The 57,063-nt window shown below is 35.3% G+C and carries 66 protein-coding genes (1 of these 66 running past the window's edge); 15 read left to right on the plus strand and 51 right to left on the minus strand.

Annotated features, from left to right (window positions below; all coding sequences use genetic code 11):
• On the plus strand, positions 1-869 hold the 3' portion of the coding sequence (locus GQ45_RS06765; protein WP_047416173.1) for an exonuclease domain-containing protein. It extends 520 nt beyond the left edge of the window; 869 of the gene's 1,389 nt are visible here — the last part of the coding sequence; its start codon lies beyond the left edge, outside the window; its stop codon occupies positions 867-869.
• Positions 870-1,432: 563 nt separating this feature from the next.
• Here GQ45_RS06765 and GQ45_RS06775 read toward each other — a convergent pair.
• From GQ45_RS06775 to GQ45_RS06805, 7 genes are all read right to left on the minus strand, one after another.
• A complete protein-coding gene (locus GQ45_RS06775; RefSeq protein ID WP_047416175.1) occupies positions 1,433-2,842 on the minus strand; it encodes a rhodanese-like domain-containing protein in 1,410 nt (469 codons plus the stop codon).
• A gap of 132 nt (positions 2,843-2,974) precedes the next feature.
• Positions 2,975-4,702, minus strand: a complete 1,728-nt coding sequence (locus tag GQ45_RS06780) for a SulP family inorganic anion transporter (protein WP_047416177.1) — start codon at positions 4,700-4,702, stop codon at positions 2,975-2,977.
• 143 nt (positions 4,703-4,845) lie between these two features.
• Positions 4,846-5,625, minus strand: a complete 780-nt coding sequence (locus GQ45_RS06785) for an aldose 1-epimerase (RefSeq protein WP_047416178.1) — start codon at positions 5,623-5,625, stop codon at positions 4,846-4,848.
• A gap of 7 nt (positions 5,626-5,632) precedes the next feature.
• A complete protein-coding gene (locus GQ45_RS06790) occupies positions 5,633-6,931 on the minus strand; it encodes a M20/M25/M40 family metallo-hydrolase (RefSeq protein WP_047416180.1) in 1,299 nt (432 codons plus the stop codon).
• Positions 6,932-7,392: 461 nt separating this feature from the next.
• On the minus strand, positions 7,393-8,634 hold the full coding sequence (locus GQ45_RS06795) for an ABC transporter permease (protein ID WP_047416182.1): 1,242 nt from the start codon (positions 8,632-8,634) through the stop codon (positions 7,393-7,395).
• 245 nt (positions 8,635-8,879) lie between these two features.
• On the minus strand, positions 8,880-9,710 hold the full coding sequence (locus GQ45_RS06800; RefSeq protein WP_047416184.1) for a sterol desaturase family protein: 831 nt from the start codon (positions 9,708-9,710) through the stop codon (positions 8,880-8,882).
• A 21-nt stretch (positions 9,711-9,731) separates the two neighbouring features.
• On the minus strand, positions 9,732-10,226 hold the full coding sequence (locus tag GQ45_RS06805; RefSeq protein ID WP_047416186.1) for a YkgJ family cysteine cluster protein: 495 nt from the start codon (positions 10,224-10,226) through the stop codon (positions 9,732-9,734).
• A gap of 260 nt (positions 10,227-10,486) precedes the next feature.
• Between GQ45_RS06805 and GQ45_RS06810 the strand changes: the two genes are divergently transcribed.
• Positions 10,487-11,200, plus strand: a complete 714-nt coding sequence (locus tag GQ45_RS06810) for a bifunctional 2-polyprenyl-6-hydroxyphenol methylase/3-demethylubiquinol 3-O-methyltransferase UbiG (protein WP_047416188.1) — start codon at positions 10,487-10,489, stop codon at positions 11,198-11,200.
• A 58-nt stretch (positions 11,201-11,258) separates the two neighbouring features.
• Positions 11,259-12,080 (plus strand): hypothetical protein, encoded by an 822-nt coding sequence (locus GQ45_RS06815; protein WP_047416189.1) that lies wholly within the window; start codon positions 11,259-11,261, stop codon positions 12,078-12,080.
• A 158-nt stretch (positions 12,081-12,238) separates the two neighbouring features.
• On the opposite strand, the gene GQ45_RS06820 is transcribed toward GQ45_RS06815, so the two are convergent.
• Together GQ45_RS06820 and GQ45_RS06825 are read right to left on the minus strand one after the other, a co-directional pair.
• The gene (locus tag GQ45_RS06820) at positions 12,239-12,871 is read right to left on the minus strand and encodes a 7-carboxy-7-deazaguanine synthase QueE (protein WP_047416191.1); all 633 of its coding nucleotides are present in this window, start codon (positions 12,869-12,871) and stop codon (positions 12,239-12,241) included.
• Between the two features lie 132 nt (positions 12,872-13,003).
• Positions 13,004-13,450, minus strand: coding sequence for a RidA family protein (locus GQ45_RS06825; protein ID WP_047416193.1), 447 nt, complete (start codon positions 13,448-13,450; stop codon positions 13,004-13,006).
• 93 nt (positions 13,451-13,543) lie between these two features.
• Here GQ45_RS06825 and GQ45_RS06830 point away from each other — a divergent pair, with 93 nt between their 5' ends.
• The 5 genes from GQ45_RS06830 to GQ45_RS06850 all read left to right on the plus strand — a co-directional run bounded on the left by GQ45_RS06830 (position 13,544) and on the right by GQ45_RS06850 (position 17,485).
• The gene (locus GQ45_RS06830) at positions 13,544-15,055 is read left to right on the plus strand and encodes a helicase HerA-like domain-containing protein (protein ID WP_047416195.1); all 1,512 of its coding nucleotides are present in this window, start codon (positions 13,544-13,546) and stop codon (positions 15,053-15,055) included.
• Positions 15,056-15,087: 32 nt separating this feature from the next.
• Positions 15,088-15,711, plus strand: a complete 624-nt coding sequence (locus tag GQ45_RS06835; RefSeq protein WP_047416197.1) for a hypothetical protein — start codon at positions 15,088-15,090, stop codon at positions 15,709-15,711.
• A gap of 103 nt (positions 15,712-15,814) precedes the next feature.
• Positions 15,815-16,180, plus strand: a complete 366-nt coding sequence (locus GQ45_RS06840; protein WP_047416199.1) for a cupin domain-containing protein — start codon at positions 15,815-15,817, stop codon at positions 16,178-16,180.
• A gap of 9 nt (positions 16,181-16,189) precedes the next feature.
• Complete coding sequence (locus GQ45_RS06845) at positions 16,190-17,032, plus strand: alpha/beta fold hydrolase (RefSeq protein ID WP_047416200.1); 843 nt, start codon at positions 16,190-16,192, stop codon at positions 17,030-17,032.
• 27 nt (positions 17,033-17,059) lie between these two features.
• Positions 17,060-17,485, plus strand: a complete 426-nt coding sequence (locus GQ45_RS06850; RefSeq protein ID WP_047416202.1) for a VOC family protein — start codon at positions 17,060-17,062, stop codon at positions 17,483-17,485.
• A 36-nt stretch (positions 17,486-17,521) separates the two neighbouring features.
• Here the strand turns inward: GQ45_RS06850 and GQ45_RS06855 are convergent, their stop codons facing one another.
• From GQ45_RS06855 to GQ45_RS06870, 4 genes are all read right to left on the minus strand, one after another.
• Positions 17,522-18,577 (minus strand): PAS domain-containing sensor histidine kinase, encoded by a 1,056-nt coding sequence (locus GQ45_RS06855; RefSeq protein ID WP_047416204.1) that lies wholly within the window; start codon positions 18,575-18,577, stop codon positions 17,522-17,524.
• Positions 18,578-18,641: 64 nt separating this feature from the next.
• A complete protein-coding gene (locus tag GQ45_RS06860; RefSeq protein ID WP_047416206.1) occupies positions 18,642-19,526 on the minus strand; it encodes a bifunctional 5,10-methylenetetrahydrofolate dehydrogenase/5,10-methenyltetrahydrofolate cyclohydrolase in 885 nt (294 codons plus the stop codon).
• A 49-nt stretch (positions 19,527-19,575) separates the two neighbouring features.
• Positions 19,576-20,913, minus strand: coding sequence for a signal recognition particle protein (gene ffh / locus GQ45_RS06865; RefSeq protein ID WP_047416207.1), 1,338 nt, complete (start codon positions 20,911-20,913; stop codon positions 19,576-19,578).
• 227 nt (positions 20,914-21,140) lie between these two features.
• Entirely contained in the window at positions 21,141-22,856 is a 1,716-nt protein-coding gene (locus tag GQ45_RS06870) for a hypothetical protein (protein ID WP_052188147.1), read from the minus strand.
• 111 nt (positions 22,857-22,967) lie between these two features.
• On the opposite strand from GQ45_RS06870, the gene GQ45_RS06875 reads away from it, so the two are divergent.
• The 3 genes from GQ45_RS06875 (at position 22,968) to GQ45_RS06885 (ending at position 26,982) form a co-directional block, all read left to right on the plus strand.
• Positions 22,968-23,477 carry an RNA polymerase sigma factor gene (locus tag GQ45_RS06875; RefSeq protein ID WP_047416210.1) on the plus strand — a complete coding sequence of 170 codons (510 nt, stop codon included), beginning with the start codon at positions 22,968-22,970 and terminating at the stop codon, positions 23,475-23,477.
• Positions 23,478-23,540: 63 nt separating this feature from the next.
• The gene (locus GQ45_RS06880) at positions 23,541-24,452 is read left to right on the plus strand and encodes a FecR family protein (RefSeq protein WP_047416212.1); all 912 of its coding nucleotides are present in this window, start codon (positions 23,541-23,543) and stop codon (positions 24,450-24,452) included.
• Positions 24,433-26,982, plus strand: a complete 2,550-nt coding sequence (locus tag GQ45_RS06885) for a TonB-dependent receptor plug domain-containing protein (RefSeq protein WP_047416214.1) — start codon at positions 24,433-24,435, stop codon at positions 26,980-26,982. Before GQ45_RS06880 ends, GQ45_RS06885 begins: the two co-directional genes overlap by 20 nt.
• Here the strand turns inward: GQ45_RS06885 and GQ45_RS06890 are convergent.
• Positions 26,979-27,875 carry a Brp/Blh family beta-carotene 15,15'-dioxygenase gene (locus GQ45_RS06890; RefSeq protein ID WP_156125371.1) on the minus strand — a complete coding sequence of 299 codons (897 nt, stop codon included), beginning with the start codon at positions 27,873-27,875 and terminating at the stop codon, positions 26,979-26,981. The two genes, GQ45_RS06885 and GQ45_RS06890, sit on opposite strands and share 4 nt — an antisense overlap.
• Before the next feature lie 90 nt (positions 27,876-27,965).
• Here GQ45_RS06890 and GQ45_RS06895 point away from each other — a divergent pair, with 90 nt between their 5' ends.
• Positions 27,966-28,706: a bacteriorhodopsin-like gene (locus tag GQ45_RS06895; RefSeq protein WP_047416215.1), complete on the plus strand. Its 741-nt coding sequence runs from the start codon at positions 27,966-27,968 to the stop codon at positions 28,704-28,706.
• Positions 28,707-28,799: 93 nt separating this feature from the next.
• Here GQ45_RS06895 and argS read toward each other — a convergent pair whose 3' ends face one another.
• Positions 28,800-30,578 carry an arginine--tRNA ligase gene (gene argS, locus GQ45_RS06900; RefSeq protein ID WP_047416217.1) on the minus strand — a complete coding sequence of 593 codons (1,779 nt, stop codon included), beginning with the start codon at positions 30,576-30,578 and terminating at the stop codon, positions 28,800-28,802.
• A 108-nt stretch (positions 30,579-30,686) separates the two neighbouring features.
• Between argS and GQ45_RS06905 the strand changes: the two genes are divergently transcribed.
• The 3 genes from GQ45_RS06905 to GQ45_RS06915 all read left to right on the plus strand — a co-directional run bounded on the left by GQ45_RS06905 (position 30,687) and on the right by GQ45_RS06915 (position 32,912).
• Positions 30,687-30,866: a hypothetical protein gene (locus tag GQ45_RS06905; protein ID WP_047416219.1), complete on the plus strand. Its 180-nt coding sequence runs from the start codon at positions 30,687-30,689 to the stop codon at positions 30,864-30,866.
• A 3-nt stretch (positions 30,867-30,869) separates the two neighbouring features.
• Complete coding sequence (locus GQ45_RS06910) at positions 30,870-31,295, plus strand: hypothetical protein (RefSeq protein ID WP_047416221.1); 426 nt, start codon at positions 30,870-30,872, stop codon at positions 31,293-31,295.
• A gap of 192 nt (positions 31,296-31,487) precedes the next feature.
• Positions 31,488-32,912 carry an SDR family oxidoreductase gene (locus GQ45_RS06915; RefSeq protein ID WP_047416223.1) on the plus strand — a complete coding sequence of 475 codons (1,425 nt, stop codon included), beginning with the start codon at positions 31,488-31,490 and terminating at the stop codon, positions 32,910-32,912.
• Between the two features lie 139 nt (positions 32,913-33,051).
• Here GQ45_RS06915 and ctlX read toward each other — a convergent pair whose 3' ends face one another.
• From ctlX to fusA, 36 genes are all read right to left on the minus strand, one after another.
• Positions 33,052-33,981: a citrulline utilization hydrolase CtlX gene (gene ctlX, locus GQ45_RS06920; protein WP_047416224.1), complete on the minus strand. Its 930-nt coding sequence runs from the start codon at positions 33,979-33,981 to the stop codon at positions 33,052-33,054.
• A 33-nt stretch (positions 33,982-34,014) separates the two neighbouring features.
• A complete protein-coding gene (locus GQ45_RS06925) occupies positions 34,015-34,926 on the minus strand; it encodes a dimethylarginine dimethylaminohydrolase family protein (protein WP_047416226.1) in 912 nt (303 codons plus the stop codon).
• 106 nt (positions 34,927-35,032) lie between these two features.
• Positions 35,033-36,316: a citrate synthase gene (locus GQ45_RS06930; RefSeq protein ID WP_047416227.1), complete on the minus strand. Its 1,284-nt coding sequence runs from the start codon at positions 36,314-36,316 to the stop codon at positions 35,033-35,035.
• A 126-nt stretch (positions 36,317-36,442) separates the two neighbouring features.
• Positions 36,443-37,984 (minus strand): glycogen synthase, encoded by a 1,542-nt coding sequence (locus GQ45_RS06935; protein ID WP_047416229.1) that lies wholly within the window; start codon positions 37,982-37,984, stop codon positions 36,443-36,445.
• A 138-nt stretch (positions 37,985-38,122) separates the two neighbouring features.
• Entirely contained in the window at positions 38,123-39,415 is a 1,293-nt protein-coding gene (eno, locus tag GQ45_RS06940) for a phosphopyruvate hydratase (RefSeq protein WP_047416230.1), read from the minus strand.
• Positions 39,416-39,533: 118 nt separating this feature from the next.
• Entirely contained in the window at positions 39,534-40,646 is a 1,113-nt protein-coding gene (gene carA, locus GQ45_RS06945; RefSeq protein ID WP_047416232.1) for a glutamine-hydrolyzing carbamoyl-phosphate synthase small subunit, read from the minus strand.
• Positions 40,647-40,739: 93 nt separating this feature from the next.
• A complete protein-coding gene (rplQ, locus tag GQ45_RS06950) occupies positions 40,740-41,246 on the minus strand; it encodes a 50S ribosomal protein L17 (protein WP_047416234.1) in 507 nt (168 codons plus the stop codon).
• Between the two features lie 54 nt (positions 41,247-41,300).
• Complete coding sequence (locus GQ45_RS06955; protein ID WP_047416235.1) at positions 41,301-42,293, minus strand: DNA-directed RNA polymerase subunit alpha; 993 nt, start codon at positions 42,291-42,293, stop codon at positions 41,301-41,303.
• Positions 42,294-42,310: 17 nt separating this feature from the next.
• Positions 42,311-42,916 carry a 30S ribosomal protein S4 gene (gene rpsD, locus GQ45_RS06960; protein ID WP_047416237.1) on the minus strand — a complete coding sequence of 202 codons (606 nt, stop codon included), beginning with the start codon at positions 42,914-42,916 and terminating at the stop codon, positions 42,311-42,313.
• Positions 42,917-43,020: 104 nt separating this feature from the next.
• Positions 43,021-43,413, minus strand: coding sequence for a 30S ribosomal protein S11 (gene rpsK, locus GQ45_RS06965; protein ID WP_047416239.1), 393 nt, complete (start codon positions 43,411-43,413; stop codon positions 43,021-43,023).
• 107 nt (positions 43,414-43,520) lie between these two features.
• Entirely contained in the window at positions 43,521-43,895 is a 375-nt protein-coding gene (gene rpsM, locus GQ45_RS06970; RefSeq protein WP_047416241.1) for a 30S ribosomal protein S13, read from the minus strand.
• A gap of 2 nt (positions 43,896-43,897) precedes the next feature.
• Positions 43,898-44,014 carry a type B 50S ribosomal protein L36 gene (gene ykgO, locus GQ45_RS17785; protein WP_010181906.1) on the minus strand — a complete coding sequence of 39 codons (117 nt, stop codon included), beginning with the start codon at positions 44,012-44,014 and terminating at the stop codon, positions 43,898-43,900.
• A gap of 10 nt (positions 44,015-44,024) precedes the next feature.
• Entirely contained in the window at positions 44,025-44,240 is a 216-nt protein-coding gene (infA, locus tag GQ45_RS06975; RefSeq protein WP_013751343.1) for a translation initiation factor IF-1, read from the minus strand.
• Between the two features lie 3 nt (positions 44,241-44,243).
• Complete coding sequence (gene secY / locus GQ45_RS06980; RefSeq protein WP_047416246.1) at positions 44,244-45,584, minus strand: preprotein translocase subunit SecY; 1,341 nt, start codon at positions 45,582-45,584, stop codon at positions 44,244-44,246.
• Positions 45,585-45,594: 10 nt separating this feature from the next.
• Complete coding sequence (rplO, locus tag GQ45_RS06985) at positions 45,595-46,047, minus strand: 50S ribosomal protein L15 (protein ID WP_047416248.1); 453 nt, start codon at positions 46,045-46,047, stop codon at positions 45,595-45,597.
• Positions 46,048-46,059: 12 nt separating this feature from the next.
• Complete coding sequence (rpmD, locus tag GQ45_RS06990) at positions 46,060-46,239, minus strand: 50S ribosomal protein L30 (protein WP_047416250.1); 180 nt, start codon at positions 46,237-46,239, stop codon at positions 46,060-46,062.
• A gap of 12 nt (positions 46,240-46,251) precedes the next feature.
• The gene (gene rpsE, locus GQ45_RS06995) at positions 46,252-46,776 is read right to left on the minus strand and encodes a 30S ribosomal protein S5 (protein WP_047416251.1); all 525 of its coding nucleotides are present in this window, start codon (positions 46,774-46,776) and stop codon (positions 46,252-46,254) included.
• A 6-nt stretch (positions 46,777-46,782) separates the two neighbouring features.
• Complete coding sequence (gene rplR, locus GQ45_RS07000) at positions 46,783-47,139, minus strand: 50S ribosomal protein L18 (RefSeq protein WP_047416253.1); 357 nt, start codon at positions 47,137-47,139, stop codon at positions 46,783-46,785.
• Between the two features lie 11 nt (positions 47,140-47,150).
• Positions 47,151-47,693 carry a 50S ribosomal protein L6 gene (gene rplF / locus GQ45_RS07005; protein WP_047416255.1) on the minus strand — a complete coding sequence of 181 codons (543 nt, stop codon included), beginning with the start codon at positions 47,691-47,693 and terminating at the stop codon, positions 47,151-47,153.
• Between the two features lie 20 nt (positions 47,694-47,713).
• Complete coding sequence (rpsH, locus tag GQ45_RS07010; protein WP_047416256.1) at positions 47,714-48,112, minus strand: 30S ribosomal protein S8; 399 nt, start codon at positions 48,110-48,112, stop codon at positions 47,714-47,716.
• A 72-nt stretch (positions 48,113-48,184) separates the two neighbouring features.
• Entirely contained in the window at positions 48,185-48,454 is a 270-nt protein-coding gene (rpsN, locus tag GQ45_RS07015; RefSeq protein WP_047416258.1) for a 30S ribosomal protein S14, read from the minus strand.
• Between the two features lies 1 nt (position 48,455).
• Positions 48,456-49,007, minus strand: a complete 552-nt coding sequence (gene rplE, locus GQ45_RS07020; protein ID WP_047416259.1) for a 50S ribosomal protein L5 — start codon at positions 49,005-49,007, stop codon at positions 48,456-48,458.
• 2 nt (positions 49,008-49,009) lie between these two features.
• Positions 49,010-49,324 (minus strand): 50S ribosomal protein L24, encoded by a 315-nt coding sequence (gene rplX / locus GQ45_RS07025; RefSeq protein WP_047416260.1) that lies wholly within the window; start codon positions 49,322-49,324, stop codon positions 49,010-49,012.
• A gap of 15 nt (positions 49,325-49,339) precedes the next feature.
• On the minus strand, positions 49,340-49,708 hold the full coding sequence (gene rplN, locus GQ45_RS07030; RefSeq protein WP_013549447.1) for a 50S ribosomal protein L14: 369 nt from the start codon (positions 49,706-49,708) through the stop codon (positions 49,340-49,342).
• 2 nt (positions 49,709-49,710) lie between these two features.
• Entirely contained in the window at positions 49,711-49,968 is a 258-nt protein-coding gene (gene rpsQ / locus GQ45_RS07035; RefSeq protein WP_047416265.1) for a 30S ribosomal protein S17, read from the minus strand.
• 13 nt (positions 49,969-49,981) lie between these two features.
• Positions 49,982-50,173 carry a 50S ribosomal protein L29 gene (rpmC, locus tag GQ45_RS07040; protein WP_047416267.1) on the minus strand — a complete coding sequence of 64 codons (192 nt, stop codon included), beginning with the start codon at positions 50,171-50,173 and terminating at the stop codon, positions 49,982-49,984.
• Positions 50,174-50,192: 19 nt separating this feature from the next.
• A complete protein-coding gene (gene rplP / locus GQ45_RS07045; protein ID WP_047416269.1) occupies positions 50,193-50,612 on the minus strand; it encodes a 50S ribosomal protein L16 in 420 nt (139 codons plus the stop codon).
• Between the two features lie 20 nt (positions 50,613-50,632).
• Positions 50,633-51,355, minus strand: a complete 723-nt coding sequence (gene rpsC / locus GQ45_RS07050; RefSeq protein ID WP_047416271.1) for a 30S ribosomal protein S3 — start codon at positions 51,353-51,355, stop codon at positions 50,633-50,635.
• Between the two features lie 3 nt (positions 51,356-51,358).
• Positions 51,359-51,766, minus strand: a complete 408-nt coding sequence (rplV, locus tag GQ45_RS07055; RefSeq protein ID WP_047416273.1) for a 50S ribosomal protein L22 — start codon at positions 51,764-51,766, stop codon at positions 51,359-51,361.
• A gap of 3 nt (positions 51,767-51,769) precedes the next feature.
• Positions 51,770-52,048 carry a 30S ribosomal protein S19 gene (rpsS, locus tag GQ45_RS07060; RefSeq protein ID WP_047416275.1) on the minus strand — a complete coding sequence of 93 codons (279 nt, stop codon included), beginning with the start codon at positions 52,046-52,048 and terminating at the stop codon, positions 51,770-51,772.
• A 13-nt stretch (positions 52,049-52,061) separates the two neighbouring features.
• The gene (gene rplB / locus GQ45_RS07065) at positions 52,062-52,883 is read right to left on the minus strand and encodes a 50S ribosomal protein L2 (RefSeq protein WP_047416276.1); all 822 of its coding nucleotides are present in this window, start codon (positions 52,881-52,883) and stop codon (positions 52,062-52,064) included.
• Between the two features lie 19 nt (positions 52,884-52,902).
• A complete protein-coding gene (gene rplW / locus GQ45_RS07070) occupies positions 52,903-53,193 on the minus strand; it encodes a 50S ribosomal protein L23 (protein WP_047416278.1) in 291 nt (96 codons plus the stop codon).
• A 4-nt stretch (positions 53,194-53,197) separates the two neighbouring features.
• Positions 53,198-53,830: a 50S ribosomal protein L4 gene (gene rplD, locus GQ45_RS07075; protein ID WP_047416279.1), complete on the minus strand. Its 633-nt coding sequence runs from the start codon at positions 53,828-53,830 to the stop codon at positions 53,198-53,200.
• Positions 53,830-54,447: a 50S ribosomal protein L3 gene (gene rplC, locus GQ45_RS07080; RefSeq protein ID WP_047416281.1), complete on the minus strand. Its 618-nt coding sequence runs from the start codon at positions 54,445-54,447 to the stop codon at positions 53,830-53,832. The genes rplD and rplC overlap by 1 nt, the downstream gene beginning before the upstream one ends.
• Positions 54,448-54,606: 159 nt before the next feature.
• Positions 54,607-54,912, minus strand: a complete 306-nt coding sequence (gene rpsJ / locus GQ45_RS07085) for a 30S ribosomal protein S10 (RefSeq protein WP_047416283.1) — start codon at positions 54,910-54,912, stop codon at positions 54,607-54,609.
• Between the two features lie 10 nt (positions 54,913-54,922).
• Positions 54,923-57,055 (minus strand): elongation factor G, encoded by a 2,133-nt coding sequence (fusA, locus tag GQ45_RS07090; RefSeq protein WP_047416285.1) that lies wholly within the window; start codon positions 57,053-57,055, stop codon positions 54,923-54,925.
• Positions 57,056-57,063: the final 8 nt, after the last annotated feature.

A 57,063-nucleotide genomic window follows, 5' to 3' on the forward strand; every position in this document is an offset into this window, starting at 1 on the left:
TAAATGCCAAATCTCAAGAAGCTACTTTACCACCAAACTTACCCAAAGAAGATTTTGAAAAGCTACCCAAAAAACCTGGAGTTTATTATTTTAAAAATGCCCATGGAAAAATCATCTATGTAGGTAAAGCCATCGATATAAAAAAACGTGTTTTGAGTCACTTTTATGATAAGTCTTCACGAGAAGTTATCATGTGTCAAGAAACCGCAGCCATCGATTTTGAATTATCTGGGAGTGAGGTTCTAGCATTATTACTAGAGTCTGACGCTATAAAACAACATTACCCAGTGCATAATCGAGCACAAAAAAGAAAAATACAGGCCTATGGTATTTTTAGTTATGAAGACAGAAATGGCATTCTTCACTTAGCCTCAAACACCTTAGCTCTAGCCCCTAATTCATTTTACACCTTGTACAGCAAAACAAATTGTCGCATATTTTTACAAGAGGTCTGTAAAGCCTATAAACTTTGTCCTAAATTTTGTCATCTTCAAGAAAATATCGCACAATGCTCACATTATGACATCATAGGTTGTGATGGAATTTGCCGCGGAACAGAAGACATTCTGCATTATAATACTAAGGTGACTGATTTTATAGCTATGATGAAAGAAAAATCTAACAGTTTTATCATAAAAGAAAAGGGAAGGACTCCCGAAGAAATAGCCCTAATTTTAGTACAAGACAACCTCTACCAAGGCTATTGTTTTATCGCTAATACTGAAACTATAACTAAGCTAGATGATGTCGTTAATTTTATCACTTTTCAAAAAAACACCTTTGAAACCCAACAAATCATCAGCAACTACAGTACAAAATTTCCTGAAAAAATCATGGCAATAAAAAATAGGCTACATTCAGCGCACTAATCCCTATTTTAAGATACCTTCAAAAACTACTACAGCGTTGATTTTTATAGTACTGTGCGCTAGCTAAAACACTAAAATAGCGTTATTTTTTTCTTTCACTGTTCATAAAGGAAATAAGGATAAGGATTAAGGCAACGACTACGGCTGCAAAAATACCTATCATTATTATTCCATTATTCCAGTTTACTAAAGATATAGCGAGTTGATTCATCATCTTGAAGCATTAAATTATGGGGCTAAATTATAGCTCTTGTACTATAAAAAATATGATAAAAATCATATTAGGTATTTTTTAATTGCGTTTGATAAGTTTCTGCAAAAATCTTTTTTCTTGGTGAATTTTGGCGTACTACTTGCTATGCTGAGTTTCTTAAAGTACCACGGAGCTCAACAGCGAAAAAACTTAAAAAAGGGCTGTGCAATCTTTAAAAAAAACACGAAATTCAATAATTCGCACGAAAAATAAAAAACATAGCTTGATCGCTGCAATAACTCTTTTAAAATCAGCACATACAAGGGGAGACTGTTATTTCGAATTTCTCCCTTTGAAAGCTATGGAACTTTTAAAGCGTTGTAGGACAAACGTAGGCTGTCACTGCTACTTTGGTTTCTTTTAAAGCGCCAAAACCTCCGGCAATATCGATAAAATTATGTATACCTCGACTTTTTAATATCGATGCTGCAATTACCGAACGATACCCTCCTGCACAATGAATAAAAAAAGTTTCTTTCTCAGGAAATTCTGTTAGATAATCGTTCAAATTACTTAATGGCGTATTTTCGGCTCCTAATAAGTGCTCTGAGGTATATTCGGTTTCCTTTCGAACATCAAATACAGCGGTACTATTAGCATTTATAGTTTCGGCAACCACTTCGGCAGTTAATGATGTAATGGTATCATATTCTTTTGAGGCTTTTTTCCATGCCTCAAAACCACCTTTTAAAAACCCAATAGTGCCATCAAAACCAACACGCGATAATCGGGTAATAGCTTCTTCTTCTTTTCCTTCTGGAGTCACTAATAACAAGGGTTGTTCTACATCGGCAATAAGTGCGCCTACCCAAGGAGCAAAATCACCATTTAAGCCTATAAAAATTGACCTCGGAATATGTCCTTGAACAAAGTTGTCTTGATGCCTAACATCTAATACAATGGCACCGGTTTCATTCGCTGCGGTTTCGAAAGCATCAGGTGATAAGGCTGTAGCGCCTCTTTGGAGAACATCCTTAAAATCTTCATATCCCTCCTTATTCATTTTTACATTTAATGGAAAGTATTTTGGTGGAGGTAAAAGGCCATCTGTCACTTCCTTTATAAATTCACTTCGCGTCATATCTTTGCGTAAAGCATAATTCATTTTCTTTTGATTGCCTAAGGTATCTACCGTTTCCTTCATCATATTTTTACCACAAGCAGAACCAGCGCCATGCGCAGGGTATACAATAACATCATCAGCTAGAGGCATAATTTTGTTTCTTAAACTATCAAACAAAGTACCGGCCAACTCTTCTTGGGTCATACTCGCAGCTTTTTGCGCTAAATCGGGTCTACCAACATCACCTAAAAACAAGGTGTCCCCTGAAAAAATAGCATGGTCTTTTCCATTTTCATCCCTTAAAAGATAGGTTGAACTTTCTATGGTATGGCCAGGTGTATGTAAGACTTTAATGCTTATAGCCCCTAATTTAAATTCTTGGCCGTCCTCAGCTATGATGCATTCAAAAGACGGGTTGGCGGTAGGGCCATATACAATGTCCGCTCCTGTTTCTTTGGCTAAGGTAATATGTCCACTGACAAAATCTGCATGGAAATGAGTTTCAAAAATGTATTTTATTTTTGCCTTATCCGCAGCTGCTCTTTTAATATAAGGCTGAACTTCTCGTAAGGGATCTATAATGGCCACCTCGCCTTTACTTTCAATATAATAAGCACCTTGTGCTAAACATCCTGTGTATATTTGTTCTATTTTCATAGCTATAAATCTTTTTATTTTTATAAAAATTGCACTACTTTACGACTCAAAAACAACCTAATTAAGATTCTTTTATTGATCAGCAAAAATAGCCTTACTATCATTTAATGTCAGTAACCTAGGTCACATTGACTAGCCCTTACACTGATTTTGAAAGGCTATTTTATCTCTCAAAGCGATAATGGTCGTTGGGTCATCATAAAAAGCTACTGCCTCTTTAATTCGAACGAATAAATACTCTTTATGTAATTCTCCAATAATACCACTATTAAAAATAATATCTCGTGCAGGACCGGTAGCACCTGCGATATAAAATTGAATGTTTTTTTGATGTATTTCTCTAATAACTTTTGCCAAGGTTTCAGCACCAGTAGAATCTATATAATTTATGGCCTCTGCATTTAAAATAACCGCTTTTAGTAGTAATCCTTTCTTTTTTACCTCTTTTAGGAGTTGTTTTTTAAAAAAAGTGCTGTTGCCAAAATACAATTGTGCATCAAACCTCACAATTAACAAATCATCACGATTGATAATTTCATTCGCATATCGATTTACATTTTTATAATAATCTGTCCCTTTTATATTTCCTAAAATTGCAAAATGTGGGTTTGAAGTTCTGTATACCATGAGTAGTAATGAACTTAGCACACCAATTAAAATACCCTCAGGAATCCCAACAAACAAAGTGATGAAAAAAGTGATGAAAAGAATTACAAATTCATCTTTACGCTTGGTCCATAATTGTTTTGCATAAGCAACATCTATCAATCCAAAAACAGAAACCATAATGATGCTCGCCAAAGCTGCATTGGGCAAATAGTAAAAAATTGGCGTTAAAAATAACAAGGTACCTAGGACCAGAAGTATTCCAAAAAGTGCTGATAAATTTGTTTTAGAACCAGCGGTTCCGTTTATGGCTGACCTTGAAAAACTCGCAGTTCCTACATAAGATTGAAAAAAAGAACCTACCATATTTGAAAGCCCTAAAGCCACTAATTCTTGGTTTGATTCGATGGTCTCTTCTCCTGACTTTTCTTCTAAGGCTTTACCAATGGAAATCGCTTCTAAATAGCCTACTAAAGCCAAGGTGATTGCCATAGGCCACAAGTCTAAGGCCTTATCTACATTAAACTCTGGCAACTTAAAACTTGGAAGCCCTGTTGGTATAGATCCAACGATATGTACCCCATAATTTTCTAATCTCAAGAAATAAACGGCCAAAATACTACATACCACAACGATTAAAATAGACGGAATTTTTGGGTTCCATTTCTTGAACAAAAGAATAGTTATGATACCTGCGAATCCGATTCCAAAGTCATAGATATTTGTATTAGGGATGTTTTGAAAAGCGTTGATGACCAGTTGATGAAATTTAGCACTTCCTTCAATGGATGTACCTAATAAATGCTTTAATTGACTAAATATAATCACTATCGCAGCGGCTGAAGTAAAGCCACTAATAACAGGTTTAGATAAGAAATTTACTAAAAATCCCATTTTAAAAACACCCAACACCAACTGAATACTACCTACTAAAAAGGCTAAAAAGATAGCCATAGCAATATAATTTTCAATACCTGTAATGGCTAACGCACCCAAACCAGCGGCTACCAGTAATGAATCCATCGCCACGGGACCAACTGAGATTTGCTTTGAAGTACCCAATATCATGTACATAAAAACAGGGACTAAAGCCGTATACAACCCATAAACAGGAGGTAGACCAGCAATCATAGCATAAGCCATACCTTGTGGTACTAAAATAATACCCACCGTAAAACCTCCAATAAGATCTTTTAGCAGGTTGCTCCTTTTGTAGTTAGGCAACCAATCTAATAAGGGGATGTATTTTTTCATCGGTCAAATGTACCGTTTAATGAATAAAAACTTTGTAACCTAGGTTACGTTTTTCAAAAATTCACTTGCAATAGCTAAAAAAAAGAGATTCAAGACTGTTTTACTTTTAGCGCCTAGAAACTAGACTGAATGTATTCCATATATTAGCTTTCAATAGTTAAAAATACCTCAAATTCTTCTGAATTAGTATCCATAAATCGAAAGCCTTTATCTAAATTATTTTGTTCAACAGCATATGGGTAAAATGTAATAGGCTCTATGCATACCATATTCGGAACTTCTGTCCACAGCATAAAGTTATGAAAGCCCTTAGTTTTGATGCGTAAGGAATATTTATCCTTCAACACAATTTCATTGCAATTTTCTACTTGAAATGCTCTGCTACCAACGGCTAAAACTTCTTCGAGTGTAATGGTATTGTTTTTGGTTTTTATCGTAGGATTGGAAGTAACGAGATTAAATGCAGGGTGATACCCTAACATAAACGGCATCTCGTTTTCTCCAGAAATACTAAAGCTGATTTTTAAACCGTTTTCGTTTAGTTCAAATTTTTTCAAAAACTCAAAATCATAAGGCCATGCCACTACTGCTTCGCTGGATTTGTCCGGATATTTTGAATTTTTAATTTTTGTATGGGCCGTATACCTTTTCTTAAAAATAGCCATAGTATCTGAAGATTCGATTAAATGATACTCTAATTCACGTAACAAACCGTGTTGATCTTGAATTGCGGCTCCTTTTGGAGTACGAACACTAAAATTGGCATCGGCGGTTGGCCCAATAATAGGAAACATTTCTGTATCTGCATTTCGCCAACCTGGATCCCCCTTTTGATGCATAAACTCATACTGATACATTTGATAACTTACCAGTTCGCCTGCGTCGATTTTTACGCTTATCGTATTCAAAAATAATTTAGTCATCTTAATACTATTGATTAATAAGTCTATAAATCAAGATAGCTGTTCTTTTTGTTAGCGCTTCAATGGTATTTAGGTTTACAGTTTCTTCAGGCGTATGCGCTCCTGAACCCATGGTGCCCAAACCATCTAAACAGGCCACATATTCAGCAACAAAAGAAGTATCTGCAGCGCCTCTTTTACCAGGGTCATAGGCTGCTACTTCTCCCTGACCCAAATCTAAACTTACTTGATTTAATTGTTTCAATAATTGTTGATTTCCTGCAGTAGGTTCCATGGCCGGATAGCTATCTGTAAAACTTATAGTTGCACTGGTATTCGGTAAATTATTGGCTACAATGTCTCGCATTTTATTCCGAGTACTTTCTTTTTGTTCCTCTGACATAAATCTAAGGCCACCTTTCACCATTGCGGTTTGTGCTACGACGTTTGATTTGCCAAAAGCTGTTCCTTTACTGGTTTTTGCATCAAAGTTGACAAAGGTTCCTCCTAATAATACGCCGGGATTAAAGGTTAAAAATTCTTCTCCTTTTACGTCTTCATAAAAACTATTTAAAATACGCGACATTTCAAAAATAGCACCAGCCCCTGTATTTTCACTAAAAATACCTGAAGAATGTGCTCTTTTTCCCTGTACATCTACCTCCCACCCAGAGGAACCTCTTCTGGCTACTGTTGCATAATTAAAACCTGTAGATGTTTCAAAACCAAGGGCGATATCACTGCGTTTGGCGGCATCAATCAAATCTTTTCTACTGATATCAAGTGGTTTTCCTGCACTTTCTTCATCACCAGTAAAAGCGGCTATAATTTGTGCATCATTTAGAAGTCCGTTTTCATGTAAGGCTTTCAGGGCATATAAAATAATAACATTACCCCCTTTCATATCATTACCACCAGGTGCATGAGCTACACTATCATTAATCATTTTAAAGGTTTGAAAGGGGCTATCAGCCTCAAAAACAGTATCTAAATGCCCTATCAATACCAATTTTTTTCCTTTTGTTCCAGAAGTTTCTGCAAATAAATGCCCGGCACGGTTTAGTTCTTGAGGCATCTCTATCCATGACGTTTTAAAATTAATAGCATCAAAGGCATCTTTAAAAACAAAACCCACCTTTTTAACACCTTCAAGGTTTAAAGTACCACTATTTATATTGACCACTTCTTCTAGAAAAGAACGTGCATCCACATTATTTTTTTCAACCGAAGTAATAATTTTTTTCTCAATTTTTGATAATTTTTGAGCGTATGAATTTCCTGTTAAGATCAGTAAAAACATAAAAGCAAAATGATATTTATTTTTCATAATCAAAGGTTTTAAATTTATTTTCTTAGAGGTTCTGTATCGCAGTAGCTAAGCAACTTGATCTTGCTATTATACAATTCTCTACATCGTCTATTTCTGCATCGTAGCTATTCGCTACAAAATTATTTCGCCCTATTTAAACAGCTAAAATAACCCACTTTTCAAAATTCCTATTCCCGGCTCCCCTGTCACTAGGGTGTCTTTATACACTGAAATTTTTCCTAAGATGGCAAGCTTTAACAAACTACTACTCCACAGTTGTTCACATCGGCTTTTAATTTTGCTACAAAATCCGGGTCTTGTAGCCATCTATAACCACCAAAATAGAAATTTAAACTATTTCAAGCTTAGGCTCCTCACCTGTTGTATTATTTTTAGAATAAAAAATGAGTACTCCTAAAACTAAAAACGAGACAAATAAGGATCTTAACATTGTTTTCATGAGCACTATCATTTTACCCTTAATCAAACTTTATCGCTTTAACTGGCGAGATTTTAGTGATAATATAGGAGGGGATTAAAAGCATTAAAGTACACAATAATAAAACCCCTACATTGAGCACTAGGATAGAGAAAATATCAATATGTACGGGTATGTATTCTATGTAATACTCTTTAGGGTTCGGAAATTTAAAAACTCGGTATTTGTCTTGTACCCATAAAATTCCTAAGCCAAAAAGATTCCCTAATAACAAACCTACACTGATTAGGTAGGCGGCATTAAATAAAAATATTTTACGCACACTCCAATTTGTTGCTCCTAAAGCTTTTAGAACGCCAATCATAGGTGTTCGCTCCAAAATTAAAACAAGTAAGGCTGTAATCATATTAATACCTCCAACAATGATCATAATTCCAATAATTAGAGCCGTATTAAAGTCAAAAAGATCTATCCATTGAAAAATATGTCCGTATTTATTTTTTATTGATTTGGTGTCTAATGTAGATAAGGTTCGTCCATAAATTTCATTCGTTTTTTCATCAATATCATCAAAATCATTCAAAAAAACTTCAAAATTACCTACCTGATTTTCTTCCCATTTATTCATCCGTTGAATGTGGCGAATATCCATAAAGACATAGGTGGCGTCAAATTCTTCAAAACCGCTATCATAGATACCTACAATGGTTGATTTCTGTTGATTTGGTATTTTAGACGGGTCGTTATCTCTAAGAAAAACAGAAAAGAAGGTATCCTCTAATTTTAACTTTAACCGATTTGCAAGTAAGCTTGAAATCATCACCTCATCGGTTCGTTCGCCACTGTAATCAGGCAAACGACCTGCTACCAAATATTCTTGAAAAACATTCCAGTTGTAATCTTTCCCTACCCCTTTCGCCAAAATCCCCTCAACTGTGTCGTCAGTTCTCACAATGCCGCCTTTACTAGCCACTGCCTGAATATGTGATATGCCTTGAACGGACTTAAATTCAGGATAAAAATCTTGCTCCAAAGAAACAGGCGTCACCGAAACTTCTGAGCTGTTATTGTCATAATTACTTATTTGAATATGCCCATTAAAAGCAGCTACTTTTTCTCTGATTTTCTTTTTAAGTCCAACCCCAGTAGCAATGGCAATAAGCATCATGACAATACTTATGGCGATCGCCGCAATGGCAATTTTTATAATAGGCCCTGATACTCCATTCTTATGAGTTTTACCAAAAGCCAAGCGTTTTGCAATAAAATATTCTAAATTCAATATGTATTTTTTTTAGCTAAAAAATTCTCAGAGGACTTTTAGTTTTTGTGGACGATTAAGCTAAGGTCATTTAAACATTTTTTAGAAGCTAAAAACTTCATCCTTTTTATCAAAAATTAAAAGGGTAAACAACTTAAGTTTAAAAATCAAATAACTTCTTTTTCAAAAATACATTTTTATTACACAAGTGGTATTGACTTTAGCCTTTTAAAGTTACTAGCTATCAAATCTAATTTGTTTAAAGATTACTCTTCCACCCTTGTCGGCTTTCTGTACTTGTGAAATGGCTGTTTTAAGAGCGATTTTAAATTACTATTTTCAACCTCATCCGGAAAAGTATCAACGCCATATACGATAGCATCACGATCAAACTTCTTGAAGGTTCCAAAAAGACGATCCCAGAGTGAAAATATGTTCCCGTAGTTACTATCTGTATATGGCAATACGTAATGATGGTGTATTTTGTGCATATCAGGAGAAACCAAGACCCAACTAATAGCGGCGTCTACTTTCTTAGGTAATTTGATATTCGCATGGGTAAATTGCGTGGATATTAAAGAAAGTGATTGATATAACATGACAATACCGATGGGTGCACCCACTACTAAAACAGCCATTAGCGTAAAAGTAAAACGAATCATACTCTCTAGCGGATGGTGCCGGTTAGCTGTGGTTGTATCGACATGGTGATCGGTGTGATGCACTAAATGTATCATCCAAAGTGGCTTTATTTTATGCTCTACATAATGCGCCAAATAAGCCCCAATAAAATCCATCAATAATACGCCAACCAATATATAGGCCCAAAGTGGCAAGGATACCCATTGAATCACACCAAAATTATTGGCTACCGTCCAATCACTAGTTTTTAAAAGTAAAAAAGCCAAGGCAAAGTTGATGATAATCGTTGTTAAGGTAAAAAAGAGGTTAGGTAAGGCGTGTTTCCATTTTTTATAAGAGAATTTAAACAAAGGCAAAGCACCTTCTAAAAGCCAAAAAAAAGTGATTCCACCAACTAAAATTAAAGAACGGTGTAGTGAGGGAATCGTTTCAAAGTAATTTAACAATGCTTCCATGAGATTAAAAATACAAAAAAATTAAAACTTTATGTTCCTTTTCATAGCTTCTACAATATTAAAAGCCGCGGGGCATATAGCAACATTTTTGAGTGTTATAGTACTTATTTGCTGAAATTTTTTGCGGTTTGTGTGCGGAAATTCACGGCAAGCCTTTGGTCTTACCTCATAAATTGAACAATAATTATCTGTTCCTAAAAAAGTACAAGGCACTTGTTGTAACACATAATCATTTTCTTCATCAAGACGTAAATACTGAGCAATAAACTGCTGTGGTTTTAGCCTAAAATGTTTTGAAATTCGTTCAATATCTATATTTGTAAAAAGTGGCCCTGTAGTTTTACAACAATTAGCGCATAACAAACAATCTGTTTTTTCGAATTCACTTTCGTGCAATTCTTGCATCAGATAATCTAAATTCTTGGGCGGCTTTTGCCTTAGTTTTGAAAAGAATTTTTTGTTTTCGCTATGCTTATCTTTCGCGAGCTTAGGCAATTTGGCTATTTCATCATCCATTACTTTATGAGGCTAACTGTTTTTTACCTTTTTTTGAAGATTGTTTTCTGCGAATTAAATACCGGAAGGGAGCATGTCAAAAAGAAGTGGTTCATAGTCTAGCTACTTAGAACATCTTCTAAACTTCTTGCTCATAATGCGCAACTTTCTATGCGCATTAAAGAATAGGATTAAAATTCTCTACATTATTTACCTAGCCCTACTCTTTTATTTTTTAAAGTTATATAAATACCTGATTTTTGCTACAAAATACAAAATAAATGGCAAAGGATATTTTTGGAAAGGCAGTTTTAGACTTTCAAAATGGAAATTATACGTCAGACATCATTACCTATTCGTCTTTTGAGGAAGAAGATAGCCTGCCACTACCTTATTTGTTTCGAGACTTTGAACAAATGCCTAAGTTAGAACAAAAGGCATTAGCCTTGTGTAAAGGCAATATTTTAGATGTTGGCTGCGGTGCAGGAAGCCATAGTTTGTATCTACAGCAAAAAAACCAAAGGGTTACGGCATTAGATTACTCGAAAGGTGCCATTGAAGTTTGTAAGGAAAGAGGTGTTATGGCTACTAAGTGTGTAGATATTTACAATTTTAAAGGCGAAACCTTTGATACGCTTTTATTACTAATGAACGGCATTGGCATTGTCGGGAAATTATCAAAACTAAATACGTTTTTTACCCATTTAAAAAGCCTTTTAAACCCTAAGGGTCAAATTATAGTTGACTCTAGTGATCTAATTTATATGTTTGATGAAGATGAAGATGGCGGCTATTGGATTCCTGATGGTAACACCTATTATGGTGAAGTAAGCTTTACGATGGAATATAAAGGAGAAAAGAGCAGCACTTTTGATTGGCTTTATATCGATTACAATACCTTACAACGAGCGGCTATGGCCAATAATTTAAAATGTGAACTTATAGCAGAGGGCGAGCATTTTGACTATTTGGCTAAACTTAGCTTAAGCAAGTAATAGAATCTATTTACCAACGTTCTGATAATGTAGTGCTTGTTTTTACTAAATTTAAACTATGAAAAAGAATTTATATACTGTTTTTGCCTTACTGTTGTTGTTTGTTTTTAGTTGTTCTAAAAGTTCAAATACTGATATCGATTCAGATACCAACCAACCGATTGACAAGCCCGCAAGCTTTAAAGCGATAGGCGATTCTGCTAACGACTTATTATCTAATGATAAATTTGACAAATTAAAACTTGAAATTGGCTACGTTAAAGATTTTAGACCTACTGCTACCACAATAGCTGATTTAGTGGAGTTTTTAAAAGAATACACTTTTAAAGAAATCATAGAAATCACCTATTTAGAACTTGATTCTCCAAACAAAGAAACATTAAAACTGCAGGAAGTAGCTGATTTAGAAACGAAAAACCGAACCGCTTTTAATCAAGGAAAAACCTTGGCCGTCTATATTTATTTCTCCGATGCACCGTCTGATGACGATGAACCTGAGGCCGATTTAGTAACCTTAGGAGCAGTTTATCGAAACACGTCGATGGTGATCTACGAATCTACTATTATAAATTTAGCCGCCAAAAGCACTCGTATTTCAACAGGGACTGTAGAAACAGCCACTTTACTGCACGAATTTGGGCATTTATTTGGACTCGTAAACATTGGTTCTGATATGGTTAATCCACACGAAGGAGTTACCACTGATGAAGTAAGTGGCGAGGAAATAGGCAATAAACATTGTAACCAAGATGGCTGCCTAATGCGCGCTGAATTAGAATTCGGTGCTGGTATGCGTAAAATGATTACGGCAAAAAACGGACAGGTACCTGATTACGATACAGAATGTTTGCTTGATTTAAAAGCAAATGGCGGACGATGAGATTAGTAGTTAGAGTTATAGTAGTGAAAATTGTTTTAAGCTGATCATCCAACTTGAAAATACATCACTCTAGGTGAACTATTTTCAGTACAACTAATTTTAAATTATTTCAACAAGAAATCCAAAACAAAGCATCCCACAGCTACCATCAACAAATTCTAAGGGATATTTAAATATTTATGCGTTTGTAGTGAAACTTTCCATTTTGGATTTTTCATAACGTAATCTACAATTAAAGGCACCATTTTATCACGTACACTCCATTCTGGCTGTAAATACAAAATACAATTGCTATTTGTTTTTGCCGCCTGTTCTTCGGCGAAAATAAAGTCGTGCTTATTAAAAATAATAATTTTCAACTCGTGTGCTTCATCGTAAATTCTGCCAACAGGTAACTTGTTCTTCTTTGGCGAAAGGCAAATCCAATCCCAAATACCCGTAAGTGGGTAGGCTCCAGATGTTTCAATGTGCGTTTTAAGATTTTTTACTTTTAAGCCTCTTGTCAAAGGCCCCATATCCCAAGTAAGTGGCTCACCACCAGTAATTACAATAGTATCAGAATATTTGGCTGCATTATCAATAATAGTTTGTGTAGCGGTAGGTGGATGCGTTTCCGCATTCCAACTTTCTTTTACATCGCACCAATGGCAACCCACGTCGCAACCGCCAACTCTTATAAAATAAGCGGCCGTACCTTTATGAAAACCTTCGCCTTGAATGGTGTAAAATTCTTCCATTAAGGGTAGCATTTCCCCTTTATTGACTAATGCCAAAACTTCATTTTCTAACATTTTGCAAAGATACAATAAGAATTTAGAAAGCTGCCTAAACTATAGAAATCTGATACTAGAATCCTGTTTTTTTTAAGTCCTTCCAAAGAAGAGCTAGGTAATGAAAGAGCTAATGATTATTGCTGTTTCAAACTAGTTTTTAGCTGCTATAACTTCAATTTCTATCTTAGCGTTTCTAGCTAATCCGCTGGCGGCAAAAGTTGTCCTTGCGGGTTTATTGGGGAAATATTGGCTATAGATTTCATTAAAAATGGCAAAATCATCCATAGAGCTTAGTATAACCGTACATTTTACCACATGGGATAAATTCATCTTATGATGTTCTAAAACTGCTTGTATATTTTTTATGGATTGTGTTGTTTCTGCTACTATGCCTCCTTCTACTAAAGTTCTTGTTGTATGATTCATCCCTAGTTGTCCAGATAAAAAAAATAGGTTGCCCACTTCTACAACATCACTAAAAGGTGCTGACTGTTTCTCTATCTCGTGAGATTCATGATAAATGACGGCCATTTTATCCTGCGCGGCGGTATTGAAAAAGAAAAATAACAGTCCTAAAAAAATAAAATAACTTTTCATAACACGAATACTTTTTAATTAAAAAATGAAATTTAATATTGGTTTTTCTAATTGTATAAAATTACCTTATTTTTACGTAAACTATAGCTAAAAATGAGTACTAAAGAGCAGTTCTTTACCCATATTGAAGAAGGATACACAACCAAAGGCGATTACATTACGATGGGGTCTGCTATTTTAGATGGCGAAACCATAACCAATGCTTTTGTAAAAATCCCCCTAAAAACCTTAAACAGGCACGGACTTATAGCGGGAGCCACGGGTACAGGAAAAACCAAAACCCTTCAAGTAATTGCAGAAAATTTATCGGAGAAAGGTATTCCTGTTTTATTGATGGATCTTAAAGGAGATTTAAGTGGATTGGCACAACCAAGCCCTGGTCATCCAAAAATAGATGAGCGTCATGCAAAAATAGGACTCCCATTTGAGGCAAAGGGCTTTCCTGTAGAAATATTATCACTATCTGAACAAGACGGTGTAAAATTAAGAGCTACAGTATCAGAGTTTGGCCCTGTTTTACTCTCAAGAATATTAGACCTATCAGAAGCTCAAGAAGGTATCGTCGCTGTCATATTTAAGTATTGTGATGATCATAAGTATCCACTTTTAGATTTAAAGGATTTTAAAAAAGTATTACAATATGCTACCGAAGAAGGCAAAGAAGAGTTTACCAAAGAATATGGAAGAATACATACCAGCTCTACAGGCACTATTTTAAGAAAAATAATTGAACTAGAACAACAAGGAGCAGAATTATTCTTCGGAGAAAAATCTTTTGATGTTCATGATTTAACCAGAGTTGATGCTCAAGGGAAAGGCTATATTAATATCTTACGATTAACTGATATTCAAGATCGCCCTAAATTATTCTCAACCTTTATGTTGAGTTTATTAGCTGAAATTTATGATACCTTTCCTGAACAAGGCGATAGCGACAAGCCTAATTTAATATTATTTATAGATGAAGCACATTTAATATTTAATGAAGCTTCAAAAGCCCTATTAAATCAAATAGAAAGTATTGTAAAGCTCATTAGATCTAAAGGAATAGGCTTATATTTTGTAACACAAAACCCAACTGATGTACCCAATGAAGTTTTAGCACAACTTGGATTAAAGGTACAACATGCCTTGCGGGCATTCACCGCTCGCGATCGAAAAGCAATTAAACTCACTGCCGAAAACTATCCCGAATCTGAATTTTACGATACCAAAGAAGTGCTGACTTCTTTGGGGATTGGCGAGGCCTTAATCTCTGCTTTAGATGAAAAGGGAAGACCAACACCTTTAGCGGCAACGATGCTTAGAGCGCCAATGAGTAGAATGGATGTATTATCGGATAAAGAATTAAAACAAGTCATCAACAACTCCTCACTCGTTACTAAATATAACGAAATCATTGACCGCGAAAGTGCTTATGAAATTTTAAACAAAAAAATTGAAAAAGCAGAAGAGCTTGCACAAAAAGAAGAAAGTCATGCAAAAAAGAGCAGCTCAACCCGAAGAACAACAACCAGTACAAGAATGAATCCCGTAATTAAAGTTTTAACGAGCGCTACGTTTATTAGAGGCGTATTAGGGGTGTTAAAAAAAGTAATGCGTTAATTAAACGTACCTAAAAAAACAAATCATTTTATATGAAACACTTATTTTCTATTACATTTTTGGCAAACACATTATTTTTTATCGGTTGTTCTACTGAAAACCCTAAATTCAAGATTAAAAATGACAGTCTGGGGCTTTTAACCAAAAACACAAAAGTAACCGATTTAGAAACCATTTTTGCGGAAGATTCTATTGTAACTAGTGAAGGAATTCCGAAGTTAAATACCATCATGACTACTGAAACCGCTATTAAAGATGATTCAGTTAACAAGAAAAAAGGGATTATTGATCCTGATTTAATGTATCAAAAAATAGAGGTTTTCGAAAAAGGAGGTCTGCATTTGTTAAGCTTAACACCGACTAATGACTCCACCGCTACCATTGAAAATATTCGTGTTTATGACCCAAGGTATACTACTGAAAAAGGGCTACATATCAATAGTACCTTTAAAGATATCAAAGAAAAGTACGCCATAAAAAAGATCATAACGTCTATGAATAATGTGGTTATTCTTTTAAAAGAATCCGGACTTTATTTTACGATAGATAAAAAAGAATTACCTGAAAGTTTAAGATATGATGCTAGTTTAAATATTGAAGAAGTTCAAATACCTGATGCTGCAAAAATAAAATACATGATGTTGGCTTGGGAGTAGTGAGTTTCTAGCTTACACCTTTTGCCTGAAAACAAAATATGACCTCGACCTTGAACGTGCTAACTTTTGACATTCGACATTCGACATCTAAACCTATTATTTTATGAAAAAATATACCCTTCAAAAATCTCCTTTTAGTGTACCGACAACTGATGGAAAAAAAATCGAGGAGCATTTCGGAAAAGCCAGTACAAAAGAAGACGGTGTAAGTATTGCTAAAATGGTGGCACCTCCGGGCTGGAGCGAACCTTTTCAAACTCCAGAATTTGATGAATATACCTTCATCATAAAGGGCAAGAAGCAGTTTATAATTAATGGAGAAACAATACTATTAAAAGCAGGTGAGTCGATTAAAATCGAAAAAAATACGAGAGTTCAATATTCCAATCCGTTTGCTGAAGCATGTGAGTATCTTGCTATATGCTTACCCGCTTTTGACTTTGAAAAAGTACATAGAGAAGAAGCATAATTTTACTTCATGAAGAAAATAATAAACACCCTATTACCTCTAGCATACGGAAGTTACTTTAACACTTTAGCCCTATTTTCAAAGGAAAAAGTAGCCAAAAAAGCCTTTGTCCTTTTTTCTTCTCCAAGAAAAGGTGCTATTTTAGAACATCAAAAAAACTATTTAAACAAGGCCAAAGGTGAGCTAGTTAGTGCTGAAAATATAAAATTACAAACCTATACCTGGAAAGGAAATAATAAAACTGTTTTATTATTGCATGGTTGGGAAAGTAATGTCTACAGATGGAAAAATTTAATTGAATTTTTAAAACGAGAAGATTATAATATCATAGCTTTTGATGCTCCCGCTCATGGAAATTCGACAGGTGATTTTTTAAATGTTCCCATTTATAATGCCTGTTCAGAAAAGGTCATTGAACTTTACAAGCCAAATTATATTATTGGTCATTCTATGGGTGGCATGACGAGCATGTACCACCAATATAAAAATCCAACCAATACCATTGAAAAAGTGGTGTCGCTCGGATCACCCTCAGAACTTTCTGAAATTATAGCACATTACCAAAAGCTTTTAAAATTTAATGATAGCGTTTTAGATAGTCTAAACGCGTATTATAAACAAATGTATGGCTTTCACATGGAGGAATTATCTATTTCAAAATTTTCAAGTGAATTTTCAACAAAGGGGCTTCTAGTTCACGATGAATTTGACACCATTGCACCATTTAGTGCGGCAGAACGAATTCATAAAAATTGGAAAAATAGCACCTTACTAAAAACTCAAGGCTTAGGACACTCCCTTCATCAAGATGACGTAAATTTCCAGATTATAGATTTTTTGAAATCAGAATAAAAAACTATTTTTAATAAAAAATAAATCATGACTTCAGTTACTCCTTTTCATATTGCAATTCCCGTTCATAATTTGGCTGAATGTAGGACTTTTTATCGCGAAATTTTAAATTGTGAAGAAGGCAGAAGTAGTGATCATTGGGTAGACTTTAATCTATTTGGTCATCAATTAGTTATTCATTATAAACCTAAAAGTGAAACAGAAACCCTACACCACAACCCTGTTGATGGTCATGATGTTCCAGTGCCTCATTATGGTGTAGTTTTACCATGGGAAGTGTTCGAGTCTTTTTCAACAGCGTTAAAAGCTAAAGGAGTTAAGTTCGTTATTGAACCTTATATCCGCTTTGAGGGTCTTGTTGGTGAACAAGCCACCATGTTCTTTTTAGACCCTGCAGGAAATGCTTTAGAATTTAAAGCCTTTAAAGATATAAAGCAGTTATTTGCAAAATAATAGGAACCAAGGCTTAGGCCTGTCTATTGAGGAGGGTTATTTAAAGGTAATCGTAAATGTAGTTCCTACATTTACGTCACTTTTTACCGAAATAGTACCGCCTAGTTTATGAACGTGATTGCGTACCAGGTATAAGCCAACACCTTTGCTTTCTTTGTTATTATGAAACCCATAATTCACTTCAAATATTTTGTCTCCTACACGATTCATATCAAAGCCTAGACCGGCATCGGTATAAATTAATTTTTTTCTACCTCCTTCAACTTTTGAAGTAATTTTTATTTTTGGAACACTGTTAGGTTTGGCATACTTGATAGAATTGCTTATAAAATTCAAAAAAATACTTTCCAAATAAGGGCGATTAAAAGAAATTGTTTCGAGTGCTGCAAAATCGAGGGTAAACTCAGCGCGTGCGGATTCTATCAATGTACTTATTGTTTTTTGAACATCCCCAAGCACCTCCTCAAAACTAAGTTCTTGTTCTTGTATCTCTAAGGTATCGGCATGTTTCAAATGATCAATATAGTCGTCCAAAGATTTCTTTAAACCTTCCGCTGATACCTTAATAAGTTCAAGGATTTTTACATTCTCTTTATCTACCATACTATCCAAATCTAATAAATTGCTCAGAGCCAAAATATTATTTATCGGAGATCGTAAATCGTGTGAAGTTTTATAGTTTAAGGTTTTTAAGTTTTCATTTTTTTTATCCAACTTTACAAATTCCGCAGCGCGTTCTCCTTCAAGTTCTTTTCTATAGCTAATATCTTTGGCTAAGGCGTAAATGAGTTGTTCGTTGGTTAAAGGAATAGAGGTCCAATTGAGCCAAATAATTTTTCCGCATTTACTAATATACCTGTTTTCAAAATTTACGAGTGGCGTTCCACTCATAAGACTTTCTCTAAAACCATTGGTTAAATCTCTATCATCTTCAAAAATAAAATCACTTATTTTTTTAGACATTAGTTCTTCTACCGAATAGCCTAAAAGGCTCACAAAAGCTGGGTTTACTTTTTTAAAATAGCCATCAAAGCCCGCTATACAAAGCAAGTGAATTGAATTATTAAAGAAAGGTTCTAAACTCAAATTCATGTAGTAGTAGGTCAGCCGTTTGTTACAGAAAATACGCTAACTAAATAACGGATAGTAGGCTAGATTATTTTCTACCTCTATGGCGTTCTCTAGCTAATAAAGTATTTTTTAATAACATTGCAATGGTCATTGGGCCCACACCACCTGGAACAGGGGTAATAAATGACGCTTTTTTACTTACCGCTTCAAAATCTACATCACCTGTAATATAATAGCCTTTTTCTTTTGTATCGTCTGCTACCCTAGTAATCCCTACGTCAATCACAACAGCGTCATCTTTTACCATTTCCGCTTTTAAAAAATTGGGCACCCCTAATGCCGATATGATGATATCTGCCTGCGAGGTTATTTGTGTAATGTTTTTAGTGTGGCTGTGAGTTAACGTAACCGTTGAATTACCAGGCCAACCTTTTCGACCCATTAAAATACTCATGGGTCTGCCTACAATATGACTACGACCAATAACTACGGTATGTTTACCCTTTGTATCTACATTGTAACGTTCTAAAAGCTCTAAAATTCCAAAGGGAGTTGCTGGTATAAAAGTACTCATGTCTAATGCCATTTTCCCAAAATTCATAGGGTGAAAACCATCCACATCCTTGTCCGGATCTACAGCCAGTAATACTTTTTGCGTATCAATTTGCGGAGGTAAAGGTAATTGAACTATAAAACCATCGATATGGTCATCTTCATTGAGTTCCTTTATTTTATTTAAAAGTTCTAATTCAGAGGTAGTGCTCGGCATTTTAACCAAGGTAGACTCAAAACCCACCCGTTCACATGACCGTACTTTACTCCCTACATACGTTAAACTTGCACCATCATTACCCACAAGGATAGCCGCTAAATGAGGTACTTTTTCTCCTCGTTCACGCATCTTTGCTACTTGTGCTGCAATTTCTTCTTTAATTTCGTTAGATACTTTTTTACCGTCTAGTAGTTGCATTTCTTTCGTTATTCGTTATTCGTTGATGATTTCTTTTGAACCAGTCTCCTTATTTCATGCCTTTCATAGCGCCCATCATCTGCATCATTTTTTTACCGCCACCGCCTTGCATCATTTTCATCATTTTGCTCATTTGATCAAATTGTTTTAGCAATTGGTTAACTTCTTGAATGTTTCTACCACTGCCTTTGGCAATTCTCTTTTTCCTGCTAGCGTCTAATTTTGAGGGTGTGGAGCGTTCTACTGGCGTCATCGAATGGATAATTGCTTCAACATGTTTAAAAGCATCATCATCTACATCTAAGCCTTTTAATGCTTTCCCTGCCCCAGGAATCATCCCCATTAAATCTTTAATGCTTCCCATTTTCTTGATTTGCTGAATCTGACTTAAAAAGTCGTCAAAACCAAACTGATTTTTTGCAATTTTCTTCTGTAACTTTCTGCTTTCTTCTTCATCAAATTGCTCCTGAGCTCTTTCTACTAAAGAAACAACATCGCCCATTCCTAAAATACGTTCTGCCATACGAGAAGGATAGAATACATCAATTGCATCCATTTTTTCTCCTGTACCAATAAACTTAATTGGTTTATTTACAACAGACTTAATCGATATGGCGGCACCACCTCGCGTATCACCATCTAATTTCGTTAGAATGACCCCATCAAAATTCAGAATATCATTAAAAGCTTTTGCCGTATTTACGGCATCCTGCCCTGTCATGGCATCGACAACAAACAAAGTTTCTTGTGGCTGTATAGCTTTATGAACATCGGCAATTTCTTTCATCATTTGTTCGTCAACCGCCAAACGACCTGCCGTATCTATAATCACCACATTATGACCATTCGCTTTGGCATAGGCGATACCTGCTTTCGAAATCGCCACAGGATCGGTATTTCCTCGATCAGAAAACACCTCTACCCCTATTTGATCCCCAACTACATGTAACTGATCAACCGCCGCTGGTCTATACACATCACAGGCTACCAATAAAGGTTTTTTAGATTTTTTGGTTTTTAAAAAATTAGCCAGTTTGCCCGAAAAAGTAGTTTTACCAGAACCTTGTAAACCAGACATTAAAATTACTGAAGGATTTGCAGATAAATTGATGCCTTCTGCCTCGCCCCCCATTAAGCTTGTTAATTCATCTTTAACCAATTTCACCATTAACTGGCCTGGTTGCAAGGAGCTCAACACGTTTTGACCTAAAGCCTTGTCTTTTACCGTATTTGTAAATTGTTTAGCGATTTTAAAGTTAACATCGGCATCCAATAAAGCTCTACGAACTTCTTTTAAGGTTTCAGCAACGTTAATTTCAGTGATTTGTCCATGTCCCTTTAGAACATGAAGAGCTTTATCTAGCTTTTCGCTTAAATTATCAAACATAGTTTTACAGTATTATCAAGAGTTGCAAATTTAATAATAACAACGGGAAGTCTGTTGTTTCAGGCAAAAAAATATAAGCACAAAAAAAGGCAGCTATTACAGCTGCCTTTTCTGAGATTAAGTTCACCCCTACTCAGAACTGCCGCACTTGGCAGTTCTAATTTCCTCTTAAGCGAACAACAGAACGCTTCCGAAGTGAGGTCTAATAAACAGCTTAGCTCTTAAAATTAATCACACATTTTAGTTAATTTAATAATTTCTTCTCCTCTTTTTAGCTTAAAAAAGTCATCATCACATTCAATTACATTCCAATCCCCTATATAATTCGCAAGGGTCATGCTCAAATCATTAAATCGTAATGTGGTACCGAAAAGCTCCCAATTTCCTTCGTCTACAACGGTATTATTAGGATTATGAACATGAATATTGCTGTTCGAGAAGTCAATTTTTAAATCTTGAAAAAACGTACCATCTTCATTGGTGATTTTCCACTTACAATCTTGAATGACATCGGCTATGTAAGCTTCAGAACAAACAACAACTTCATCACAGTCTCGTTCGATAATTAATTGATAAGGTGCTGTTCCAGGTAATTCAAACACTATACGTTCCGTATATATTCCTAATACGGGCCATTCTAAATTTAAGTTGGTTTCGGCATCCATTGTCAGAGCCATGACCAATACGTTTTGTTCATTTAATTTTACCTCCCAAGTACCTTGAGATTCAGTGCCGTCATCTTTTAGCAAGCTAACCTTATTATCAGTCTTGAATTTAAACTTGTAATCTTCTAGACCTTCAATTGGATCGCCATTTACCATTAGCTTTTCAATATCCCAACTACATTCTTTTAAGATAGTGCGTAATCTGTCAGGAACATTTGTTATAAAATCGCAATTTCTTTTCATGATAATTTTATTCCCATCACCAGCGAATAACTTAATTTTACCGTCCTCGATTTCATAAACGAACCATTCCAAAGAAAAATCAACAATAGCATCAAAGCTTAAGGTCAAAAGCACTCTTTCTGCCCCTACTCGGCTGGTCCAAGTTCCATTAAGAACATTACCTTGTCTATCAAATACCCTAACTTCTCCATTTTCTTTAAAATTCATGGCATATTCAAAGTATCGATCTGTTTGATCTTGATTATTTCTCTTTACATCTCTAACTAAAAATGGACATTCTACTAAATAATTATCTAATCGTTCTTTATTAAAATCATCATCATTATAATCATCGTCATCGTCTTCATCACAGGCATCCTTCGCACTCCTTAATGCATTTGCCAATTCTGCGTTATTTTCAACTGTAATTTTTTCACCATTATACAATTCTAATTGTACTGGAAAATCTAAGCTTACAACATCATCATCCCCCAAATTATGAAAGAAACGACGTAACTCTCTATCACTCCCTACAACAACACTACCTGTTTGTTGATTATTAACATCGAATTTAAAAAAGGTTAACGGATATACAAAGTCTATACATTCGATATCGTCATCATCTCCACCTTCAATACAGTCAGAAGCTAATTCTCTTAAATCCTCTATATCATTGATGGTAACCTCTGTAAAATCAGCCAGCGTGATGTTAATGGGAAAAATAATATCAAGAATATCATTATCATCGTCTAACTCATCAAAAATCTTTTCTATGAGCTCTAAATCCTCCATTGAATCAATGGTGATCTCTAAACCGTTAATTTTTACAGTATAAGGAAATTGTATGGCGATACAGCTTGAACCATCAACAATATTATCAAAAGAGCCATCATTAGAGCTGGCTTGTTTAATTAAAGCCGCTGTGGCAGAATTTGCGGTTATACTCGTTTGATCATCTGCGTTTGGTAATTCTTCAAACTCACTTTGGCAGGAACTAAATAGCAGTGCTAGTACTAGTAGAAAGCTTGTTGCTAGATTTTTAAATACAGTTTTCATAATCGATTGGGTTTTAATATGTTTTTATAATTTAGAAACAACTAGGTTTAAAAATACCCTACCTTGGTATTAAATTTTTTTGAAATATATTTGACAAAACTCTAATATAGTATGAGCGCCAAAGATGAAAACGTGTGTAAGGAAGAAATATACAAATCTATTTTTGTAGCTCATTCTAAAACGATCTTTAACTATATTTATTATAAATTTGGCAATGAAGAAAAGGCATATGACGCAGTGCAGGAAGCCTTTTTAAAACTATGGGAAAATTGCGCAAAGGTAAGCCCAGCAAAAGCAAAATCGTTTGTATATACGATAGCTCAAAATCTATATTTAAATGTACTTAAAGCTGAAAAGGTGCGCCTTAAGTATGCGGATGATACACTAAGAGTAACAAACGAATCACCTGAATTTTTATTAGAAGAAAAACAATTTCAAGAAAAGTTAACTAAAGCCTTAAGTGATTTACCCGAAAATCAACGGACCACTTTTTTGCTCAACAGAATTGACGGAAAAAAATACGCTGAAATAGCTGAAATTGAAAACGTGAGTATTAAGGCCATAGAAAAAAGGATGCATTTAGCGCTAAAAACACTTAGATCGAAAATTGACGGAATTTGAGCTTACATAATTAAGGTAGGGTTTTTTCTTTGCCAATTGTTACATACCTATAAAGCATAAGTTATGCACGAAAATTATTTAGCCAAATGGCTTTCGAATGAACTAACAGCAGCGGAACTCGAGACTTTTCAAAAGTCGGATGAGTTTGCAAGCTATCAAAAAATTATTAAAACTTCGGAAGGTTTAAAATCACCTAGTTTTGATATGGATAAGGCTTTATCTGATAGTACTTCGAAAAGAAATTCTAAAGACACAAAGATCATTAAAATGAGTCCGTTTAAAAGAATAATGCGCATTGCAGCTGCTGTAGCTTTGCTATTAACGGGTTCTTATTTTTATTTTAATACCCAAAAGAATACCATTGAAACAGCTTTAGCTGAAAATACGTCATTTCTATTGCCAGATGCTTCTGAAGTAGTCTTAAATGCCGACTCTGAGCTTAGCTATACCGATAAAAATTGGGAAACGAATCGTGATTTAAAACTTCAGGGTGAAGCGTTTTTTAAGGTAGCTAAAGGACAAAAATTTACGGTAGCAACCGCAAACGGAAGCGTACAAGTTTTGGGTACTCAATTCAATGTAAAGAGTAGAAAGGACTTTTTTGAAGTAACCTGTTATGAAGGTTTAGTCCGGGTTAGCTTCGGTAAAAAAACAACAGAATTACCCGCCGGAACTTCCTTTTTAGTGCTTCATGGTAAGCTAATCGATAGCGAACCTACTGACATCCTTGAACCTTCTTGGATTCATAATGAAAGTAATTTTAAAAGTATTCCATTAAGCTTTGTTTTAAAAGAGCTTGAACGGCAATATAAAGTCACTGTCGACGCTAAAAAAATCGACGTTAGCACACTTTTTACAGGCAGTTTTAGCCATAAAAATTTAGATCTTGCGCTTCGAAGTATTTGTCAGCCTAACCAATTAAATTTTAATTTAGAAGGAAATAAAGTGCTTTTATATGCTAAAAACGCACCGTGAATTTTTTAATTTATTTTTAAGCCTCTTTTTTATTTTAGGTACCTTTTTTTGTGTAGCACAAGAAAAACAAGATACATATATTCCATTACTAAGCTATTTAAGCGAACTTGAAAGTAGGTTTACTATTAAATTCTCTTATGTCGATAAAGATCTAGAAGCCATACGTGTCATTGCGCCTAATTCAAAAGATCTCACTGCGATTTTAAAAGATCTTGAAGTACAAAGCCAAGTAATCATTCAACAGCTCAATGAACGTTATTTTACAGTAACTATGACTACAATTACTGTGTGTGGTACGGTTTTAAATTACCTTGAAAATGGGTTAGAAGGTGCAGATATTACGATTCTTGAAGAAAACATAGCCACAATCACCACAAGTGATGGCAGTTTTTTTATTGAGAATATAGGCCCTAAGGCTATCTTAAAAATAAAATATTTAGGCTTTAAACCCTATTTTATTGCCGCAGACCAACTAACAAGTACTTCCCCTTGTAAAAAAATATGGCTTAGCCCTATTTATCAAGAACTAGATGAAGTGATTGTCTACGATTTTTTAACTACGGGACTAAAAAAACAACAAGATGAAAGCATTTTGCTGCGGACGGCTAATTTTGGAATTCTCCCTGGATTGATAGAACCCGATGTTTTACAAACTATCCAAGCCCTACCCGGTATAAAAAGTATTGACGAAACCGTTTCTGATATTAATGTTCGAGGTGGCACTAATGACCAAAATTTAATACTATGGGATGGCATTAAAATGTATCAATCAGGTCACTTTTTTGGTTTAATTTCAGCATTTAATCCTTATTTGACAGATAAGGTAACGATTATAAAAAATGGCACTAGTGCTGCCTACGGCGATGGGGTTAGCAGTGTTATTCAAATGGTATCGAAAAACACCCTGTCAGATACTCTTTTTGGTAGTGCGGGTATGAATTTTATTAGTGCCGATGTTTTTGGCCAAATTCCTATAACAAATAAAGTAGGTTTCCAGTTTTCTGGGAGAAGGTCTATTACTGATTTTGTCAACACACCTACCTACGAACGTTTTTTTGATCGGGCTTTTCAAGATTCTGAGCTGATGGACCAAAATACAAATGATGTTATCGATCAGAAGGAAGATTTTTACTTTTACGATTTTACTGGTAAACTATTGTATGATATTAATGAACAACAAAAACTTAGATTCAGCTTTATTAGCATCAATAATGTACTTGACTACCAAGAAGAGAATAGCACCACTAGTGAAACTACAAAAAGTACTTTAGAGCAAACTAACCTATCAATAGGTGCTAATTTAGAAAGTCAATGGAATGCTGATTTTTTAACACGTGTCAATATCTATTACACAAGGTACAATTTAGATTCTGATAATAAAGTATCAAATTCTGTTCAAGAATTATCTCAACGTAATCAAGTTCTCGAAACAGCTGTTCAGCTTAACTCATCATATACCTTTTCGAGCCTATTGAACTGGGAAAACGGCTATCAATTTAGTGAAGTTGGAATTACAAACTTTACCAATGTAACACAGCCACCTTTTAGAAGCAATACCAAGGGGGTTATCAGAACGCATGCCCTATTCTCAGAGTTGAACTATAGCTCATACAATAAAAAATTATGGATGCGTGCAGGCATAAGAGCTAATTATATTGAAAATATAGATACGTTTCGAAAAGTAGTGATAGAACCTAGAGTTAATATGGCTTATACACTGCTAGAGGCTGTAAAAGTAAGTTTTCAGGGAGAATTTAAAAGCCAAACCACCAACCAAGTCACCGATTTAAAACAGAACTTTTTAGGCATTGAAAAAAGAAGATGGGTTTTAGCCGATGAAAATACATTGCCCATTACGCAGAGTAAACAAGCATCAATAGGTATTAGTTACGATAAAAATAAATTATATGTTGGTCTTGAAGGCTTCTACAAATTTGTTAAGGGTATTAGTACCTTAACGCAAGGGTTTCAAAATGAAGACCAATTTAATGGAGAGCTTGGTCAATATACTGTCAATGGACTAGAGTTTTTAATCAATCAGAAAACAAGAACGCTTAGTAATTGGTTTACCTATACTTACAATAATAATAGGTATAGGTTTAATAGCCTGACGCCTTCTAACTTTCCTAACAATTTAGATATCACTCATACCCTGACTTTGGCGAGTACCTACACCTATCAAAATTTAAAATTAGGAGTGGGATTAAATTATAGAAGCGGCCGACCTTATACAAAACCGCAAGAAGGTAGTGCGGCAGTAAACACCAATACCTTCCCGTTTGTCATTAATTATCAAAATACCAATAGTAGCAGGCTGCCTGATTATTTGAGAGCTGATGTTTCTTTACTTTATGATTTTAAAATCACTAAAAGAATAAAAGCTACCATGGGTGCATCGGTCTTAAATGTTTTTGATCAAAAAAATATTTTAAATACCTATTACCGTTTAAATGATGCCAATGAAATTGAAACTATAGAAAACCTGTCTTTAGGCATTACGCCTCAAATTAGTTTTAGAGCGTTTTTTTAGGAATGGTTAAGTTTATTAATGACTAACACATGTGGAAAAGTAATCGCAGCTAAAAAAGAAAAGAACAGTGCTAAGGATTCTTCCATCGTATCTTTAAGAAAAAATAAAGCCAAGACTAAACCTATTACTGCCATCAGCCAATAAAAGAATGAGGCTTTAATGTATTTTTTTATACTTGATTTAGAAAAATTACCGTACAAGAAAATTATTTGATCTACTAAAGAAGGTATGGAGTGCCATAAGATAAAATAGATAGCAAAAGACCATAGCAATGAAGCGCTGTTGAAAACAATAAAAAATACAAAGAGTAAAAACAATTCTTTTACAATTTCCCGAAAAACATTCTTTTTAAAGTTGATCACTACAAACAACAGTACCACTAAACTAGCACTAAATATGAGGCCACTGGCATAAAATTGTGTTGAAAAAACTACTCCTGTAATAGTACTAATGACTTCATTTACTTCTGCACTATGCGCTTTAAATAGCAAGAAAAAAATGAATAAACCATAACTGAGAAAAAATAAGGATCGGATGATACTAGGCTCCTTCATGTTAGAAAGCCAGTGTTGCTCACCAAAATGATACGCACTAAATAAAACAAAAAGTATAAGAGCAACTGACGGAATAAAGTAAAAAAGGAGACAGTTAAAAAGTATAAAGAGGATATAGTATACTAAAACAATGAAAAAATTTGCCTTTTTAAAAACCTCCACTTTTTCTATTAACTTAATATCATTGGCTCCATGAATAAGGCCAAAAGTTAAAATCAACAAATAAGCAAATATATTTTCAATAGATTCTTCAAAAAAAATGGCCATCCAGAGGAATAAAAATGTGGCTACAATAGAGATATTTCTTATATTAGGAATGTTAATGTTATAATTTTTCACAATCTATAAATTTTACCCTTTTTTTTTAAACAATTTTTGTTTAACTTTGTAGGATTATAATTAAACAAAATTAATCTAAAAAAAACAACTATGGTACATTTTTTAAATTCAATTTCCTTGGTATCCAAAATGGCTACTGACGATTATGTTGGCTTTACCTTTTTTGTAGGGTGTATGGCTATGATGGCCGCATCGGCCTTTTTCTTTTTCTCTATGAATGATTTTGATAGAAAATGGAAAACTTCGATACTAATTTCTGGTATCATTACTTTTATTGCTGCTGTACACTACTGGTACATGAGAGATTATTGGGCAGTAGTTGGTGAATCTCCTACATTTTTCAGATATGTAGACTGGGTTCTTACCGTTCCATTAATGTGTGTTGAGTTTTATCTGATATTAAAGGTAGCGGGTGCTAAGCCTTCCTTAATGTGGAAATTAATTTTAGCTTCTGTTGTGATGTTAGTAACTGGATATGCTGGAGAGGCAATCTTTACTACAGGAACTGGTCCAGCTTTATGGGGCTTTTTCTCAGGTGTGGCTTATTTCTACATTGTATATGAGATTTGGTTCGGTAGTGCAAAAAAATTAGCAGAATCTGCTGGTGGAGCTGTATTAAAAGCGCACAAAACCTTATGCTGGTTTGTACTAGTAGGATGGGCTATTTATCCTTTAGGATATATGGCTGGTACTCCAGGATGGTATGATGCAGTAGGTACATGGGGCTTAAATATGGATGTTATCTATAACATTGGTGATGCCATTAACAAAATTGGATTTGGTCTTGTGGTTTACGCAGCTGCAGTAGCTTCTAAATCAGAAAAAGCATAAGTGTTTTTTGCTTTTGCAAAACTAATTCCAAAGAGAAAGACCGCCAGATGGCGGTCTTTTTTTATTTTAAAATTAAATTACTTTAGCGCCACATTACATCCGATCGGGCACCTTAATACCTAATAATTTAAAGGCCGATGCAATAACCTCTCCTACTTTTTGAGATAATTGAATCCTAAACACTCTTTTAAGTTGATCTTCTTCCCCTAAAATAGAGACGTTTTGGTAGAATGAATTAAATTCCTTGACCAAATCATAGGTGTAATTTGCAATCAAGGCTGGACTGTAATTCGCTGCAGCCAATTGAATGGTCTCAGGGTACCCTTGCAGTTGCTTTAATAATTCCTTTTCCTTTGGATGTAATTCTGTCGGTAAAGGATCGTCAGACAAATTTAAGTCGGTAGCTTTTCTTAAAATAGACTGAATTCTAGCATAAGTATATTGAATAAATGGACCTGTATTTCCTTGAAAGTCAACAGATTCTTCAGGGTTAAATAAAATTCGCTTTTTAGGATCCACCTTGAGTATATAATATTTTAAAGCTCCCAAGCCAATAATTTGGTATAATTCTTCTTTTTCCTTTGCTGAGTAACCTTCGAGCTTGCCAAGTTCCTCCGAAATATTCCCTGCAGTGGCGGTCATATCTGCCATTAAATCATCAGCGTCGACGACCGTACCCTCTCTACTTTTCATTTTACCACTAGGTAAATCTACCATGCCATAACTCAAATGAAATAAATTATCTGCCCACGAGAAGCCTAATTTTTTGAGAATTAAAAACAAGACTTTAAAATGGTAATCTTGCTCATTTCCGACCGTATAAACCATACCACCAACATCAGGATAATCTTTTACACGTTGAATTGCAGTACCAATATCTTGCGTCATATATACCGCAGTACCATCAGATCGCAGTACTATTTTTTCATCCAAGCCATCATCGGTTAAATCTATCCATACACTATGATCGTCTTTCTTAAAAAAAACTCCTTTTTCTAAACCCGCTGCAACCACATCTTTACCTAATAGATAGGTGTCGCTTTCATAATATAAAGTATCAAAATCTACTCCTAAATTTTTATAGGTTACAGCAAAACCATCGTAAACCCATTGGTTCATTTGTTTCCAAAGGCCCACCACCTCTTCATCACCCGCCTCCCATTTTAAAAGCATTTGTTGGGCTTCTTGTAAAATAGGGGCTTCTTTTTCCGCAATAGCTTTATCGATTCCCTTTTCAACTAAAACTGCTATTTCTTTCTTATAGGCCTTGTCAAAAGCTACGTAGTAATTCCCAACTAATTTATCCCCTTTTAATCCAGTAGATTTCGGGGTTTCTCCTGCACCAAATTTCTGCCATGCCAACATACTTTTGCAAATATGGATACCACGATCATTTATAATCTGAGTTTTATACACTTTTTTACCGGCAGCTTTTAAAATTTCTGCCACTGAATACCCTAATAAGTTATTTCGAATATGTCCTAAATGCAAAGGCTTATTTGTATTTGGCGAAGAATATTCTACCATTACAGCATCATTTTCTTTTGTTTTTATATGTCCAAAAGACCTATCATGCTTCATTTCAAGAAATTCAGCAAGATAAAACCCATCACTTATCACTAAATTCAAAAATCCCTTAATTACATTAAAAGCAATGATCTCTTCAACTTCAGCCACCAAATAATTGCCAATTTGTTCTCCTATCTGCACTGGATTTCCTTTGACCACGCGAAGCATGGGAAAAACAACAACAGTAATATCACCTTCAAAATCTTTTCGAGTAGGTTGAAACTCCACGGTTGGTAGGCTAGCTTGAAATACGTTTAAAACAGCTTCTTTAACTTTAACTTCTAAAAGGTCTTGAATATTCATAGTAAATGGACTTATAAGGCTGCAAAACTAATCATTTTTTGTGCTTTTAATATTACATTAAGAACTAATACCGCTGTATTTGTTTAACTTTATAAGAAAAACTTGCAAATGCTAAATTATCAGGAAGAAAATCAATTGAATTCTTTTAAGAAGGCTATCCAAATTATATGGGTTGCCTTTAAAAATCTTATAAACCCTAATGACAACGATGATGATTCACCGAACAAAGCACAACTGCTGGCGCAACGGGTGGATGGTAAAAAAGTACCTGTAAATAGAAAATTTTAATTTATGCTTCTTAATGTATCTCATCACGACAAGGATGTTTCTAGAAAAATTGATGAAGAATTAGGTAAACCCTTTACTTTAAAAGAACGTTGGAAAATGAATGGCATTGGTTCGCCAAAGCTTTTTATTACCCAAACCAGTGTGGAAATTCACAATTTGTTGATTTTAGACAATAACACTAGTGTTTGCAATATTGAACTACGACCAAAAGGAATTATTGTGGGGTTTAGGTCCCGTTTAGAATCATATGCTTTGATCATTCCGTTTTATAAATTAACCATTTACAAAGGAGACGCTGCTGTATATTCTATTTACAGAGATCATTACTTTATTAAAGTTAAATCGGACACGAAAGCCATTCAAAAGTTTTTTAAAAAGATTCTAGATTACAAAGCTGACAATGCGCCAACTTCCATAGCTGATTTATAAAAATCTCCTGTCGGCATTCGAATAAACAATGCTGTATCCTTTGATATGATTTAAATCAACGGATCAAAAAAATAGATAAAGATCAATTACCTTGGAGCAATAGTCGACAACACGTACATTTAAAATGTCGAATACACATCAGCCTTAATTTGAGTGATATTTTGGCATTTAAAAACAAATAAATTTCAACAGATGAAAATATTGCTTACAGGTGCAAATGGGTATATCGGGATGCGGTTATTACCCCAACTACTTGAACTTGGACACGAAGTTATTTGCCTAGTTCGCGATCAAACCAGACTCTCAGTTGATAAAGAAACACGAGCGCAAATAAGCATCGTTGAGATCGACTTTCTTGAGCCTGTAGCCGAAAATAAAATACCTAAAGATATAGATGTAGCGTATTTTTTAGTCCACTCCATGAGCTCTTCAACGCAAAATTTTGATAAAAAGGAAGCTCAAACAGCACATACTTTTAATGCGTACATGGCACAAACTAATGTTACCCAAGTCATCTATTTAAGTGGAATTGTCAATGATGAAAAACTGTCAAAACACTTAAGTTCAAGAAAAAATGTAGAAGATATTTTATACCAGGGTAGCTTTAAATTAACGGTATTAAGAGCTGGAATTATAGTCGGATCTGGTAGTTCTTCTTTTGAAATTATAAGGGACTTATGCGAAAAATTGCCGTTTATGATTACGCCAAAATGGGTGCTCACTAAAACACAACCTATTGCCATTAGAGATGTCATGAGCTTTTTAACCGGTGTTTTAGGAAACGAGAAAACCTATAATGACTCCTTTGATATTGCCGGTCCGAATGTATTGACGTATAAAGAAATGTTACACCAATATGCGGCCGCTAGAGGGTTTAAAAATTGGATTGTAACTGTCCCAGTGATGACGCCTAAACTTTCTTCGTACTGGTTATACTTCGTTACCTCAACCTCCTACAAGTTAGCCGCTAACTTAGTAGACAGCATGAAAATGGAGGTGGTGGCTAAAGATAAAAGACTTCAAGAAATTTTAGGCATAGAACCCTACTCGTATCGCGAAGCTATTGACATGGCCTTTAAAAAAATAGAACAAAACCTAGTGGTAAGTAGCTGGAAAGACAGTATGGTCAGCGGTCGATTTCAAAAAAACTTAGCTAAGTTTATTCAGGTACCTAAATTTGGCGTGTTGACCGATACCAAAACCTTGAAAATTTCAGATCCTGAGCGGGTACTACAAAATATTTGGAAAATTGGCGGAGAAACTGGTTGGTATTATGGAAATTGGCTCTGGAAAATACGAGGCTTACTCGATAAAATATCAGGGGGTGTTGGCTTGCGAAGAGGGAGAACCCATTCTAACAAAATATATGCTGGCGATGCCTTAGATTTTTGGCGTGTGCTTTTGGCCGATAAAAAAGAGAAACGCTTACTGCTTTTTGCCGAAATGAGGCTGCCAGGAGAAGCTTGGTTAGAATTTAGAATTGACGAACATAATGTACTCCACCAAACTGCTACGTTTAGACCTAGAGGCTTACGCGGTAGACTTTACTGGTACAGTATAGTTCCCTTTCATTATTTTATTTTTGGAGGTATGATTCGCGGAATTGCTAATAGCTGAAACAATTGAAAATGGCAGGTTAAAAATGAAAAAAGCTTAACATTAATGAGCTTTCAAGATGCTGTCGATTTGAACTATTCATTCTCCAAGATTAGCTTTATGTATTCCACATGTTTAATTCGTCATTTTCAAGGTTTAATTATTTTTTAGGCAAGAATACTTCTGCCATCATACAGCGCGCGCTGCCTCCACCACAAGTTTCAATAGTTTCTAAAGAGCTATGTAGTATTTCGCAATGCTTTGTGATACTTTTCACTTGTTCTGGATGAAGACTGTTGTAGGCCGAAGAACTCATGACTAAATAAGGCTTGTTGTTTTTACCCAAAACCTGCAACATATTCCCTGCAAATTGATGCATTTGAGATTCAGAAATTCTGATGATTTCTTTACCATCATGACTTAAGTGATCTAACACGATTTTACGTTCTTTTTTATTGTCGATCGTATCTGGACAAATTACGGCAAAGTTTTCACCGATACACATCATTACATTGGTATGGTATATCGGCATTCTTTTACCATCAACGGATTGGTTCGCCGTAAAAATAACAGGGAAATAATCAAAATCTTCACAAAACTCAATAAATAATTCTTCGTCTGCGCGTTCAGATAAAGCGCAGTAGGCTTTTTTATTGGTGCGATCTAAAGCAATACTACCGGTACCCTCTAAGAAAAAACCTTCTTCTTCTGCCGAAGTATAGTCCACCACATTCGATATTTCAAAGCCATGTGTTTCTATAATATCTAAGATGTCTTCACGACGTTCATCTCTTCTGTTTTCGGCAAACATAGGAAACAAACCTACGGTACCATCTTCATGAAAAGAAATCCAATTATTTGGAAAAACTGAATCTGGGGTGTCTGGATTTTTAGTATCATCAACCACCATAACGTCAATACCTTTTGCTTTCAAAACTGCAACAAATGTATCAAATTCGCTTTGTGCCTTGCTATTGATTTCAGTTTGTATAATATTTAAATCTTCCTGAAAATAATTATTGACAGCCGTTTGCTCATTCATTCGAAAACTAACGGGCCTGATCATTAAAATAGAATTGGTTGTTTGCATATATCCCCAAAGGTTAAAAAAAGTACGTGTTTATTATTGTCTAATTAAAGGCATGGTGCTGCAACGCAACAAGCCTTCTTGTTTTGCTATTTCAGCATAGGGTATTTCTTCTACGGTAAATTTATTAGCTCTTAACCAATTATTTAATCGCGTGAAATTTTGTTCTGAGACGATAACTTCTGGCGAAATAGAAAAAACATTGCTGAACATCTGGTACATCTCATCACTGTCAATTTCAAAAATATTGTCCTTCCCAAAAAAATTAACCAGCCAGTCATATTCCTCCTCAATTAAAAATCCGTTTTTATGAAGTATGGCTTTTCCTTTTCCGATAGGCTGAAAACAACAGTCTAGATGTAGTGCATTTTCTTTGGCATTGGTTGACTTGCGCAACTCAAAAGATTTTATAATTTTAGTAGGGAACAGGGATCTAATGTGTTCAACAGCAATACTGTTGGTTCTTGCCGTAATATGATGTGAATAATTTTCTGCTGTGTAGGTACCAATGAAAATATAGTCATTCCAAGGCATGACATCACCACCTTCAATATGTGCTGCTTCCGGCAAGTGAATAATTTTGTGCGGTTGTATTTCTTCGAGAATATGCTGTATGGCCAAAAACTCTTCTTCCCGATCTGGTAATATGTTCGCTTTAAACAAAAAGTCATCAATGACAAATGCAATGTCTCGTGAAAATATTTGGTTACAATCTTTAAGTACTTTGGGTCGAAAAACCTGAACATTATACTTTTTCAAAACCTTTTCAAAAGCATCCATTTCTTTTACCATATCTTTTTCTAAAGGATATGTACCAGCAAGGATATGCTCTAATGATTTAGGATCATACGCATCTTCAGCTTTTGGAGTTGGTCCACAGCTTTCAGCGGTTCCTAAGATAACAGCTTTTAAGGTGTCTGTTTCGTTTTTAATATTTAGCTGAAGCATACAAGATTTTACTGCAAAGATGCAGCTATTTTTAATATTACGAAGTTTTTTAAACCAACAAGCTGCCTTTTTATAAAAAGGCAGCTTGTAGTAACAAAATCACATGCTATCTTTTATCTAAAGAAACAAAAGGTCTTACCGTTTCGCCAATATATACTTGTCTTGGGCGACCAATAGGTTCATTATTAAGGCGCATTTCTCTCCATTGCGCGATCCAACCTGGTAATCTACCTAAAGCGAACATTACCGTAAACATATCGGTAGGTATTCCTAAAGCACGGTATATGATTCCAGAATAAAAATCTACGTTAGGATATAATTTTCTATCTACAAAATAGGGATCAACCAAGGCTTCTTTTTCTAAAACCTGTGCAATATCTAAAATTGGATCTTTGATGCCCAAATCTCCTAATACTTCGTCAGCTGCTTTTTTTATGATTTTTGCTCTTGGATCAAAATTTTTGTACACTCGGTGTCCAAAACCCATTAATCTAAACGGATCATCTTTGTCTTTGGCTTTAGCCATATACTTTTTTGAATCACCACCATCTGAATGAATACCTTCAAGCATTTCTAGAACTGCTTGGTTTGCACCTCCATGTAAAGGACCCCAAAGGGCAGAAATTCCTGTAGAAAGGGAAGCAAATAAACCAACATGAGAGGATCCTGCGATACGTACCGTTGATGTGGAACAGTTTTGTTCGTGGTCAGCATGAAGTATCAATAGCTTATCTAAAGCATTTAACACGATGGGATTGGATTTGTAATCCTCATTAGGCTGCTTAAACATCATTTTAAGTATGTTCTCAACGTAGCCTAAGTTTTTATCCCCATAATCTAGGGGTAAGCCGTTCTTTTTACGGAATGTCCATGCTACAAGAACTGGGAATTTACCTAAAATTTTACAGATCGCTTTATACATTTCCTCCTCAGAACTCACGTTTACTGAAGAAGGGTTAAAAGCGGTTAATGCGCTGGTAAGTGATGCAATAACTCCCATCGGATGTGCCGATTTGGGAAAAGCATCTACGATTTTACGCATGTCTTCATCAACGATAGACTGTGCTTTAATATCTGAATGAAACTTAGTCAATTGCTCACTAGTTGGTAATTCCCCAAAAATGAGTAAGAACGCTACTTCTAAAAAATCAGCTTTTTCAGCTAATTCTTCAATAGCGTATCCTCTGTAACGAAGAATTCCTTTTTCACCATCCAAAAAAGTAATGGCACTCTCGCAAGAGCCCGTATTTTTATATCCTGGATCTATGGTTATCATTCCAGTAGCTGATCGCAACTCTTTAATATCAATCGCTATTTCTTCTTCTGTACCTTTTATCACTGGAAACTCATATTTGTTTCCGTTGTATTCTAATGTAGCTTTTTCTGACATGTGTTATAATTACGTTTTATACCTCGTAAATTTAAGGAAAAGCAATACGATTAACAATTCCAAAAAATCATTTATCTTAATATTAACAAAAGTTAATTTTTAGCAGTAGTTGAACCAAAACCTGAGCTATACCGTTATTGCATATAGTAGTTTATAATAGTCATCTAAAGACTTTTGCCAAGTAAAACGCTCCTTCTTTGCATTTGCCTTAATTTTATTCCATTTGACTTTGTCCTTGTGAAATATGTCCAAGACTAAATCGAAAGAGTCTACCATATTCTTGATTTTTTCATCGGTTGTTTTTCCGTCGAAAGAAAATCCAGTTTCTAAATGTTTTACGGTATCTTTTAAACCTCCAGTGTGATGCACTAAACATGGAACACCATTACGCATGGCCAACATTTGACTTATACCACAAGGCTCAAAAAGGCTTGGCATAAAATACAAATCTGATTCTAGATAAATACTGTCGATAAGGTCTTCTGATTGACCATTCGTAAATATAAAATTCTTTTGTTCATAGCTGATTTTCCGAAACACTTCTTCATATTCAGGAGCTCCTGTACCTAGCAACATAAAAATTCCATTTACCTTTTCAAGCTTATTTAAAATGGCAATAAAAGCTTCTGGATTATGCATGATAAAATAAAACTTTTGTTCTGTGAGCCTAGCAACACTTGACACAATAAATTCAGGCCTTTTATCTACATATTCCATTATTTTTTCACCCGTATGCGCTAAAAAATCTGATTTATACTTTTTATCCTCTTCTTGAAGCCATCCAAAAAGTGCTTTAACCGTATTTCGATATAGTTTGCCAGTTTCTGCTGCCCTTATATTATTATAATTAGAGCCATTTAAAATACCAAAAAGTCTACCCTCTTGATCTGCTATTTTTAAATCTTCCTCTAAGTTTTCGCCTCCAATGAATTCCGGAGGGCGACTAGGAAGCATAATATCCTCTTTATAAGAGGGCGAAACCGTATGCACGGCATCAGCAAAGCGAACACCTACCGCCATGAGATTAATACAATCTTGATACCTATAATCTCTTAAATTTTCATAATCAATAGGGATTCCTGGAAACCAGTTCTGAATGGATGAATAATTATCATGAAAAGGCCTAATCCCTTGAATAGCGAGGTTGTGAATTGTGTACACAAACCTAATTTGTTTTAAAATTGAAAACTCAGGATGATATTTTCTTAAATACAATAACAAACTCGAATGCCAATCATGTAAATGTGCAATATCTACGGTACCAAATGCATTTTGTTTCACTGCCTGAGCCACCGCGGTACAAAAAATAAAATATTTAATAGCATCCGTAAAAAAAGGCTCTTTAGGATCATTGTGGTAAATATGTGCAATATCGCCAGCTTCAATCTCCGGATGGTGAATTACATAATGTGTTAAGTTATCAAACTCCTTTTTAGGTTTTACTTTATAAAGTTCTGCCGTATATGTTAAGCCTCTTAAATTAAATTCTAGGTTCATTATGAATTCACCATTCGTATGAAGTCTTGAATAGGAAGGAACCACAATATGTGCGCTATCGCCTCGTTCTGAAATTTGTCGAGGGACATCTCTTACCACGTCGCCCATACCTCCTGCTTTACATTTAGGAATAGCGTCATTCTCAGCAGCAACAAAAAGAAAATTATTCATAAAGTTTATGTTGTTTGAATTGTATGTATTTAAAAGTATAATATAGCCAATAAATTTATTCCATAACAGAAAAAATAAAAAATCATCAAAAAAAAAGCCTTTCTATTTAAAGAAAGGCTTAATAATTTAACATAAAAACTATTTTAATTTAAAAGCAGCTCCTTGTGGGTAGTAAGCCACACTACCTAATTCCTCTTCTATTCTCAATAATTGATTGTACTTCGCCATACGATCTGATCTTGATGCTGAACCTGTTTTAATTTGCCCCGTATTTAAGGCTACCGCTAAATCAGCAATAGTCGTATCTTCTGTTTCACCTGAACGATGCGACATGACAGAAGTATACCCTGCATTTTTAGCCATATTTACAGCTGCGATAGTTTCGGTCAAGGTACCTATTTGGTTTACTTTTATCAGGATCGAATTTGCAATTCCTCGCTCTATTCCCTTTGACAAACGCTCTACGTTGGTTACGAACAAGTCATCACCAACCAATTGTACTTTATCACCGATTTTATCTGTTAAAGATTTCCAGCCATCCCAATCGTTTTCATCCATACCGTCTTCGATAGAGATAATAGGATATTTCGCACTTAAATCAGCTAAATATTGTGCTTGCTCTTCTGACGTTCTAATAACGCCTTTATCTCCTTCAAATTTGGTATAATCGTATTTCCCGTTCTCGTAAAATTCTGCTGCCGCACAATCTAAAGCAATCATGACGTCATCACCTAAAGTATAACCCGCCTTTGCTACAGCCTTCGCTATCGTATCTAAAGCATCTTCTGTACCACCTGCTAAATTAGGTGCAAAACCACCTTCATCACCTACAGCTGTGCTTAAACCTCTGTCGTGTAATACTTTTTTTAGGTGGTGAAAAATTTCAGTACCCATCTGCATGGCATGTGAAAATGATGTTGCTTTAACAGGCATTACCATAAATTCTTGAAAAGCAATTGGGGCATCAGAATGCGATCCACCATTAATAATATTCATCATTGGAACAGGCAAGGTATTAGCGCTAACACCACCGATATAACGATACAAAGGCATCCCTAATTCTTCTGCTGCCGCCTTAGCAACCGCTAAAGAAACACCTAATATTGCATTAGCTCCTAATTTAGATTTGTTGGGCGTACCATCTAAGTCGATCATGGTCTGATCAATTAAATTTTGCTCAAATACAGACATCCCGATAATTTCCTCAGCGATATCAATATTTACATTAGTTACCGCCTTTGTAACACCTTTACCCATAAATGCCTTACCGCCATCTCTAAGCTCCACTGCTTCATGTTCACCAGTAGATGCTCCAGAAGGAACAGCTGCTCTTCCCATTATCCCATTTTCAGTAAAAACATCTACTTCTACCGTTGGGTTACCTCTTGAATCTAAAATTTGTCTTGCATGTACGCTAATAATGATACTCATATATTGTAATTTGATTTATATTAAATAGTTATAGTAAATATACAAAAGTAACTGCTTAGAAAACAGCTTCAAAGGCCTAAAAAATAGGACAATTCACCTTTATTTCAACTACAACGTTTTAGTACACCTTCTTCTGAATCATTTCAAAAAAGTGATCAAAAAGATATTCCGCATCATGTGGTCCTGGACTAGCTTCTGGATGATATTGCACAGAAAAGACATTTTTATGCTTCATTTTAATACCAGCCACGGTTTTGTCATTTAAGTGCACATGGGTTATTTCTAAATTTTCATTGGCTTCAGTTTCTTCTCTATTTATAGCAAAGCCATGATTTTGAGAAGTAATTTCGCCTTTACCCGTTACTAAATTCATCACCGGATGGTTAATTCCTCTATGGCCGTTATGCATTTTATAGGTTGATACACCATTAGCCAATGCAATTACCTGATGCCCTAAACAAATTCCAAATAAGGTTTCGTCGTTGGCAATAATATCACTTGCTGTTTGTATCGCTTGTTGCAAGGGCTCTGGATCCCCAGGTCCGTTAGATATAAAATAACCATCAGGACTAAATGCTTTCATTTCGGCGTAAGAAGCGTCATAAGGAAATACTTTTATATAGGCATTTCTTTTGGCTAGGTTTCTTAAAATATTCTTTTTTATACCAATATCTAAGGCTGCAATTTTAAATTTTGCATCTACATTCCCAACAAAATATGGCTCTTTTGTAGAAACACTTGAAGCGAGTTCTAAACCTTCCATACTAGGCACGGCCTTTAATTTAAGCTTTAAGGCTTCAATATCGTTTACGTCTGTAGAAATAACGGCGTTCATGGCACCATGATCTCTAATATAACTAACCAATGCCCGTGTATCTACGTCGGATATAGCGAATAGATTATTTTTATCTAAAAATTCTTTTAAGCTTTGATCTGCTGCCGGCCTAGAATAGTCGTAACTAAAATTTTTGCATATCAAACCAGCTATTTTAACGCTGTCTGATTCTATTTCATCCTCTTGAGTACCATAATTACCAATGTGGGCATTTGTGGTGACCATTAATTGTCCAAAGTAGGAGGGGTCTGTAAAGATTTCTTGATACCCTGTCATTCCGGTATTAAAACATACTTCACCAAAGGCTGTTCCTTCTTTATCTCCAACTGCCTTACCATAAAAAATAGTACCATCAGCTAATAAAATTAATGCTTTTCTCTTAGTTTGATATTTCATTTTAATTTTTCTTATGTTTTACAAAATAACAAAAAAAAAGGATAAGCTTTTCAACTTATCCTTTTCTATTATTTAAACTTAATCATCATATGTTTAGTCTTCAGACTTTTCTTCAGATGTGTTCTCTACAGGCGTGTCTGCCTTTGGAGCATCGTCGGTTTTTTTAGCTCTACTTCTTCTCGTAGTCTTCTTAGCAGGAGTTTTAGAAGCGTTATAGATTTCATTAAAATCAACCAGCTCTATCATTGCCATGTCCGCGTTATCACCCAAACGCGTTCCTAATTTAATAATCCTGGTATATCCACCTGGACGATCTGCGACTTTTTCAGAAACTACACTAAACAATTCTGTAACAGCGTATTTGTCTCTAAGATTTTTAAAAACTACACGTCTGTTGTGCGTTCCCTTGTCAGCAGAAACATTATTTTCAGCTTTTGACTTAGTGATTAATGGCTCAATAAACTGCTTTAAAGCTTTTGCTTTAGCCACCGTTGTATTTATTCTTTTATGTTCAATTAGGGAACAAGCCATGTTTGCAAGCATTGCAGTTCTATGTGCTTTTTTTCTACCTAAATGATTAACTTTTTTACCGTGTCTCATTACTATTGCTATTTTCTTCCTTATCTGAGATTTTCTCTTCTAACAGAAGTAAAATTAATCTTTATCTAATTTATATTTTGATAAGTCCATTCCAAAACTTAATCCCTTATTGATCACTAACTCCTCTAATTCCGTTAACGACTTTTTACCGAAGTTTCTGAACTTCATTAAATCATTTTTGTTAAAAGAAACTAAGTCGCCTAATGTATCTACTTCTGCTGCTTTTAAACAATTTAGCGCACGAACAGAAAGGTCCATATCTACTAACTTTGTTTTTAACAACTGACGCATGTGCAATGACTCCTCATCGTACGTTTCAGTTTGTGCAATTTCATCAGCTTCTAATGTAATACGCTCATCAGAGAATAACATAAAGTGATGAATAAGTACTTTTGCACCTTCTGTCAACGCGTCTTTCGGAGTAATAGAACCGTCAGAAACAATCTCGAAAACTAACTTCTCGTAATCTGTTTTCTGTTCAACTCTAAAGTTCTCGATACTATACTTTACATTTTTAATGGGTGTAAAGATAGAATCTATAGCTATTGTTCCTAGTGGTGCTCCAGATTTCTTATTATCTTCAGCCGGTACGTAACCTCTACCCTTTTCAATCACCAACTCCATGTTGAAATTTACTTTAGCATCCATGTTACAGATCACTAAATCGGGATTTAAAACTTGAAATCCTGAAATAAACTTTTGGAAGTCACCAGCGGTAAGCTGATTTTTTCCACTTACAGAAATAGATACGGTTTCAGTGTCAACATCTTCTATTTGTCTTTTAAAGCGTACTTGCTTTAAGTTCAAAATAATTTCAGTAACATCTTCTACAATCCCTGAGATTACAGAAAATTCATGTTCCACTTTATCTATTCTAACCGAAGTGATAGCAAAACCTTCCAAAGATGAAAGCAGTACTCTTCTTAATGCGTTCCCAACAGTCAATCCGTAACCAGGTTCCAAAGGGCGGAATTCAAACTTCCCTTCGAAATCGGTCGAATCAATCATTATAACTTTATCGGGTTTCTGAAAATTAAATAATGCCATAATTGGATCAGTGTTGTTTATTTAGAGTATAACTCGACGATTAATTGTTCTTTGATATTCTCAGGAATCTGAAGTCTTTCAGGTACACTTACATAAGTACCTTCCATTTTTTCAGAATTCCAAGTAATCCATTCATATACGCTACTATTAGCAGCTAATGAATCTTGGATTGTTGAAATTGATTTAGATTTTTCTCTAACCCCTACAACGTCTCCAGCTTTTAATACGTAAGATGGAATGTTCACCAACTCACCATTTACTGTAATGTGTCTGTGGGAAACTAATTGTCTAGCGCCACTTCTTGAGTTTGATATTCCCATTCTGTAAGCGACGTTATCTAAACGTGACTCGCATAATTGAAGTAAAATTTCACCCGTTACACCTTCTTTTCTTTTCGCTGTAGCAAAAATATTTCTAAATTGCTTTTCTAATATACCGTAAGTATATTTAGCTTTCTGCTTTTCCATTAACTGGATTGCATACTCCGATTTCTTACCACGACGTCTTGTATTACCGTGTTGTCCTGGTGGAAAATTTCTTTTTTCAAAAGACTTATCATCTCCGAAGATTGCTTCGCCAAACTTACGAGCAATTTTTGTTTTTGGTCCTGTATATCTTGCCATTTTCTTAAAATTTGAAAGTATGATTATGAATTAAGGCTTATCCTTCGATAATCGTATTCAATACTTTCTGTGAAACATCCGTTTTCGGATAATTGTATATATAATTAAACTCTTCTTCTTTTAGGTGGTCTACAGCCATTATGTGGCATTGGAGTAATATCGATAATCTCAGTTACTTCAATTCCTGCATTATGTATAGAACGAATCGCAGACTCTCTACCGTTCCCTGGACCTTTTACATAAACTTTTACCTTACGTAAACCAGCCTCGTGAGCTACTTTTGAACAATCTTCAGCAGCAATTTGGGCCGCATAAGGAGTGTTCTTTTTAGAACCTCTAAAACCCATTTTTCCTGCAGATGACCATGAAATCACGTCACCTTTTTTATTTGTTAAAGAAATGATGATATTATTGAAAGATGCAGTAACGTGAGCTTCACCTACCGATTCTACAATAACTTTACGTTTCTTTACCGTTTTTGTATTTGACTTTGCCATACTTTTTTAGTTTCTAGTTGTTAGTTCTTAGTTATTGGAATCCTAAACTTTTACATTTCAGGCAGATTCTTCTAACGTCCAAATACTAATTGACTAATGTCTGTTAATTATTTAGTTGCTTTTTTCTTGTTCGCAACTGTTTTTCTCTTCCCTTTTCTTGTTCTAGAATTATTCTTGGTTCTCTGACCCCTTAACGGAAGACCAGATCTATGACGAATACCTCTGTAACAACCAATATCCATTAAACGTTTAATGTTTAATTGGGTCTCAGAACGAAGTTCTCCTTCTATAGTAAAAGTAGATACCGCCTCACGAATACGACTAATTTCATCATCGTTCCATTCTGACACTTTGGTATCCTCACTAACTTGGGCCTTTGCTAATATTTCTTTAGCTCTACTATTACCTACTCCGAAGATATAAGTAAGAGCAATAACCCCTCTTTTCTGTTTTGGTATATCTACACCTGCAATTCTTGCCATAATTACCCTTGTCTTTGTTTAAATCTAGGATTCTTTTTGTTTATTACGTACAATCTGCCTTTTCTGCGAACAATCTTGCAGTCGGCACTTCTCTTTTTTAATGATGCTCTAACTTTCATCCTATTTTGCTTAATATCTATATGTAATTCTTGCTTTACTTAAATCATAAGGGCTCATTTCTAATTTTACCTTATCACCTGGAAGTAATTTTATATAATGCATACGCATTTTACCAGAAATATGTGCCGTCACAACGTGACCGTTTTCTAGTTCCACACGAAACATAGCATTTGATAATGCTTCAATAATGCTACCATCTTGCTCTATCGCTGCCTGTTTAGCCATAACTTATGCTACTTTTCTATTTTTACCTGTTTTCATTAAACCATCATAATGACGGTTTAATAAATACGAATTTACCTGTTGTACTGTATCAATTGCTACACCAACCATAATCAATAATGATGTTCCTCCATAAAACATGGCCCATCCTGCTTGCACATCCATTAACTTCACCACTACTGCCGGTAAAACAGCTAGAAGCGCTAAGAATACAGAACCTGGTAGTGTAATTAAAGACATAATTTTGTCTAAATAATCACCAGTTTCGGCACCTGGACGAATTCCCGGAATAAAACCTCCACTTCGTTTTAAATCATCAGCCATTTTATTCGTTGGTACTGTAATAGCCGTGTAAAAATACGTAAACACTATGATTAAAAACGCAAATAATAAGTTATATGCCAATCCAAACATATCTTGAAAGTTGGTTTCCATCCACAATCCCCAAGTGGTATTGTTGAACGTTTTACCTATTAAACCTGGCGCAAACATAATTGCCTGTGCAAATATTATAGGCATAACTCCAGAAGCATTTAATTTCAAAGGAATGTATTGTCTAGATCCCATGATATCTTTCTCGTAACCGCCAGAAGCAGATCTACGTGCATATTGTACCGGTATTTGTCGCGTTGCCATGACCAATAAAACACTTAAAAGAATTACAACAAACCAAATGATTACCTCAATTAATACCAACATCGGTCCGCCAACACCCGTCCATCTTGATATTGCTTCTTGAGCAAAAGATTGTGGTAAGGTAGCGATAATACCAATCATAATTAATAATGATATTCCATTACCAATACCCTTATCCGTGATTTTCTCACCAAGCCACATAGCGAATACGGTTCCAGTCACTAAAATGATGACAGCAGGTACCATAAAATCTAATCCTTTACCTAGTAAAAAAGCACTATCAGGAACACCAAATTGACTTAATCCTAATAGATAGGTAGGCGCCTGAAGGATACATATCCCTATGGTTAACCATCTTGTAATTTGATTAATTGTTTTTCTACCGCTTTCTCCTTCTTTTTGCAATTTCTGAAGGTAAGGAATAGCAATACCCATTAACTGAACCACAATAGAAGCCGAAATGTAAGGCATAATACCCAAGGCAAAAACTGATGCCTGAGCGAAAGCTCCACCAGTAAATGCATTTAAGATTCCAAAGATTCCACTTTCCGTTCCAGAAGCTAAAGCCCCTAACTGTGCAGTATCTATACCAGGAAGTGCAATTTGTGCTCCAAATCTATATACCAACAACAAACCAAGAGTTACAAGGATTCTACCTTTTAATTCTTCTATCTTCCAAATATTAGATAATGTCTCGAAAAATTTCTTCATAATATAGTTCTTATAAACTTATTGCCTCGCCACCAGCAGCTTCAATCGCAGCTTTAGCAGTAGCACTAAATTTATGGGCCGATATTTTAAGTGAAGCCTTTAATTCTCCACCACCTAATATTTTTACCAAATCATTTTTACCTACGAATCTGTTTTCGATCAACACATCAAGATTAACAGTATCTTTTACTGTACCGTTATCAACAAGGAGCTGTAATTTATCCAAATTGATACCCGCATAATCTTTTCTGTTAATGTTTGTAAAACCAAACTTAGGAACACGTCTTTGCAATGGCATTTGACCACCTTCAAAACCTATTTTTTTCGAATATCCAGATCTAGATTTAGCACCTTTATGACCTCTTGTAGCAGTACCACCTTTACCAGTACCCTGACCACGACCAACTATTTTTCCCGCTCGTGTAGTAGAACCTTCAGCTGGTTTTAAACTATTTAAATTCATCTTCTTATATTTTTAAGCTTCCTCAGTTGAAACTAAGTGATTAACTTTAGCAATCATACCCATAATGCTTGGCGTATTTTCATGCTCTACAACTTGTCCTAATTTTCTTAAACCAAGTGCCTCTAGAGTTTTTTTCTGATTTAGAGGCTTCTTTATAGCACTCTTAATTTGTTTTACTTTAACTTTTGCCATAATTCCTTTAATTTATCCCTTAAAAACTTTTTCAAGAGAAATTCCTCTTTGAGTAGCAACTGTTTTAGCGTCTCTAATTTGCAATAATGCATCAAAGGTAGCTTTTACAACATTATGTGGGTTTGAAGATCCTTGAGATTTAGATAATACATCATGAACTCCAACAGCTTCTAATACCGCTCTAACGGCTCCACCAGCAATTACTCCAGTACCATGTGAAGCAGGCTGAATGTACACTCTAGCCCCTCCAAATTTACCTTTTTGTTCGTGAGGTATAGTTCCTTTATTTAAAGGTATTCTAATCAAATTTTTCTTAGCATCTTCAATTGCTTTAGCAATAGCTGTAGCAACTTCTTTAGACTTTCCTAAACCTTGACCAACAACACCATTTTCATCTCCAACAACAACGATTGCAGAAAAACCAAATGCTCTACCACCTTTTGTTACTTTAGTTACTCTTTGTACGCCAACCAAACGATCTTTTAAATCAAGACCTGCTGGTTTAACGACTTCTACGTTTCTGTATTTCTGGTACATATATATTTAGAATTTAAGTCCTGCTTCTCTAGCTCCTTCAGCTAATGATTTTACTCTACCGTGGTATAAACAACCGCCTCTATCAAAAGCAACAGCTTCAACACCTGCTTTTTTTGTTTTTTCAGCGATAGCTTTACCTACCAAGTTTGCGATTTCTGATTTTGTTCCTTTTTGACCCGCAATATCTTTATCTCTTGATGATGCCGCAGCTAAAGTAACGCCGTTGTTGTCATCTATAACTTGAACGTAAATATCTTTGTTACTTCTAAAAACCGATAATCTTGGTCTCTGAGCAGTTCCGAATGATACTTTACGTATTCTTCTTTTGATTCGCTGTCTTCTTTCAGTCTTTGATAATCCCATAATTCTACTTATTATGCTGACTTACCAGCTTTTCTTCTTAATTGTTCACCAACAAATTTAACTCCTTTTCCTTTGTAAGGTTCTGGCTTACGGAAAGATCTAATCTTTGCAGCTACTTGTCCTACTAATTGTTTGTCGAAAGATGTTAATTTAATAATTGGGTTTTTACCTTTTTCTGATATTGTTTCGATTTGCACTTCTGGCGCTAAATCGATAACGATATTATGAGAAAAACCTAAAGCCAAATCTAATTTCTGACCTTGATTGCTAGCTCTATAACCAACACCTACAAGCTCTAATTGTTTTGTCCAACCCTTAGAAACACCTTCTATCATGTTTTTTATTAAAGATCTATAAAGTCCGTGTTTTGCTTTATGCTCTTTAGCGTCAGATGGTCTTGTTACAAAAACTTGAGCATCTTCGATCTTAATTTCAACAGCACTATATTCTTGAGTTAATTCACCCAATTTACCTTTTACAGTAATAGTACCTTCTTTTATATCAACGGTAACCCCTTCAGGGATTGTTACTGGATTATTACCTATTCTAGACATTTTTCTTGATCTTTATAGTATTAATAAACGTAGCATAATACTTCACCACCTACTTTTTCTAGCTTAGCTTGCTTACTTGTCATTACACCATGAGAAGTAGATACAATTGCAATTCCCAATCCGTTAAGCACTCTTGGTAAATCAGCGTTACCAGCATACTTACGTAGACCTGGCTTACTAATACGCATAATTTTTTTGATGACCGGCTCTTTGGTTAGCTTATCATATTTCAAAGCTATTTTTACCGTCCCTTGAACCTTATTTGGTTCAAATTTATAACTTAAAATATATCCTTGTTCAAATAATATTTTAGTTATCTCTTTTTTTAAATTAGAAGCAGGTATCTCTACCACTCTATGACCAGCACTACTGGCATTTCTAATTCTAGTTAAATAATCCGAAATTGGATCTGTTATCATATGTATTGAATTGCGGTAACGGTTTTTAGTAGTTCAATACTAAACCTGAAACCAATTAAAACTTACTTCTATTTACCAGCTAGCTTTTTTAACTCCTGGTATAAGACCTTGATTTGCCATTTCTCTAAACGTTACTCTTGACAAACCAAATGTTCTCATGTAACCTCTAGGCCTTCCAGTTAATTTACATCTGTTGTGCAAACGAATTGGATTAGCATTTCTTGGTAATTTTTGCAAAGCTTCGTAGTCACCTGCCTCTTTCAAAGCTTTTCTCTTCTCAGCATATTTCGCTACAGTTTTTTCTCTTTTAACCTCGCGGGCTTTCATCGATTCTTTAGCCATACTAGTTCTTTTTAAAAGGTAATCCCAATTGGGTTAATAATGATTTTGCCTCTTTGTCTGTTTGAGCAGAAGTTACAAAGGTAATATCCATTCCGTTTATTCTATTGATTTTATCAATATTTATCTCAGGAAAAATAATTTGCTCTGTAATCCCCAAGTTATAATTACCACGACCATCAAAACCCGTAGCCTTAATCCCTTGAAAATCTCTAACTCGTGGCAAAGCACTCGTTACTAAACGATCTAAAAACTCGTACATTCTTTCACCTCTTAGTGTAACTTTACAACCAATTGGCATTCCTTTTCTCAGTTTGAAAGAAGCAACATCCTTTTTAGATATTGTAGCTACCGCCTTTTGGCCAGTAATCATAGTCACCTCGTCTACTGCGTGATCAATTAACTTTTTATCAGCAACAGCAGCACCAACGCCTCTACTCACTACAATTTTCTCTAGCTTGGGAACTTGCATGATATTCTTATACCCAAACTCTTCTTTAAGCGCATCAATAACGCGCTCCTTATATTCTGTCTTTAACCTTGTAACGTAAGCCATAACTATATTACTTCATTAGATTTTTTAGAGATTCTCACTTTTTTACCATCTCTAACCTCGTAACCTACTCGCGTAGTATTACCAGATTTTGCATCTATCAAAGATAAATTTGAAACATGGATAAGTGCCTCCTTCTTAACGATACCACCTTGAGGATTTTTTGCGCTAGGCTTTTCATGTTTAGAAACCAAATTAGCCCCTTCAACGATTGCCTTGTTTTTATCAAAATCAACCTTCATAATCTTACCTTCTACACCTTTATGGTCTCCAGATACGATTCTTACGATATCTCCTACTTTTATTTTTAGCTTTTTCATCTTTAGTATAAAATGTTATAGCACCTCTGGAGCTAATGATACAATTTTCATGAATTGCTTATCACGAAGTTCTCTAGCCACAGGTCCAAAAACACGTGTACCTCTCATTTCTCCTGTCGGATTCAATAGAACACATGCGTTATCATCAAAACGAATGTAAGAACCATCTTGTCTTCTTACTTCTTTTTTGGTTCTAACCACCACTGCAGTAGACACAGCACCTTTCTTAATGGTACCATTAGGAGTAGCTTCTTTTACAGCTACTACTATTTTGTCACCTACTGAGGCGTATCTTCTCTTTGTACCACCTAATACTCTAATGGTCAAAACTTCTTTTGCCCCGGTATTATCAGCTACTTTTAATCTTGATTCTTGCTGTAACATAATTATTTAGCTCTTTCAATGATTTCAACTAATCTCCAACATTTAGTTTTACTTAAAGGACGTGTTTCCATGATCTTTACAGTATCACCAATATTGCAATCGTTTTTCTCATCGTGTGCAACATATTTTTTCGTTCTTAATACGAACTTTCCGTACATAGGGTGTTTAACTCGCTTCACTTCTGAAATCACAATTGATTTCTCCATTTTGTTGCTAGTTACAACGCCTACTCTCTCTTTTCTTAAGTTTCTTTTTTCCATAAAGCAGAACCAGTTATTGGTTTTCCCTTTTAGTTAATTCTGTCGCTAATCTAGCTACTATTCTTCTCGCTCTTCTAATTTGAAGTGGGTTCTCTAAAGGCGTAACACTATGTGCCATTTTTAAGTCTGCATGCTGCTTTTTTGCCTCTACTAACTTTAAACCTAGATCGTCAACAGATAATTCTTTTACTTCTGATTGTTTCATGATTCTTTACAATTAAAAATTAAGCTGAATAATCTCTAGCAACAATAAATTTTGTTTTCACAGGTAATTTCTGTGCTGCAAGACGTAAAGCCTCTTTTGCAATCTCTTGAGATACCCCAGCGATTTCGAACATAATTCTACCTGGTAAAACCACGGCAACAAAATATTCAGGAGCACCTTTACCTTTACCCATACGAACCTCTAAAGGCTTTTTAGTAATAGGTTTATCTGGAAAAATCTTAATCCACATTTGACCCTCTCTTTTCATAAATCTAGTTGCAGCGATACGCGCAGCCTCTATTTGTCGAGATGTAATAAAACTTGTCTCCAAAGATTTTATACCGAACATACCATTTGAAAGCTGATGACCCCTTCCTGAGATCCCTTTCATCCTACCCTTCTGTGTCTTGCGAAACTTGGTTCTTTTTGGTTGTAACATTCTTTTACTTCTTTAAAAAATTACTTTCTACGACGTGGCTTCTTGTTACCATCTTGTTTTCCTGGACCCTTTGTTCCTTGACTCTTTTCCATCCCCACTAAAGGCGAAAGATCTCTCTTTCCATAAACTTCACCTTTCATGATCCACACTTTTATACCTAATCTTCCATAAGTAGTATGTGCTTCTTCTAAAGCGTAGTCTATATCTGCTCTAAAGGTTGATAATGGAATTCTACCATCTTTATAAGATTCAGAACGAGCCATTTCAGCTCCATTTAAACGACCAGAAATTTGAACTTTAATACCTTCTGCATTCATACGCATTGCAGCGGCAATAGCCATTTTAATAGCACGTCTAAAAGAAATTCTATTTTCAATCTGTCTCGCTATACTGGCCGCTACTAAATTAGCATCCAATTCTGGCCTCTTGATTTCAAATATATTGATCTGAACTTCTTTATCTGTAATCTTTTTTAATTCTTCTTTTAACTTATCAACTTCCTGGCCACCTTTACCTATGATGATACCTGGTCTTGCTGTAGTTATTGTAATAGTTATAAGTTTTAAAGTACGTTCAATGATTACTCTTGACACACTAGCCTTCGCTAAACGTGCATGAACGTATTTTCTTATTTTACTATCTTCGGCTAATTTATCACCGTAATCATTTCCACCATACCAGTTAGATTCCCATCCTCTAATGATACCTAAACGAATTCCGATTGGATTTGTCTTCTGTCCCATACTCTAGCTTTGTACATTATTGTTAGAATCCAATACTAGTGTAACATGATTGGAACGTTTTCTAATTCTGTGTGCTCTACCTTGAGGTGCCGGTCTAAGTCTTTTCAACATAGCGCCACCATCAACTCTAATTTCCTTGATAAAAAGATCAGCGTCTTCAATACTTGCATCCTCGTTTTTTGCTTGCCAGTTAGCAATTGCCGATAAAAGCAATTTCTCTAACTTACGAGAAGCCTCCTTAGAATTGAACTTCAAAATTGCTAAAGCTTTTTCAACTTGTACCCCTCTTACCAAATCAGCTACTAAACGCATCTTTCTTGGTGAGGTTGGACAATTATTTAATTTTGCGAAAGCAACTTGTTTTTTCTCTGCCTTAATTCTTTCGGCCATTTGTTTTTTACGAACTCCCATAGCTTACTTTTTACCTTTATTTTTCGAACCTCCGTGACCTCTAAAAGATCTTGTCGGTGAAAATTCTCCTAACTTATGACCTACCATGTTTTCAGTAACATAAACAGGTACAAATTGTCTTCCATTGTGTACAGCGATAGTTTGACCAACAAAATCTGGTGTTATCATTGAAGCTCTAGACCATGTTTTTATAACAGGCTTTTTACCAGAATCAATATTCTGTTGAACTTTTTTGTCTAAACTAAAGTGAACGTAAGGTCCTTTTTTTAGTGAACGTGCCATTTTTTTCTACTTTTTATTTCTTTCTACGTTCTATTATATATCTATTTGTAGCCTTGGTCTTCGAACGAGTTCTATATCCTTTAGCAGGAATACCGTTTCTAGATCTTGGATGACCACCTGACGCTCTACCTTCACCACCACCCATTGGGTGATCGACAGGGTTCATTGCTACCGGTCTTGTTCTTGGTCTTCTTCCTAACCATCTGCTTCTACCTGCTTTTCCAGAAACTAATAACTGGTGATCAGAATTTGAAACAGCTCCAATAGTTGCCATACATGTTGATAGCACCAATCTAATTTCCCCTGAAGGAAGCTTTATGGTCACAAATTTACCATCCCTTGCTACTAACTGTGCAAACGTTCCGGCACTTCTCGCCATAACAGCACCTTGTCCAGGACGTAATTCTATACAAGAAATAATTGTTCCTAAAGGTATTACACTTAATGGAAGCGCATTTCCGATTTCTGGTGAGGCCGTTTCGCTTGCCGAAACCTCTTGCCCTACCTGTAATCCGTTCTGTGCTACAACATACCTTTTCTCTCCATCAGCATACGCTACTAGCGCAATAAAAGCTGATCTATTTGGATCGTATTGAATAGATTCTACAACAGCAGCACCTTGCTTGTCTCTTTTAAAATCGATTACACGATACCTTCTCTTATGACCTCCACCCTTTTGACGGATAGTCATTTTTCCCTGACTGTTTCTACCTCCGGACTTTTTTAACGGAGCGAGTAAGCTCTTCTCCGGCTTATCAGTAGTAATCGCGTCGAATCCGTTTACTACTCTAAAACGCTGTCCTGGAGTGATTGGTTTTAATTTTCTAACTGACATTTTTTGTCTTTAGTCTTTATTATAGATTACTGTAATAATCAATCATATCTCCTTCTTTCACATCAACAATTGCCTTTTTAAACGCATTTGTCTTCCCGTGCTGAACACCCGTCTTCGTGTAACGAGTTTTTCTTGAAGGACCATAATTCATAGTTCTCACTTTATTCACTGAAACTCCATAAGTTGCCTCAACTGCTTCCTTGATCTGTAGCTTATTTGCTTTCGGGTTTACAATAAAACCGTAACGATTATGCAACTCGCTATCTGCAGTCATTTTCTCAGTAATAATAGGCTTAATTAACACACTCATGACTCTACTGTTTTGTTAAGTTAGCTTCAATTCCTTCTAGAGAACTCTCTAGAAGCACAATATTGTTAGCATTTAAAATTTTATAAGTGCTTAAATCTGAACTAGTTAGAACTTCAGACCCCTTTAAATTGCGTGACGACAAATATACATTATTATTTGAATCACCCAACACAAATAAAGATTTTTTATTTTCTAATCCTAATGACTTTAAAATTGCAATAAAATCTTTGGTTTTTGGAGCCTCAAAATTAAAATCTTCTACTACCAAAATTGCCTTTTCATTAGACTTAATACTAAAGGCAGATTTTCTAGCTAAACGCTTAACGTTTTTATTTAATTTTTGCTTATAATCTTTAGGTCTTGGTCCAAATATACGTCCACCACCTCTAAAAACTGGAGACTTAATACTACCCGCACGAGCGGTACCTGTACCTTTTTGCTTTTTAATTTTTCTGGTACTACCTGCTATTTCAGCTCTTTCTTTGGTCTTGTGTGTACCTTGTCTTTGATGTGCTAAATATTGTTTCACATCTAAATAAACTGCATGTTTATTTGGTTCTATACCGAATACAGCGTCAGAAAGTTCTATATTTCTACCTGTTTCTTTTCCTTTGATATCTAAAACTGCTACCTTCATTACTTCTCAATAGTTACGTAAGCGTTCTTATGACCAGGTACACAACCTTTTAACACTACAAGGTTCTTTTCTGGAACAACTTTTAAAACTTTAAGGTTTTGAACAGTTACCTTATCTCCACCCATTCTACCGGCCATTTTAATGCCTTTAAAAACACGAGCTGGATAAGAAGCTGCTCCTACAGAACCTGGTGCTCTTAGTCTATTATGCTGACCGTGCGTTGCTTGACCAACCCCAGCAAAGCTATGGCGTTTCACAACACCTTGAAAACCTTTACCTTTTGAAGTGCCAATAGCATCTACAAATTCACCTTCTACAAAAAGATCTGCACCAATGGTGTCTCCTAATTTATAGCTTCCTTCAAAATCTCGAAATTCAATGACTTTTTTCTTTGGAGAAACACCTGCTTTTTTAAAATGACCTGTTTCGGCCTTGTTAGCACGTTTTTCTGCCTTGTCATCGAAACCAAGCTGAAGGGCACTGTACCCGTCTACCTCTAAGGTTCTGACTTGGGTAACTACACATGGACCTACTTCGATTACTGTACAAGGAATATTTTTCCCGTTTTCATCGAAAATACTAGTCATGCCTACTTTTTTTCCTATTAACCCAGACATATTTAATTAAATTAACATTACTTGTTTATACTCTTTTTTTATTTGGCAAAAAATAAGGGTCAAAAATAAATCGACCCTGATTTTATTTTTTCCGTTTTTCCCTTGCACGCAGCTCAGGACATTTTAACTAATTCAGATTTCTGAATTAAGAATTCTGAATTATACCTTTATTTCAACCTCTACACCACTTGGCAGCTCTAATTTCATGAGCGCATCGATAGTTTTAGAGGAAGAACTGTAGATATCTAAAAGTCTCTTGTAAGAGTTTAACTCAAACTGCTCTCTTGACTTTTTATTTACGTGCGGTGAACGCAATACCGTAAATATCTTTTTATGTGTTGGTAATGGAATTGGACCAGTTACCACAGCGCCCGTAGTTTTTACGGTCTTTACAATTTTTTCAGCAGATTTATCCACTAAATTATAATCGTATGATTTTAGTTTTATTCTAATTTTTTGACTCATTTTCCTAAAATTAAGCGGTTATTCCTTTTGCTGCTTTGATAACTTCTTCAGATATATTTGAAGGTGTCTCCGCATAATGTGAAAATTCCATAGTTGATGTTGCTCTACCAGATGACATGGTTCTTAATGCTGTAACATAACCAAACATTTCTGATAATGGCACTTCACCTTTAAGAACTTTCGCTCCTGCTCTATCACCCATGCTATTGATCAAACCTCTTCTTCGGTTTAAATCTCCAACAATATCACCCATATTTTCTTCAGGTGTCAATACCTCAATCTTCATTATAGGCTCCATGATCACAGCACCAGCAGCTTTACCTGCGGCTTTGTATCCCATTTTAGCTGCTAACTCAAAAGAAAGTGCATCAGAATCGACAGGGTGGAATGAACCATCTGTTAAAACTACCTTCATGGTATCCATTTCATAACCAGCTAAAGGACCAGCCTTCATTGCGGCTGCAAAACCTTTCTGTACCGATGGAATGAATTCTTTTGGAATACGACCCCCTTTAATTTGATCCACAAATTGTAAGCCTTCTCCAACAAAATCAGCATCAGCAGGTCCCATCTCAAATACGATGTCACCAAACTTACCACGACCACCAGATTGCTTTTTATAGGTTTCTCTATGGCCAGCATTTTTAGTTAAAGCTTCTTTGTATTCAACCTGAGGCTGCCCTTGATTTACTTCAACTTTAAATTCACGTCTTAAACGATCTACAATAATATCCAAGTGAAGTTCTCCCATTCCAGAAATAATGGTCTGCCCAGAGGCTTCATCAGTTCTTGCTGTGAATGTCGGATCTTCTTCCGCTAACTTAGACAAAGCCATACCTAACTTATCTACGTCAGCCTTTGTTTTTGGCTCTACTGCAATACCAATTACTGGATCAGGAAAATTCATACTTTCCAATACAATAGGATGCTTTTCTGCAGATAAAGTATCGCCTGTTTTAATATCTTTAAAACCAACAGCTGCACCAATATCTCCTGCTTCAATAAAATCAATTGCATTTTGCTTATTCGCATGCATTTGATAAATTCTTGAAATACGTTCTTTATTACCAGAACGATTATTTAATACGTAAGAACCAGCGTCTAAACGCCCAGAATACGCTCTAAAAAATGCCAAACGACCTACAAAAGGATCCGTAGCAATTTTAAAAGCCAAAGCCGCAAATGGCTCCTTAACATCTGGCTTACGACGTTCTTCTTTATCAGTATCTGGATTCACCCCGATAACACTCTCTCTATCTAACGGAGAAGGTAAATAACGACAAACCGCATCCAATAAAAACTGAACCCCTTTATTTTTAAACGAAGATCCACAAATCATTGGTATGATACTCATATCCATAACTGCCGCTCTTAAAGCTGCGTGAACCTCTTCTTCTGTAATAGAATTTTCATCCTCGAAGAATTTTTCCATCAAGCTTTCGTCATACTCGGCTACTGCCTCAATAAGGTTAGCTCTGTATTCTTTAACTTCAGCCTTCATTTCTTCAGGAATATCCACAACATCAAAAGTTGCTCCGAAGTTATCTTCATGCCAAACTATAGCTCTGTTTTTTACCAAATCAACAATTCCTCTGAAATCAGCTTCATCACCTATTGGCAATACAATTGGAACTGCGTTTGATTTTAACATTTCTCTGATCTGCTTACAAACTTCAAGAAAGTTAGACCCTTGTCTATCCATCTTGTTCACAAAGCCTAATCTTGGAACTTTATAATTATCAGCAAGTCTCCAGTTAGTTTCAGATTGTGGCTCAACGCCATCCACTGCACTAAACAAGAACACTAAACCATCCAAGATACGAAGCGAACGGTTTACTTCAACCGTAAAATCTACGTGGCCCGGAGTATCAATAATATTAAAATGGTAGTCTTTTGCTTCTGCTGTTGGTAGTGCATTTTCTTTAGGAAAAACCCATGTACACGTGGTAGCAGCCGAAGTAATAGTAATACCACGCTCTTGCTCCTGCTCCATCCAGTCCATAGTTGCAGCACCATCATGAACCTCTCCGATTTTATGACTTACCCCTGTGTAAAATAAAATACGTTCAGTAGTCGTCGTTTTTCCGGCATCAATATGAGCAGCAATACCTATATTTCTAGTAAATTTTAAATCTCTTGACATGTCTGATA

Origin of the sequence: Cellulophaga sp. Hel_I_12 (assembly GCF_000799565.1) — a bacterium.
GTDB lineage: Bacteria > Bacteroidota > Bacteroidia > Flavobacteriales > Flavobacteriaceae > Cellulophaga.

Bases quoted from the DNA above. Each gene is read 5' to 3' on its own strand.
- rpsD (WP_047416237.1), bottom strand. From the start codon at position 42,916: ATGGCAAGATATACAGGACCAAAAACAAAAATTGCTCGTAAGTTTGGC.
- rpsN (WP_047416258.1), bottom strand. From the start codon at position 48,454: ATGGCTAAAGAATCGATGAAAGCCCGCGAGGTTAAAAGAGAAAAAACT.
- GQ45_RS06915 (WP_047416223.1), top strand. From the start codon at position 31,488: ATGAAAATATTGCTTACAGGTGCAAATGGGTATATCGGGATGCGGTTA.
- GQ45_RS06840 (WP_047416199.1), top strand. From the start codon at position 15,815: ATGAAAAAATATACCCTTCAAAAATCTCCTTTTAGTGTACCGACAACT.
- ctlX (WP_047416224.1), bottom strand. From the start codon at position 33,981: ATGCAAACAACCAATTCTATTTTAATGATCAGGCCCGTTAGTTTTCGA.
- rplB (WP_047416276.1), bottom strand. From the start codon at position 52,883: ATGTCAGTTAGAAAATTAAAACCAATCACTCCAGGACAGCGTTTTAGA.
- rpsC (WP_047416271.1), bottom strand. From the start codon at position 51,355: ATGGGACAGAAGACAAATCCAATCGGAATTCGTTTAGGTATCATTAGA.
- rplW (WP_047416278.1), bottom strand. From the start codon at position 53,193: ATGAGTGTGTTAATTAAGCCTATTATTACTGAGAAAATGACTGCAGAT.
- rpsH (WP_047416256.1), bottom strand. From the start codon at position 48,112: ATGATAACAGATCCAATTTCGGATTATTTAACTAGAATTAGAAATGCC.
- GQ45_RS06790 (WP_047416180.1), bottom strand. From the start codon at position 6,931: ATGAAAAATAAATATCATTTTGCTTTTATGTTTTTACTGATCTTAACA.
- GQ45_RS06825 (WP_047416193.1), bottom strand. From the start codon at position 13,450: ATGAAAAGTTATTTTATTTTTTTAGGACTGTTATTTTTCTTTTTCAAT.
- rplE (WP_047416259.1), bottom strand. From the start codon at position 49,007: ATGGCTTACGTTACAAGGTTAAAGACAGAATATAAGGAGCGCGTTATT.
- GQ45_RS06930 (WP_047416227.1), bottom strand. From the start codon at position 36,316: ATGTCAGAAAAAGCTACATTAGAATACAACGGAAACAAATATGAGTTT.
- GQ45_RS06935 (WP_047416229.1), bottom strand. From the start codon at position 37,984: ATGAATAATTTTCTTTTTGTTGCTGCTGAGAATGACGCTATTCCTAAA.
- GQ45_RS06860 (WP_047416206.1), bottom strand. From the start codon at position 19,526: ATGCAACTACTAGACGGTAAAAAAGTATCTAACGAAATTAAAGAAGAA.
- GQ45_RS06880 (WP_047416212.1), top strand. From the start codon at position 23,541: ATGCACGAAAATTATTTAGCCAAATGGCTTTCGAATGAACTAACAGCA.
- GQ45_RS06905 (WP_047416219.1), top strand. From the start codon at position 30,687: ATGCTAAATTATCAGGAAGAAAATCAATTGAATTCTTTTAAGAAGGCT.
- rpsE (WP_047416251.1), bottom strand. From the start codon at position 46,776: ATGTACCAGAAATACAGAAACGTAGAAGTCGTTAAACCAGCAGGTCTT.
- GQ45_RS06895 (WP_047416215.1), top strand. From the start codon at position 27,966: ATGGTACATTTTTTAAATTCAATTTCCTTGGTATCCAAAATGGCTACT.
- eno (WP_047416230.1), bottom strand. From the start codon at position 39,415: ATGAGTATCATTATTAGCGTACATGCAAGACAAATTTTAGATTCAAGA.
- GQ45_RS06780 (WP_047416177.1), bottom strand. From the start codon at position 4,702: ATGAAAAAATACATCCCCTTATTAGATTGGTTGCCTAACTACAAAAGG.
- GQ45_RS06775 (WP_047416175.1), bottom strand. From the start codon at position 2,842: ATGAAAATAGAACAAATATACACAGGATGTTTAGCACAAGGTGCTTAT.
- GQ45_RS06800 (WP_047416184.1), bottom strand. From the start codon at position 9,710: ATGGAAGCATTGTTAAATTACTTTGAAACGATTCCCTCACTACACCGT.
- GQ45_RS06955 (WP_047416235.1), bottom strand. From the start codon at position 42,293: ATGGCATTATTTAATTTTCAGAAACCCGATAAAGTTATAATGATTGAT.
- rplN (WP_013549447.1), bottom strand. From the start codon at position 49,708: ATGTTACAGCAAGAATCAAGATTAAAAGTAGCTGATAATACCGGGGCA.
- GQ45_RS06850 (WP_047416202.1), top strand. From the start codon at position 17,060: ATGACTTCAGTTACTCCTTTTCATATTGCAATTCCCGTTCATAATTTG.
- GQ45_RS06885 (WP_047416214.1), top strand. From the start codon at position 24,433: ATGCTAAAAACGCACCGTGAATTTTTTAATTTATTTTTAAGCCTCTTT.
- rplX (WP_047416260.1), bottom strand. From the start codon at position 49,324: ATGAAAAAGCTAAAAATAAAAGTAGGAGATATCGTAAGAATCGTATCT.
- rplF (WP_047416255.1), bottom strand. From the start codon at position 47,693: ATGTCTAGAATAGGTAATAATCCAGTAACAATCCCTGAAGGGGTTACC.
- rplO (WP_047416248.1), bottom strand. From the start codon at position 46,047: ATGAATTTAAATAGTTTAAAACCAGCTGAAGGTTCTACTACACGAGCG.
- rpsQ (WP_047416265.1), bottom strand. From the start codon at position 49,968: ATGGAAAAAAGAAACTTAAGAAAAGAGAGAGTAGGCGTTGTAACTAGC.
- rplR (WP_047416253.1), bottom strand. From the start codon at position 47,139: ATGGGATTATCAAAGACTGAAAGAAGACAGCGAATCAAAAGAAGAATA.
- GQ45_RS06845 (WP_047416200.1), top strand. From the start codon at position 16,190: ATGAAGAAAATAATAAACACCCTATTACCTCTAGCATACGGAAGTTAC.
- rpmC (WP_047416267.1), bottom strand. From the start codon at position 50,173: ATGAAACAATCAGAAGTAAAAGAATTATCTGTTGACGATCTAGGTTTA.
- rplD (WP_047416279.1), bottom strand. From the start codon at position 53,830: ATGAAGGTAGCAGTTTTAGATATCAAAGGAAAAGAAACAGGTAGAAAT.
- rpsM (WP_047416241.1), bottom strand. From the start codon at position 43,895: ATGGCAAGAATTGCAGGTGTAGATATACCAAAACAGAAAAGAGGGGTT.
- GQ45_RS06785 (WP_047416178.1), bottom strand. From the start codon at position 5,625: ATGACTAAATTATTTTTGAATACGATAAGCGTAAAAATCGACGCAGGC.
- GQ45_RS06810 (WP_047416188.1), top strand. From the start codon at position 10,487: ATGGCAAAGGATATTTTTGGAAAGGCAGTTTTAGACTTTCAAAATGGA.
- rplV (WP_047416273.1), bottom strand. From the start codon at position 51,766: ATGGGAGTTCGTAAAAAACAAATGGCCGAAAGAATTAAGGCAGAGAAA.
- ffh (WP_047416207.1), bottom strand. From the start codon at position 20,913: ATGTTTGATAATTTAAGCGAAAAGCTAGATAAAGCTCTTCATGTTCTA.
- GQ45_RS06835 (WP_047416197.1), top strand. From the start codon at position 15,088: ATGAAACACTTATTTTCTATTACATTTTTGGCAAACACATTATTTTTT.
- rpmD (WP_047416250.1), bottom strand. From the start codon at position 46,239: ATGGCAAAAGTTAAAGTAAAACAAATTAAGAGTGCTATAAAGAAGCCT.
- rpsJ (WP_047416283.1), bottom strand. From the start codon at position 54,912: ATGAGTCAAAAAATTAGAATAAAACTAAAATCATACGATTATAATTTA.
- carA (WP_047416232.1), bottom strand. From the start codon at position 40,646: ATGAAATATCAAACTAAGAGAAAAGCATTAATTTTATTAGCTGATGGT.
- rpsS (WP_047416275.1), bottom strand. From the start codon at position 52,048: ATGGCACGTTCACTAAAAAAAGGACCTTACGTTCACTTTAGTTTAGAC.
- GQ45_RS06875 (WP_047416210.1), top strand. From the start codon at position 22,968: ATGAGCGCCAAAGATGAAAACGTGTGTAAGGAAGAAATATACAAATCT.
- argS (WP_047416217.1), bottom strand. From the start codon at position 30,578: ATGAATATTCAAGACCTTTTAGAAGTTAAAGTTAAAGAAGCTGTTTTA.
- rplP (WP_047416269.1), bottom strand. From the start codon at position 50,612: ATGTTACAACCAAAAAGAACCAAGTTTCGCAAGACACAGAAGGGTAGG.
- secY (WP_047416246.1), bottom strand. From the start codon at position 45,584: ATGAAGAAATTTTTCGAGACATTATCTAATATTTGGAAGATAGAAGAA.
- GQ45_RS06925 (WP_047416226.1), bottom strand. From the start codon at position 34,926: ATGCTTCAGCTAAATATTAAAAACGAAACAGACACCTTAAAAGCTGTT.
- GQ45_RS06815 (WP_047416189.1), top strand. From the start codon at position 11,259: ATGAAAAAGAATTTATATACTGTTTTTGCCTTACTGTTGTTGTTTGTT.
- rplQ (WP_047416234.1), bottom strand. From the start codon at position 41,246: ATGAGACACGGTAAAAAAGTTAATCATTTAGGTAGAAAAAAAGCACAT.
- GQ45_RS06870 (WP_052188147.1), bottom strand. From the start codon at position 22,856: ATGAAAACTGTATTTAAAAATCTAGCAACAAGCTTTCTACTAGTACTA.
- GQ45_RS06820 (WP_047416191.1), bottom strand. From the start codon at position 12,871: ATGTTAGAAAATGAAGTTTTGGCATTAGTCAATAAAGGGGAAATGCTA.
- fusA (WP_047416285.1), bottom strand. From the start codon at position 57,055: ATGTCAAGAGATTTAAAATTTACTAGAAATATAGGTATTGCTGCTCAT.
- rplC (WP_047416281.1), bottom strand. From the start codon at position 54,447: ATGTCTGGGTTAATAGGAAAAAAAGTAGGCATGACTAGTATTTTCGAT.
- rpsK (WP_047416239.1), bottom strand. From the start codon at position 43,413: ATGGCAAAGTCAAATACAAAAACGGTAAAGAAACGTAAAGTTATTGTA.
- GQ45_RS06805 (WP_047416186.1), bottom strand. From the start codon at position 10,226: ATGGATGATGAAATAGCCAAATTGCCTAAGCTCGCGAAAGATAAGCAT.
- GQ45_RS06910 (WP_047416221.1), top strand. From the start codon at position 30,870: ATGCTTCTTAATGTATCTCATCACGACAAGGATGTTTCTAGAAAAATT.
- GQ45_RS06855 (WP_047416204.1), bottom strand. From the start codon at position 18,577: ATGAATTTGAGTTTAGAACCTTTCTTTAATAATTCAATTCACTTGCTT.
- ykgO (WP_010181906.1), bottom strand. From the start codon at position 44,014: ATGAAAGTTAGAGCATCATTAAAAAAGAGAAGTGCCGACTGCAAGATT.
- GQ45_RS06830 (WP_047416195.1), top strand. From the start codon at position 13,544: ATGAGTACTAAAGAGCAGTTCTTTACCCATATTGAAGAAGGATACACA.
- infA (WP_013751343.1), bottom strand. From the start codon at position 44,240: ATGGCTAAACAGGCAGCGATAGAGCAAGATGGTAGCATTATTGAAGCA.